45 protein-coding genes and 2 pseudogenes are annotated in these 57,671 nt (G+C 44.0%); 28 read left to right on the top strand and 19 right to left on the bottom strand.

What is annotated here, in order from left to right; translation table 11 throughout:
* Window positions 1-252: 252 nt before the first annotated feature.
* From JFC10_RS13075 to urtA, 12 genes are all read right to left on the bottom strand, one after another.
* The gene (locus tag JFC10_RS13075) at window positions 253-930 is read right to left on the bottom strand and encodes a HupE/UreJ family protein (protein WP_198333272.1); all 678 of its coding nucleotides are present in this window, start codon (window positions 928-930) and stop codon (window positions 253-255) included.
* A gap of 117 nt (window positions 931-1,047) precedes the next feature.
* A complete protein-coding gene (gene ureG, locus JFC10_RS13070) occupies window positions 1,048-1,701 on the bottom strand; it encodes an urease accessory protein UreG (RefSeq protein ID WP_198333270.1) in 654 nt (217 codons plus the stop codon).
* A gap of 38 nt (window positions 1,702-1,739) precedes the next feature.
* Entirely contained in the window at window positions 1,740-2,444 is a 705-nt protein-coding gene (locus JFC10_RS13065) for an urease accessory protein UreF (RefSeq protein ID WP_406947339.1), read from the bottom strand.
* 85 nt (window positions 2,445-2,529) lie between these two features.
* Window positions 2,530-3,153 carry an urease accessory protein UreE gene (ureE, locus tag JFC10_RS13060; RefSeq protein ID WP_198333267.1) on the bottom strand — a complete coding sequence of 208 codons (624 nt, stop codon included), beginning with the start codon at window positions 3,151-3,153 and terminating at the stop codon, window positions 2,530-2,532.
* A 74-nt stretch (window positions 3,154-3,227) separates the two neighbouring features.
* Entirely contained in the window at window positions 3,228-5,360 is a 2,133-nt protein-coding gene (gene ureC, locus JFC10_RS13055; RefSeq protein ID WP_198333265.1) for an urease subunit alpha, read from the bottom strand.
* 330 nt (window positions 5,361-5,690) lie between these two features.
* Window positions 5,691-5,993: an urease subunit gamma gene (ureA, locus tag JFC10_RS13050; RefSeq protein WP_193012726.1), complete on the bottom strand. Its 303-nt coding sequence runs from the start codon at window positions 5,991-5,993 to the stop codon at window positions 5,691-5,693.
* Between the two features lie 136 nt (window positions 5,994-6,129).
* Complete coding sequence (locus JFC10_RS13045) at window positions 6,130-7,146, bottom strand: urease accessory protein UreD (RefSeq protein ID WP_198333264.1); 1,017 nt, start codon at window positions 7,144-7,146, stop codon at window positions 6,130-6,132.
* A gap of 128 nt (window positions 7,147-7,274) precedes the next feature.
* Window positions 7,275-7,973, bottom strand: coding sequence for an urea ABC transporter ATP-binding subunit UrtE (gene urtE / locus JFC10_RS13040; protein ID WP_198333261.1), 699 nt, complete (start codon window positions 7,971-7,973; stop codon window positions 7,275-7,277).
* 46 nt (window positions 7,974-8,019) lie between these two features.
* Complete coding sequence (gene urtD, locus JFC10_RS13035; RefSeq protein WP_406947337.1) at window positions 8,020-8,985, bottom strand: urea ABC transporter ATP-binding protein UrtD; 966 nt, start codon at window positions 8,983-8,985, stop codon at window positions 8,020-8,022.
* Window positions 8,985-10,055 carry an urea ABC transporter permease subunit UrtC gene (gene urtC / locus JFC10_RS13030; protein ID WP_198333260.1) on the bottom strand — a complete coding sequence of 357 codons (1,071 nt, stop codon included), beginning with the start codon at window positions 10,053-10,055 and terminating at the stop codon, window positions 8,985-8,987. Before urtC ends, urtD begins: the two co-directional genes overlap by 1 nt.
* Window positions 10,056-10,065: 10 nt before the next feature.
* Window positions 10,066-11,817 carry an urea ABC transporter permease subunit UrtB gene (gene urtB / locus JFC10_RS13025; RefSeq protein ID WP_198333258.1) on the bottom strand — a complete coding sequence of 584 codons (1,752 nt, stop codon included), beginning with the start codon at window positions 11,815-11,817 and terminating at the stop codon, window positions 10,066-10,068.
* Between the two features lie 125 nt (window positions 11,818-11,942).
* Window positions 11,943-13,253: an urea ABC transporter substrate-binding protein gene (urtA, locus tag JFC10_RS13020; RefSeq protein WP_198333310.1), complete on the bottom strand. Its 1,311-nt coding sequence runs from the start codon at window positions 13,251-13,253 to the stop codon at window positions 11,943-11,945.
* A gap of 1,119 nt (window positions 13,254-14,372) precedes the next feature.
* On the opposite strand from urtA, the gene JFC10_RS13015 reads away from it, so the two are divergent.
* The 8 genes from JFC10_RS13015 to JFC10_RS12980 all read left to right on the top strand — a co-directional run bounded on the left by JFC10_RS13015 (window position 14,373) and on the right by JFC10_RS12980 (window position 23,646).
* A complete protein-coding gene (locus JFC10_RS13015) occupies window positions 14,373-15,269 on the top strand; it encodes a LysR family transcriptional regulator (protein ID WP_193012721.1) in 897 nt (298 codons plus the stop codon).
* Window positions 15,270-15,880: 611 nt separating this feature from the next.
* Window positions 15,881-17,515 (top strand): bifunctional 3-(3-hydroxy-phenyl)propionate/3-hydroxycinnamic acid hydroxylase, encoded by a 1,635-nt coding sequence (locus tag JFC10_RS13010; RefSeq protein ID WP_227685989.1) that lies wholly within the window; start codon window positions 15,881-15,883, stop codon window positions 17,513-17,515.
* An 86-nt stretch (window positions 17,516-17,601) separates the two neighbouring features.
* The gene (locus JFC10_RS13005; RefSeq protein ID WP_198333256.1) at window positions 17,602-18,552 is read left to right on the top strand and encodes a 3-carboxyethylcatechol 2,3-dioxygenase; all 951 of its coding nucleotides are present in this window, start codon (window positions 17,602-17,604) and stop codon (window positions 18,550-18,552) included.
* 51 nt (window positions 18,553-18,603) lie between these two features.
* The gene (mhpT, locus tag JFC10_RS13000; protein WP_198333255.1) at window positions 18,604-19,881 is read left to right on the top strand and encodes a 3-(3-hydroxy-phenyl)propionate transporter MhpT; all 1,278 of its coding nucleotides are present in this window, start codon (window positions 18,604-18,606) and stop codon (window positions 19,879-19,881) included.
* A 52-nt stretch (window positions 19,882-19,933) separates the two neighbouring features.
* Entirely contained in the window at window positions 19,934-20,860 is a 927-nt protein-coding gene (locus JFC10_RS12995; protein WP_198333254.1) for an acetaldehyde dehydrogenase (acetylating), read from the top strand.
* A gap of 24 nt (window positions 20,861-20,884) precedes the next feature.
* On the top strand, window positions 20,885-21,907 hold the full coding sequence (gene dmpG / locus JFC10_RS12990) for a 4-hydroxy-2-oxovalerate aldolase (protein WP_198333252.1): 1,023 nt from the start codon (window positions 20,885-20,887) through the stop codon (window positions 21,905-21,907).
* A gap of 89 nt (window positions 21,908-21,996) precedes the next feature.
* Window positions 21,997-22,851 (top strand): alpha/beta fold hydrolase, encoded by an 855-nt coding sequence (locus JFC10_RS12985; RefSeq protein ID WP_198333251.1) that lies wholly within the window; start codon window positions 21,997-21,999, stop codon window positions 22,849-22,851.
* Between the two features lie 9 nt (window positions 22,852-22,860).
* The gene (locus JFC10_RS12980) at window positions 22,861-23,646 is read left to right on the top strand and encodes a 2-keto-4-pentenoate hydratase (RefSeq protein ID WP_198333250.1); all 786 of its coding nucleotides are present in this window, start codon (window positions 22,861-22,863) and stop codon (window positions 23,644-23,646) included.
* A 166-nt stretch (window positions 23,647-23,812) separates the two neighbouring features.
* On the opposite strand, the pseudogene JFC10_RS15150 reads toward JFC10_RS12980, so the two are convergent.
* Window positions 23,813-23,992 (bottom strand): annotated as a pseudogene (locus tag JFC10_RS15150) (IS256 family transposase); the annotation flags it as partial.
* A gap of 725 nt (window positions 23,993-24,717) precedes the next feature.
* Between JFC10_RS15150 and JFC10_RS12975 the strand changes: the two are divergent.
* The 10 genes from JFC10_RS12975 (at window position 24,718) to JFC10_RS12930 (ending at window position 40,555) form a co-directional block, all read left to right on the top strand.
* Complete coding sequence (locus JFC10_RS12975) at window positions 24,718-26,067, top strand: diaminobutyrate--2-oxoglutarate transaminase family protein (protein WP_198333239.1); 1,350 nt, start codon at window positions 24,718-24,720, stop codon at window positions 26,065-26,067.
* A 93-nt stretch (window positions 26,068-26,160) separates the two neighbouring features.
* On the top strand, window positions 26,161-27,705 hold the full coding sequence (locus tag JFC10_RS12970; protein WP_198333237.1) for a pyridoxal phosphate-dependent decarboxylase family protein: 1,545 nt from the start codon (window positions 26,161-26,163) through the stop codon (window positions 27,703-27,705).
* Window positions 27,692-29,500 carry an IucA/IucC family protein gene (locus JFC10_RS12965; RefSeq protein WP_198333235.1) on the top strand — a complete coding sequence of 603 codons (1,809 nt, stop codon included), beginning with the start codon at window positions 27,692-27,694 and terminating at the stop codon, window positions 29,498-29,500. Before JFC10_RS12970 ends, JFC10_RS12965 begins: the two co-directional genes overlap by 14 nt.
* Before the next feature lie 73 nt (window positions 29,501-29,573).
* Window positions 29,574-30,956 carry a lysine N(6)-hydroxylase/L-ornithine N(5)-oxygenase family protein gene (locus JFC10_RS12960; protein ID WP_198333234.1) on the top strand — a complete coding sequence of 461 codons (1,383 nt, stop codon included), beginning with the start codon at window positions 29,574-29,576 and terminating at the stop codon, window positions 30,954-30,956.
* 55 nt (window positions 30,957-31,011) lie between these two features.
* Window positions 31,012-31,617 carry a GNAT family N-acetyltransferase gene (locus JFC10_RS12955; RefSeq protein ID WP_193013518.1) on the top strand — a complete coding sequence of 202 codons (606 nt, stop codon included), beginning with the start codon at window positions 31,012-31,014 and terminating at the stop codon, window positions 31,615-31,617.
* 91 nt (window positions 31,618-31,708) lie between these two features.
* Entirely contained in the window at window positions 31,709-33,136 is a 1,428-nt protein-coding gene (locus JFC10_RS12950) for an MFS transporter (RefSeq protein WP_198333232.1), read from the top strand.
* 203 nt (window positions 33,137-33,339) lie between these two features.
* On the top strand, window positions 33,340-35,238 hold the full coding sequence (locus tag JFC10_RS12945) for an IucA/IucC family protein (RefSeq protein ID WP_198333231.1): 1,899 nt from the start codon (window positions 33,340-33,342) through the stop codon (window positions 35,236-35,238).
* A 5-nt stretch (window positions 35,239-35,243) separates the two neighbouring features.
* Window positions 35,244-37,370 (top strand): IucA/IucC family protein, encoded by a 2,127-nt coding sequence (locus tag JFC10_RS12940; RefSeq protein ID WP_198333230.1) that lies wholly within the window; start codon window positions 35,244-35,246, stop codon window positions 37,368-37,370.
* Window positions 37,348-37,998 carry an RraA family protein gene (locus tag JFC10_RS12935; RefSeq protein WP_198333229.1) on the top strand — a complete coding sequence of 217 codons (651 nt, stop codon included), beginning with the start codon at window positions 37,348-37,350 and terminating at the stop codon, window positions 37,996-37,998. The genes JFC10_RS12940 and JFC10_RS12935 overlap by 23 nt, the downstream gene beginning before the upstream one ends.
* Before the next feature lie 226 nt (window positions 37,999-38,224).
* Window positions 38,225-40,555, top strand: coding sequence for a TonB-dependent receptor (locus tag JFC10_RS12930; protein WP_198333228.1), 2,331 nt, complete (start codon window positions 38,225-38,227; stop codon window positions 40,553-40,555).
* A 192-nt stretch (window positions 40,556-40,747) separates the two neighbouring features.
* Here the strand turns inward: JFC10_RS12930 and JFC10_RS12925 are convergent.
* From JFC10_RS12925 to JFC10_RS12910, 4 genes and pseudogenes are all read right to left on the bottom strand, one after another.
* Window positions 40,748-41,339, bottom strand: a pseudogene (locus JFC10_RS12925) (IS1595 family transposase).
* A gap of 103 nt (window positions 41,340-41,442) precedes the next feature.
* Window positions 41,443-42,354: an MBL fold metallo-hydrolase gene (locus tag JFC10_RS12920; RefSeq protein WP_198333226.1), complete on the bottom strand. Its 912-nt coding sequence runs from the start codon at window positions 42,352-42,354 to the stop codon at window positions 41,443-41,445.
* Between the two features lie 39 nt (window positions 42,355-42,393).
* Entirely contained in the window at window positions 42,394-43,440 is a 1,047-nt protein-coding gene (locus JFC10_RS12915; protein WP_198333308.1) for a TRAP transporter substrate-binding protein, read from the bottom strand.
* A 126-nt stretch (window positions 43,441-43,566) separates the two neighbouring features.
* The gene (locus tag JFC10_RS12910; RefSeq protein WP_198333225.1) at window positions 43,567-44,925 is read right to left on the bottom strand and encodes a lyase family protein; all 1,359 of its coding nucleotides are present in this window, start codon (window positions 44,923-44,925) and stop codon (window positions 43,567-43,569) included.
* A gap of 39 nt (window positions 44,926-44,964) precedes the next feature.
* On the opposite strand from JFC10_RS12910, the gene JFC10_RS12905 reads away from it, so the two are divergent.
* Together JFC10_RS12905 and JFC10_RS12900 are read left to right on the top strand one after the other, a co-directional pair.
* Complete coding sequence (locus JFC10_RS12905; RefSeq protein WP_227685988.1) at window positions 44,965-45,747, top strand: IclR family transcriptional regulator domain-containing protein; 783 nt, start codon at window positions 44,965-44,967, stop codon at window positions 45,745-45,747.
* Between the two features lie 384 nt (window positions 45,748-46,131).
* A complete protein-coding gene (locus JFC10_RS12900) occupies window positions 46,132-47,187 on the top strand; it encodes a TRAP transporter substrate-binding protein (RefSeq protein ID WP_198333224.1) in 1,056 nt (351 codons plus the stop codon).
* A gap of 171 nt (window positions 47,188-47,358) precedes the next feature.
* On the opposite strand, the gene JFC10_RS12895 is transcribed toward JFC10_RS12900, so the two are convergent.
* Window positions 47,359-48,312, bottom strand: a complete 954-nt coding sequence (locus tag JFC10_RS12895) for a PDR/VanB family oxidoreductase (protein WP_198333223.1) — start codon at window positions 48,310-48,312, stop codon at window positions 47,359-47,361.
* A 104-nt stretch (window positions 48,313-48,416) separates the two neighbouring features.
* Window positions 48,417-49,463, bottom strand: coding sequence for an aromatic ring-hydroxylating oxygenase subunit alpha (locus JFC10_RS12890; protein ID WP_198333222.1), 1,047 nt, complete (start codon window positions 49,461-49,463; stop codon window positions 48,417-48,419).
* A gap of 383 nt (window positions 49,464-49,846) precedes the next feature.
* Between JFC10_RS12890 and JFC10_RS12885 the strand changes: the two genes are divergently transcribed.
* From JFC10_RS12885 to JFC10_RS12850, 8 genes are all read left to right on the top strand, one after another.
* Window positions 49,847-50,572 carry a GntR family transcriptional regulator gene (locus JFC10_RS12885; RefSeq protein WP_198333221.1) on the top strand — a complete coding sequence of 242 codons (726 nt, stop codon included), beginning with the start codon at window positions 49,847-49,849 and terminating at the stop codon, window positions 50,570-50,572.
* 371 nt (window positions 50,573-50,943) lie between these two features.
* On the top strand, window positions 50,944-52,155 hold the full coding sequence (gene pcaF, locus JFC10_RS12880) for a 3-oxoadipyl-CoA thiolase (RefSeq protein ID WP_198333220.1): 1,212 nt from the start codon (window positions 50,944-50,946) through the stop codon (window positions 52,153-52,155).
* A complete protein-coding gene (locus JFC10_RS12875) occupies window positions 52,152-53,327 on the top strand; it encodes an alpha/beta fold hydrolase (protein WP_265091187.1) in 1,176 nt (391 codons plus the stop codon). The genes pcaF and JFC10_RS12875 overlap by 4 nt, the downstream gene beginning before the upstream one ends.
* Before the next feature lie 63 nt (window positions 53,328-53,390).
* On the top strand, window positions 53,391-54,119 hold the full coding sequence (gene pcaH / locus JFC10_RS12870; RefSeq protein ID WP_198333219.1) for a protocatechuate 3,4-dioxygenase subunit beta: 729 nt from the start codon (window positions 53,391-53,393) through the stop codon (window positions 54,117-54,119).
* Window positions 54,120-54,122: 3 nt separating this feature from the next.
* The gene (gene pcaG, locus JFC10_RS12865; protein ID WP_198333217.1) at window positions 54,123-54,746 is read left to right on the top strand and encodes a protocatechuate 3,4-dioxygenase subunit alpha; all 624 of its coding nucleotides are present in this window, start codon (window positions 54,123-54,125) and stop codon (window positions 54,744-54,746) included.
* A gap of 103 nt (window positions 54,747-54,849) precedes the next feature.
* Window positions 54,850-56,040, top strand: a complete 1,191-nt coding sequence (pobA, locus tag JFC10_RS12860) for a 4-hydroxybenzoate 3-monooxygenase (RefSeq protein WP_198333215.1) — start codon at window positions 54,850-54,852, stop codon at window positions 56,038-56,040.
* Window positions 56,041-56,099: 59 nt separating this feature from the next.
* Window positions 56,100-56,774, top strand: coding sequence for a 3-oxoacid CoA-transferase subunit A (locus tag JFC10_RS12855; RefSeq protein ID WP_198333214.1), 675 nt, complete (start codon window positions 56,100-56,102; stop codon window positions 56,772-56,774).
* The gene (locus JFC10_RS12850) at window positions 56,771-57,418 is read left to right on the top strand and encodes a 3-oxoacid CoA-transferase subunit B (RefSeq protein WP_198333213.1); all 648 of its coding nucleotides are present in this window, start codon (window positions 56,771-56,773) and stop codon (window positions 57,416-57,418) included. The genes JFC10_RS12855 and JFC10_RS12850 overlap by 4 nt, the downstream gene beginning before the upstream one ends.
* The last annotated feature ends 253 nt before the right edge of the window (window positions 57,419-57,671 follow it).

The following is a 57,671-nucleotide window of genomic DNA, read 5'->3' as shown; positions in this document are numbered from 1 at the left end:
TTTTACAGGCTTTATAAAGGTAATAGAACACAGGATAGTCAAAAATCATCCTGTGTTCTTGTTGAGCAAATATCTCTTATATGATTGCCAACTTAAACCGTTATATCAGTAATCAGCAAGATAGTTTGTATCGTGTTACCCGTCTGCATCTCAGCGAGTATGGTGTTAAGGACTATGATGATAAATCGTTAGCATAGGCAAGCCTTCAAATTGAGTACAGTATTTGCTGAGACTACTTATATAGGGACTTAATTAACTCAACAGTACCGCGCATAGACCGACAACCGCCATGATACGTTGAACAATCAAACTGTCTTGCAAGTGAGTGTTTAGATAGGTAGCAACGCCTTTGCCGACAGTATATAGACCTAGCATGGCAACAATCATACCTATAAAAAATCCAGCAGTATTACTGTTTGCAGGAACTTCAATGGCGTGCGCCGCACCATGGAACATAGCGAGTGCACCAAAGCCAACGATGGCTAAGTTATGCCATGTTTTGACTGAGGCTTCATTGCTTTGATTCAGTGAATTGTTAAAGTAGCGGCTCATAAGTGCCATGGTTAGTAATACGATAGACAGTACGATACCGAATTCAATAAATACGCTGTTCAAGCTCACACTTAAACTGAGTACAAATCCTGTTACTAGACCAATTAACAGTGCTATAAAGCCTTTCTTAAAACTGTGCATCTGAGTAAATAGCAGGCCCATACCCAATGCCAGCATGAGGTGATCAAGCCCAGTTAAAGGATGCATGATACCAGACAATACTGAAGTGCTAAATGTGCTTTCTTCTGCCATCAAGCCATGCCCAGGGTGAGCCAATGCGAGTGTTGGTAGCAATGATAACAATGCTAAGCCACTGGTCATTGCCGCTTTGTTGTTGAAAGCTCTATATGTCATAGTTTGTGATATTTTTATTGTCATGATACATCCTTAATGAGTAAACAAATCGATATAAAAACTGACTGATAATCTGCTTATCCGTCAGCGGTTTGTAAAGCAGCTATTTATTCCATAATATAAGACATTAGAGGCAACATTCTACGCTACATTTATCATGCCTTTATCCAATATAAAGGCAACAATGTCATCAAGCCCTTCGCCTGTTTTCATATTACTAAAGACCACAGGCTTATCGCCGCGCATTTTTTTGGCATCACGTGCCATAACCTCAAGTGACGCACCTACGAGAGGGGCAAGATCGGTTTTATTGATAATGAGCAAGTCAGATTTCATGATGCCAGGCCCACCTTTACGAGGGATTTTATCGCCTGCTGAAACATCAATGACATACAAAGTTAAGTCGGATAGTTCAGGGCTAAAAGTTGCTGCCAAATTGTCACCACCAGATTCGATAATAATAAGCTCGAGACCTGCAAATTGGTCTTGTAATTCGGCGATGGCAGATAGGTTAATTGAGGCATCTTCACGAATGGCCGTATGCGGGCAGCCACCGGTTTCAACACCGCGAATGCGCTCAGCTGGCATGGCCTCATGGCGGGTTAAAAATTCAGAGTCTTCTTTGGTATAAATATCATTGGTTACCACTGCCATATTGACGTCATCCCGCAGGCGTTGACATAGTCTTAGCGTTAATGCTGTTTTTCCTGAGCCAACAGGACCGCCAATCCCTAAGCGTAGTGGCGAGAGCGTCGTGTCTAAATTTTTGTTTTCGACTTTGGGTGTCAGTGCCATAAATAAAGTTCCTTGATGAGAGTTGTGTTTATCAACGATTAAGAGCGAAATAAACGGCTGTATTGCCTTTCGTGCTGACAAGACAGTATCGCTAAATTTGGTAGGTTAGCGGACATATGTAGCTGTTGATAAAGTAGATTCAGCTTTACGTTAGCCTCTAAAGGCATATCTTGAACTTGCAAAAATCTTTGCTTGACGTTGGCAACCAATGCCTGTATTTGCTGACTTAATAACTGTTGTAGCTGCCAAATAATGCGCTGTCCTGCCATTTGCCCAAGCGGTACGGTCTTGACCGCAGCCAACACCATATTTTCTATTTGACCAAAAGCGTAGGTGGTCATGGCTTGTACGGGCTTAAGCTGCCAGTGCGAGCTGATATGGGCAAAGAGTGGCAAAAATCCATGGGCAAGTAAGCTGTCAGGCACGTCGAGCTTAAGGACATCACCAAGCCAAGCTGATAAAGAAAGAGCCAATTGGCTTGACTCATAGACAAACTCTTTGCTTTCACGGCTGGCATGGTAATCTGCACCTAAAGCGTCAGCAAGTGCAACGTCATCAACCATAAGTGCCTCTATCATCAGCGCCAGTAGCGGTAGCTCATACCGACATAATGCCAGCTCCAGATAGTCACTCATAAACGCTAAACTACTGCTTTCATTATGAATGAGCCCTGACTCAATAGCGGGTTCTATGCCTTGCGAGTAGGTATAACTGCCAATAGGTAGGTTACTTGAAGCCAGCATTAACAGACGTCCAGTTACCTCTGTATTATGCAGATCATTTATACCTTGTGCGGTACGGGTAGTCTGCTGTGAGTGTGTGGCGTGATTAGTCATGAGTATGCTCATGATTATGATTACGGCTATGGCTGTGAGCGTCAGAGTGATTATGCTGATGGTTATCGCTATGTTCATGACTGTGACTGTGACTGTGACTGTGACTGTGACTGTGATCACGATTGTGGCTATGAGAGTGAGAATGTCCGCCGTGTTCACCTTTATAGGCACCAGTCTCTGGCTCAAATGGCGCTTGTACGGCTTGGGTATGTAGGCCAAGTTGATGTAACATCGCTTCTAAAACATGGTCAGGCTCAAAGTATAGGGCCTTAGGTGTAATCATTAATGGCACATGACGATTACCTAAATGGTAAGCGCCTTTCATAAGGTCAAAACCATTATCAGCAGTCACTTCGATTAAGGCTTGATTAGCGGCCATAATCTGTATCAAGTTGCCTTGATGGTCTGCCAGTACACTGCCATTCTTAATAGTTTCCGTACGTGGCAAATCAACACCAATGGTTTCTTGGTGCTGTGTTTCTGCTTTAAAACGGCTACGCTGACGGGTGTCAAAATCTAAATATAAAAAGTTTTCTGCCTGTTTTTGCCTATCAATAATCGCTTGTTGTTCAGCGCTTAGGGTTGATTGGTCAAGACGTTGCGTATAAATGTTCATAATTATGTTTATAGTCCGTTAAAATAGATGATTAACTGCTGATTGGGGGTTATCAGCACAACAATAAAAAGCAGCTAGAATAAAAAGTAGCGCTGTGCCATCGGTAGATGTTCGGCAGGCTCACAGGTTAACAGCTCACCATCGGCATATACTTCATAGGTCTCAGGATTGACCTCCATATTAGGGCAGTAGCTGTTAAATTTCATGTCTTGTTTGCGTACTTGGCGGATGTTATGTACTGCTTTAATGACTTTTTCTAACTCCAAGTGTTTATCAACGCCTTTGTCTATCGCAGCGCTTGACATAAAAGTCATGCAAGTCTGTGCCACTGTTTTGGGGAAGCTGCCAAACATGCTGCGATAATGCACAGGCTGCGGGGTAGCGATGGAAGCATTGAGGTCGCCCATGGGCGCTGCCGCAATCAAGCCACCTTTAATGATAAGGTCGGGCTTTACCCCAAAAAATGCCGGCGACCATAAAATTAAATCTGCCCATTTCCCTATTTCAACTGACCCCACTTCATCACTAATGCCATGCGTGATGGCAGGATTGATGGTGTATTTTGCGAGGTAGCGTTTGATACGAAAATTGTCATTGCCGCTATCAGAGTCAGTAGGGCTTAACATGATATGCGCTAAGGATTGCTCAGTTTTAGCAGATTGATCAGGAGCCAAGTGACCACGTTGTGCTTTCATCTTATCAGCCGTTTGCCACGTACGAATAATGACTTCTCCCACGCGTCCCATCGCCTGCGAATCACTACTCATCATGGAGATAGCGCCCATATCTTGTAAAATATCTTCAGCGGCAATGGTCTCTTTACGAATACGGCTTTCTGCAAAAGCAACATCCTCAGCAATGGCTGGGCTTAGATGGTGACAAACCATGAGCATGTCGAGATGCTCGTCAATGGTATTAATAGTGAAAGGGCGCGTTGGGTTGGTTGATGAGGGTAAGACGTTGGTTTCGGCAATAGCTTTTAAGATATCTGGTGCATGACCACCACCAGCGCCTTCGGTATGGAAGGTGTGAATACAGCGGTCTTTAAAGGCACCTAGAGTGCTATCTAAATAACCGCTCTCATTTAACGTATCAGTATGAATAGCAACTTGCACATCATATTCTTCAGCCACGCTAAGGCAATTATCAATAGCTTTGGGCGTAGAGCCCCAGTCTTCATGAAGCTTAAGCCCGATAGCACCCGCTTCGATTTGCTCAACAATTGGCGCTGGTAAACTAACATTGCCTTTACCCAAGAATCCGATATTCATCGGAATAGCATCAGTGGCTTTTAGCATGCTGTGAATATGATAAGCACCAGGAGTACAAGTAGTGGCAAGAGTACCTTCAGCAGGCCCCGTGCCACCGCCTAACATCGTGGTTACACCAGACATCAATGCCGTTTCACATTGCTGCGGTGCAATGAAGTGAATATGACTATCGATACCGCCAGCAGTTAAGATTTTGCCTTCTCCTGCGATAATTTCGGTAGCCGCACCAATAGGTAACGTCACGTTAGGCTGAATATCAGGGTTGCCAGCTTTACCGATGCCACTGATACGACCATCTTTGATAGCGACATCTGCCTTATAGATACCGCTGTAGTCCACAATTAAAGCATTGGTAATAATAGTATCGGCAACTTGGTCACCCAGTAGCTGTGATTGACCCATGCCATCGCGGATAACCTTGCCACCACCAAATTTAACCTCTTCACCAATGCTGATGCTATCAGTATCAGTACGTTGGTCACTATGATTGGTCAAATCATATTCAACCTCAAGCCATAAATCCGTATCTGCCAAGCGTACTTTATCCCCTGTGGTAGGGCCAAAATGCTCGGCATAGATACGTCTGTCAATGCGTTTTTGGGAAGTGCCATTGGTCGCTTTGACAACAGCTGGTCCCATAACTTTTCCCGTAAAACCATAGATGTGTTGTTTACCAGCGATGGCAACCAGCTCAACTTCGCGCGCTTGTCCTGGTTCAAAGCGTACAGCAGTACCCGATAGAATGTTTAGTCGGTATCCAATTGTTAAATCTCGATCAAAGCTGAGTGCCGCGTTTACTTCAAAGAAGTGATAGTGAGAGCCGATTTGAATAGGGCGGTCACCTGTATTTATTACCGTTATGGTTTGAATGTATCGACCAGCATTCAAAGCCATATCGCCTGCTTTAATATTATATTCGCCTGCTTTTATCGTCATTTTTATTATCCTTAATCATCTTATCGCATTAGCTACAATTTAATTTCAAAGCATTTTTCGTTTGATACCGTTTTATTAGGGCGTGTCCTCATTTTAAAAATGGTGATAAAAATGAGATAAATTGCCGTCAAACAAGGAAAGTAGCGCAAATAATATCGAGATATTGATAAGCTATTTGACGATGTTTGGCAAAATTTAGCCATTTTTAGCCCATTTAGAAAGTAATCGATTGAATTGAGGACACGCCCTAGTAGGTTATATCGTTCCTTAGTGTGACTCATTACTAGCGCAGAGATATCGCCATAGTAGACAGCGACTTACACAAGCAAGCTATACGATGGGATTATGCACCGTGACAAGCTTAGTGCCATCAGGAAAAGTCGCTTCAACTTGTACATCGCCTATCATCTCTGCAATACCTTCCATGACTTCATCGGCAGAGAGATAGGTGGCTCCCTCGCTCATTAGTTGCGCTACGGTTTTGCCATCACGCGCGCCTTCCATCAGTAACATGCTGATGTAAGCGATAGACTCAGGATAATTAAGCTTGACGCCACGATTTTTGCGACGTTCCGCTACCATGCCCGCCGTAAATAGCAAGAGCTTGTCTTTTTCTGTGGGATTTAATTGCATAAAGTCTCCTTAATAATTATGGTTCTTTGAAAGTTATTAACCGTTTTTAATCTTTATAAAGTAAATATGATAAGTAGAGTCATTCTGGCTTGATTCAGCATTGTTCAAGAATGAGAGCATGCAGGAGTGCATAATATTAGGTATCCCAAATCCTTGGTCGATGAGGCTCAAGCGCATACCATGTAGACCTTATAAGCTCGCGGACTTGGTAAAAAGCTTCAAAGCAGGCACGCACATCTGCCCCTAGATAACGGCAATTGATACCTTGAAAATTGTGGGTACAATAAATAGGTAATGACTGTGTATCAATGAGACTGCGTATCTCGGTAATAGTGGCATCTAAATACTGACCAAGCTTGAGCGGATTATTCTGTAGTTCTAATGCAATGACCTCTGTGCTAGGTATTGCCCAAAAAGAGCCATGAACATGTTGATTATTCAGTCCTAATGGTGAGGTGAACCAGCGGGTATTTGCTTGCTGAGAGGTGCATTCACTGACTAATAAATTGCAATCGCGCCATATCTCCAAGCGGTTGGCATAATGACCATTAGCAAAAGTCTCTTGATGCGCTTGACGTCCAAACACCGCAATATCCCAAGTCAACAAACTTGCCGTCTTAGCTAAATAAAAGCGATTATTGGCATTAGAGTCGGAATAATCGTAATAAATGCTTTCTTGAGGTAGCCATTCAAGAACAGCGTGATCATCGAGGCGGGCGTCGATAGATTGTTCTGCGCTGACGGCATTGTTGAAAGTATTGTCGATAATATGTGAGCCAGAGTTATTGTCGAGAGGATGGTCGGAGTTGTTGCTAGTTGTCGCTTGAGTGCCCTCGGTAGGTTTTGATAAATCGTTGGGTTTAGAGAATCGTAATGACTGCCGTTGCCCATACCATTTGCCAGCTCCAGGGGTAGTAATCACCGCATGGCTATTAGATTTTAGGTTAAATTCCAATGTTAAGCGGTCATCATCGGCAATGCCAGCAGGAGGATACAACACATAAATATGGCAAATCGCTGCTTGACTATCAGGCTCAGGATAAAGCGCACGCTGCACCATTAATGCACCAGTATGGGCGCGATGATACAGTCGAGTTTTTGCAGTATTAGAGGCGCAGTCGAAATGAAGCTGTAGTGAGGATTGCCAAGTCAAAATATAATATCCTTGAAGCTATGCAGTATATTGTCAAACCCTAAATCCAATTATGACCACTAATAAAAATATAAGGTATATTATTTTCTCAAAATTTTGTTCAATACGCAGAACCTAGTGGCTGCTAACTAGATTGCCACCAATTCTTGAATATTGTTTTCTGCCATGTCACATCCAGCCCCTTGGGCAACCACTTGTCCTCTAGAAAGCACGGTATAGTTATCAGCAAGCTCTTCAGCAAACTCATAAAACTGCTCGACTAAAACGATTGCCATATCGCCTTTATTAGCAAGACTCCGAATGACTCTACCGATGTCTTTAATGATTGACGGTTGAATACCTTCAGTAGGCTCATCAAGTACTAGCACGCGAGGCTCTGAAGCAAGTGCACGAGCAATAGCGAGTTGCTGCTGCTGACCGCCTGATAGATCACCACCGCGGCGATGTTTCATTTCATCCAGCACTGGAAATACATCATATAAGTGTTTAGGTACTTTACTCGCTTTACGTTGAGAGAATTTTGCCATTCCAATGAGGATGTTTTCTTCAACGGTCAAAGTGGAAAAGATATCACGTCCTTGCGGCACATAAGCCAGTCCTGCGCGCACACGCTGCTCAGGCGTCATCTTACTAATATCCTTACCGTCTAATAAAATTTCACCGGATCTTATTGGTAGGATGCCCATCAAGCATTTAAGCAAGGTGGTTTTACCGACGCCATTACGACCCAGTACGACGCTACATTCTCCTACTGGTGCGGCTAGGGTGACATCACGTAAGATGTGACTGCCGCCGTAATATTGATTTATAGCATTAATTTCTAACATATAACTACCCTTATTTTTTAGGTCTATTTCTAAGCACTACTATCGACTATCGACCCAAGTAAGTTTCAATAACGGCTTCATTGTTCTGTACGTCAGCTAACGTCCCTTCAGCCAAAATAGCACCATTTGCTAAGACCGTTACTTTTTCACTTATGGCGTCAATGAAAGTCATGTCATGTTCAACCACGATTAAGGTGTGATTCTTTTTAAGGCGCAGACATAACTCAGCGGTATGTTCAGTTTCGGCATCTGTCATGCCTGCTACTGGCTCGTCAAGTAAAATAAGTTTTGGTCTCTGCATCAGTAACATCCCAATTTCTAACCACTGTTTTTGACCATGAGATAACAGTCCAGCTGGCTTGTTGATCATATCTTTTAAGCGTATTTGAGCTAATGTTGAGTCAAGCGTATCTTTGATTTCAGCATCAATTTTGGTAAACCAGCTTTTTGACACCCGTTTGTCTTTTGGCGCCGCCAGCATTAAGTTGTCGAGCACGGTAAATTTCTCAAATACGGTAGGTTTTTGAAACTTACGACCAATGCCTGCTTCGGCTATTTCTTCGGTAGATAGTTTTGCTAAATTATGTACTTGACCAAAAAATGCGCTACCTTTTGTCGGCCGCGTTTTACCAGTGATAACATCCATTAACGTCGTCTTACCTGCGCCATTAGGACCGATGATGCAGCGTAGCTCGCCCGCCTCAATATATAACGATAAATCATTGAGTGCCCGAAACGAGTCAAACCACACACTAACGTCTTCCAAATAAAGCGCAATCCCATGTCTCATATCTGGACCTGATTTAGAAACAGGTTGAGCGAAGCCGCCACTATCTCCATAATCTTCAGCCAAAGTAGTGACTGGTTGGGTAGGCGTGGTTTCTGCAATCGTTATGTTGTTTGCATTTTCAAGATTTTCCATTGGCTTATTAATACTAGGATTATTTACATTTTTAATAAGTCCATCGTTAGCAGTCTTTTGGAAAGTAGTATTATTAGATATTATTGACATTATTCTTTTTCCTTCTTAAGACGATCAAGTACACCAATGATGCCGTTAGGTAAAAATAAAGTAACCACCACAAATAATCCGCCCAGAATAAGCAACCAAAACTCCGGATAGGCGACGGTAAAATACGTTTTAATCACATTAATTGTACCAGCGCCTACAATGGCACCGATTAATGAACCTCTGCCTCCAGCAGCCACCCATACTGCCATCTCGATAGAGTTGACGGGGTTCATCTCGCCTGGATTAATGATGCCAACTTGCGGTACATATAGCGCACCAGCGATACCAGCTATTATTGCAGACAATACCCAAGCTGAAAGCTTGTACCAAAGCGTGCGATAGCCTAGATATTGCAAGCGATTTTCACTATCACGGATGGCACCGAGCACACGCCCATAAGGCTGGCTCATAAGATAGCGTAGCCCAAGATATGACAGTAGCAGCGCCAAAGCGGTCGTAAAGCACAGCACAGCCCTCGTTGAAGAGGCAGTGATGTCATAACCTAATAGCGTCGTAAAACCTGTGAAGCCATTGTTACCACCAAAGCCTGTTTCGTTACGGAAGAATAATAAGGCTGCTGCGTAGGTCATGGCCTGAGTAATAATCGAAAAATAAACCCCTTTGATTTTTGAGCGAAAGGCAAAGAAACCAAATATAAAAGCGACCAGACCTGGAACTAGTACCACTAGAGCCATGGCCCACCAGAAATGTTGAGTGCCTGCCCAATACCATGGCAATTCGGTCCAACTTAAGAAACGCATAAAGTCTGGCAAGCCCGTGCCAGCAGTTTCTCGCGTCAAGTACATACCAAAGGCATAACCTCCTAGCGCAAAATAAAGACCATGACCTAAGCTTAAGATACCGGCATAGCCCCAGACCAAGTCTAAAGCCAGTGCTACCATGGCAAGTGCCATTATTTTACCAATCAAAGTTATCCAGTAAGCAGACAGGTGCAAACTAGAGGTTTCAGGTAGTAGATGGAGCCAAGGCAATATCAGCAGCACCAAAAAACACAGACCAATCAAAATGGAATTACGTGGGGAATCAGATAATAATTGAGCGAAACGCATGAGGTTCTCCTTAGTCTACAAAACGGCCTTTGAGGGCGAATAAACCTTGTGGACGTTTCTGAATAAACAAAATCACAAGAACCAGTAATACAATCTTAGCCATCACAGCACCAATGCCAATCTCAAGCACAGTGCCACTGATACCAAGACCTAAGGATGCCAATACCGCGCCCCATACTTGCCCAACACCGCCAACCACGACGACTAAGAACGCATCAATAATATAAGTCTGGCCTAAGTCAGGTCCGACGTTGCCCACTTGCGCTAAAGCACAACCAGCGAGACCAGCGAGACCTGAGCCAAGTCCAAAAGCCAACATATCGATACGGGCAGATGAAATACCAACCGCACGGGCCATTTGCCGATTTTGAGTCACGGCGCGTACAAACAACCCGAAGCGAGTCTTGTTAAGTAAGTACACCAATAGCATAAGAATGATGATAGTAAAGCCGATAATAGCGATACGGTTGAAGGGGAGTACAAGGCTTGAGGACACTTGATAGGCCCCGCTCAACCAGTCGACATTGCTGACTTCGACATTTTGCGCGCCAAATATCATCCGAACCAACTGCATAAGAATCAGACTGACACCGAAGGTTGCTAGTAAGGTTTCAAGCTCACGACCGTAAAGGGGGCGAATAACGATCCGTTCGATAACCATGCCAATAATGGCACTAACTAAAAAAGCAACAGGTATAGCGGCAACAAGATACCACCCTGTCATACTGGGAAAATAAGCTTGAAACAGATTTTGCACTACATAAGTAGAGTAAGCGCCAATCATAATCAGCTCGCCGTGAGCCATATTGATGACACCAAGCAGCCCAAAGGTAATGGCAAGCCCTAAAGCGGCGAGAAGTAAGACACTCGCAGTGCTAAGACCGGTGAAAAGATGACCGATCCAAGTACTGATGGTAATGCGCTGCTCAATACTATCTTCAGCGTCTAATAACGCAGATTTGAGTACAGGATCGATATCGTCTGCCGCCAATGCCTTTTTAACATCCACTAAGACTTGTGGGCTATCGCTATTGGCAAGCACGGTAAGCGCGGCAATTTGTTTGGCGACGTCGCCATCTCTAAAATCAATCCTCGCTTGCAAGGTATTTAACGCCGTTTTGACGTCGACGTCTTCCTCATTAGTGGCAGCAGCGCTTATAAGTGCTGGATCTAGCTGTTCGATATTGTCCGCTAAGATAGCAACTGCCTGCATACGTTGCGTAGGATCGTTTGACGCAAGCTTAACCTTAGCTTGTCCAAATACTAAGGCTGAGCGTAGTGCATTGGTCAAAGTTACTTGTGCCAAGTCGCTGGGCCACTCTGTGGTCAGCTGCTTAGCAGGGTAAGTAAATAACTCATCTTCGCTGTTAAGTAGGTAAGTTTGTCCGCCATTGCCTTGGTATAACTCATCATTTTTTATCAGCTCAACCAAAGTATCTAAACTCTCAACTGACCCGGGCCACTGATTGAGCATGGTTTGGCGCTTAGTGAAGTCTGCAGCAACGAACTGTTCGATAGCATCCCCTTTATTTATCGTAAGATGAGCTGGCGTGGTTAAAGACTTCTCGTTTTGAGCAAGTAAGGTCTCATTACTTGCAGCATTAGATGTCGCTGCCACAGTGTTGGAAGATATTGTATCTTCAGCGTAGGCAGGTGATGCGATAGCGATGAAAAGTGCTAAAGATAGTAGGGCGATGATAAAAGTCTTATAAGAGTAATTGGCTTGCGCGTCACTTTTAGAATAGGAATAATAACGTGACATGATGGCTCCTTTTTTACAGTCAACACGCCTCTAACCTCTACTGAACATTGTTTTTATCAGTAGAGAAGCTAAAGGGATGCTGGTATTGATACCACTAAGGGACTAGAGTTTAAGTGACCATAAACTTATTTAGGGATGTACTGACTCCATGGCTCAGCCCGAATGGCTTTTGGCGTTTTGCTGATCACATCGAACTGCCCATCGGTACGAATTTGACCGATCATGACAGGCTTCCATAAGTGATGGTTTTCTTCATCCATTTTCAATGTATACCCTGATGGCGCGTCAAAAGTCTGACCTCCCATACTAATACGCACTTTATCGACATTAGTAGTACCAGCTTTTTCGACTGCTTGTTTCCACATATTGATACCCACGTATGTGGCTTCCATAGGATCGTTCGTCACGACCTTGTCAGCATTGGGTAGCTTATGATCCAGCGCGTATTTTTTATACTTTTTGGTGAAGTCGCTGTTGACAGGATTTTTAACTGACATAAAGTAGTTCCATGACGCTAAATGCCCTTGCAATAAGCTGGTATCGATACCGCGAAGCTCTTCTTCTCCTACTGAGAATGCCATGACTGGAATATCAGAGGCTTTGATGCCTTGGTTGGCAAGCTCACGATAGAAGGGTACGTTTGAGTCCCCATTAATGGTAGAGATAACCGCCGTTTTCTTACCCGTCGAGAAGCTTTTAATGTTGCCAACGATGGTCTGATAGTTGCTAAAACCGAAAGGTGTATATTCTTCCATGATGTCTGTTTCAGCGACCCCTTTAGATTTTAAGAAAGCACGCAGTATCTGGTTAGTAGTTCGAGGATAGACATAGTCTGTCCCAAGTAAGACAAAGCGTTCTGCACTACCGCCCTCTGGACTCATTAAATATTCAACGGCAGGAATGGCTTGTTGGTTAGGTGCAGCACCAGTGTAGAAAATGTTTTCTGATTGCTCTTGACCTTCGTACTGCACAGGGTAGAACATTAAACCATTTAGTTCTTCAACGACAGGCAGCACGGACTTACGTGACACAGATGTCCAACCACCAAATATCACATCGACTTTATCTTGGGTTAGCAATTGACGCGCTTTTTCAGCGAATAACGGCCAATCAGAGGCGGGATCTACGACGATTGGCTCTAGCTGCTTACCTAACACGCCGCCATTGGCGTTAATTTCATCAATGGTCATGAGCGCCGTATCTTTTAAGGACGTCTCAGAGATGGCCATCGTTCCAGATAAAGAGTGCAAGATACCTACTTTGATGGTGTCACCGTCTGCCGCTGGGGTAGCAGTCGTCTCAGAGGTTTCCGTTTTTGTGGCGGTAGAATTGGTTTCTGCACTAGTTTCCGCAGGTTTTTGACAACCTATAAGACTTAAGCTGCCGACAACAGCTACTGCTAGTAGAGACAAACGTGATGTCAATTTTGAGTCGATACGATAGTTTGTATTGATAGGAGTAGCAGTGATAAGCGTTGGCAATAAAGACATATATTTCTCCAGAAAGATAAAGTAGCAGCCTGGTAGGCCGAGTGAACGAACCATTCCTAACTATTATTAATACTTCAATATCTATGCCAATATGAAATACAAAATAAATGCACCAATATCGGTCTTTATCAGGAGTTATGGTGATTTTTTGCACCATAATTGGTTTCTATGATTTTCTATGCACCATAAGCGTCTATTTTAGAGAACTAAAGTTGTGCATAAAAAATGACTAAATTGAAAGCGATATGCTATTAAGTTTAAAAAGTGTGAATGGATTTATTGAGATTGTTCTCATTTTAAAAATGGTGAGAAACATGAGATAAATTGCTTACCCTCATCAAGCTCAACCTGATAAGTAGCAAACTTTACCTCTTTATCATCCAAGCAGTGACCAGTCATGAAACCAAAGCGCTGCTTATAAATAGAAGCGGCGTTAAAGTTGTAATGCAAACAGCTAACGGCACAACTATCCTATTGACGGGGTATGGAGACAGCAAAAAGTGCTGACATGACATGACAGACGCCGTGGAACGATAATGAGCAAAGCGCCAGACATCACATTTAGTGAGTCTGCTATTTAATAGTGAGTTTGCTATTTAAAATATAACTCTCGATTTGAGGGTTTTTTATTATTTAAAATTTGAGGAAAGGCGTATGCTAAAAACACACCCTTTGGGGACGTTGTCTTACTGAAAGTTTGTTCTTTTTACCGAAAGTATTTGCTGCGGTCATTGGTGCAATTTTTGGCTTGACGGTTTTATTATTTTAGCCATTTGACGGTATCGATGAATACCGTCTATGATACCGTGATTAATCGGTGACTATCGTTTGCTAGGTAATAAAAAACCCTTGCAGCACTTGGCTTACAAGAGTTTATCGTACTCAGATTGCTATTGTTGTCTGCTATCTTCTTGACAGCATAGGTCAAGTCTATGAAGTAAGTTTATACCGAATATGCTCACTTCGTCTATGAAATGTCTGCCTAAGATTTAGCTTTAGCTAGCGTCAATCAACAAAGTATCTACAGCAGTACTTCATAATCACATTAAACTGAATAGGTTAATTATGTTTGATATCGATATCCGTTTGTTACGCTTATTCAATAGTATATATGAAAGGGGCACGATCTCAGAAGCTGCGCATGAGCTTAACATCCGTCAACCTGCTGCTAGTAGTGGACTTAAAAAGTTAAGACAACATTTTGATGATCAGTTATTTGTTAGAGTCGGGCACAAAATGCAGCCTACAAATACTGCTAGAGATATGTTACCACTGGTAGTGGAAGCTATTGAAAAAATGCGGATAGTCAATGAATTTAGTAAGGGCTTCGATTCATTAAATGCGTCACGTACATTTCGTATTAGTATGACAGACAGTCATTACTTATCAGTTGTGCCCACCTTAATAAGTTATTTTGATAAACATGCCCCTTCTATCAAATTAGATATCGTACCTATCGACAATGATACTGCATTGCTCATGAGTAAAGGGGAAGTTGATCTGGTAATTGGTTTTGTACCTCAGTTACAGGAAAGGTTTTATCAACAACGTTTTTTTGATGAACACTATGTAGTCATTGCTAACTCTGAAAATACACATATTCTAAATAATGATCTATCGTTAGAGCTATATCAGAGTGCAGAGCACATAGGTATTTTGCCACGTGGTACAGGTCATTATTTAATTGAATATGAAATCCAAAAGTTAAATATTGAACGAAATATTGTTTTACGTTTGCCGAGTCATTTAGGGTTAGGGACTATTGTTCAGCGTACAAATCTTATCGCTACCGTGCCTGAGCAAATGGGGCGGTTGTTGCAAGAGTATGTTGGTGTCAGCTTGTATCCATTGCCTTTTGAGCTTCCCTCTTGGTCAATTAAGCAATATTGGCATGAGTATGCCCATCACAATGCGGACAATCAATGGTTGCGCCAAACGTGTTTTAATCTTCTACAGTCCTAATTAGTCTGAATCGAATATACTAGGGCATGTCCTCATCTCCATTTTCGAAATGAGGACACGCCCTAATAGAAATGTTTTTTGTTCATTTATTTGTTCATTCCACACTTAACATAGAAAGCTCTAAAAAATAGAGAGTTATTGATACGCTGACGATCTTAAGAGCTCTGCCTACATGTTCTGCTATAACTTACTATTCCCTTTCTAATCCACCCACAACTTCTTTCAATCATTTAGAGAGCAATTCTCTATTTTCCTCTTCTTTTTTTTAAAACCAGCGTTAATACAATACTCCTATTTCTAAAATGTCTTTAATAGAAAGACATGAAAAAATCTCATATTTTCAGAACTATATAAAGAGACTTATATAGGTTTCAATTTATTTGAAATACGGGCTATTTGAATAATAACTCCACATTTTTCCATAATATTTTCCTGAGGGTCGTCTGAAAAATAGACAATCTTATTGAAGGTAATGACTTTGATTAATCATTTATGGCTGCTAACTATTGTTTTTATCAATACTAAGTATCTAAATATAGGATATTGTATTGATAGTTAAAATAAATTAACTTCTTACTAAGGAATGAAATAACAACTTAGGGAGAAGCGCAGTGGGTAATTCGAATACAGCAACGATTAATAAATATGATTACGATGTTGTGATTTTAGGAGCAGGTCCAGTAGGATTGACCATTGCAAATTATTTAGGTTTACAAGGCGTGAAGACGTTAGTTGCTGAGCAATTGGATAAGTTAATTGATTATCCAAGAGCGATTGGTATCGACGATGAGTCCCTACGAACATTACAGTCTTTAGATGTGATCGACGAGGTGTTACCTCATATTACGCCAGATCATGCTATGCGTTTTTTAACACCAAGTGGTAGATGTTTTGCAGATATACAACCTACAACTCGTGAGTTTGGTTGGTCACGTCGCAACGCATTTGTGCAACCACAAGTCGATGCGGTTTTGCTAGAAGGACTATCACGCTTTGACTGTGTCACAGTTGAGTTCAATAGTTGTTTAAAAGATTTCTCACAAGATGATAGAGGTGTCACTCTTAATTTTGATTCTCCAAATACCCCTCCTACTACTATCAGCTGTAAATACCTCATTGCCTGCGATGGTGGTAACAGTTACATAAGACAAAGTTTAAATATTCCCTTCGAAGGAAAAACAGCACCAAATAAATGGATAGTGATTGATGTCGCTGATGATCCATTAGCAACACCGCATGTGTATTTATGCTGTGATCCTGTGCGACCTTATGTATCAGCTGCGCTACCTCATGCTATTCGCCGTTTTGAGTTTATGGTAATGCCTAATGAAACCGAAGAAGAGCTATCACAGCCTCATCGTATACGAGAGCTATTGTCTAAAGTCGTTCCAGATCCTGATAATGTCAATGTCATTCGTCAGCGTGTTTACACTCATAATGCCCGTCTAGCAGGTCGATTTAAAATTGGTCGTATTCTATTAGCAGGAGACGCGGCGCACATCATGCCAGTTTGGCAAGGTCAAGGTTATAACACAGGAATCCGTGACGCGTCTAACCTTGCATGGAAATTGAGCATGGTAATCAAAGACCAAGCCGACGACGGTCTATTAGAAACTTATCAAGTCGAGCGTAAAGCTCATGCCAAGGCTATGATTGATCTATCAGTTATGGCAGGAAACGTCCTCGCTCCCCCTAAAAAGTGGCAAGGACAACTAAGAGATACGTGCTCGTTTGCTGTAAATGTTGTGCCAGCACTAAAACGTTATCTTGTAGAGATGAAGTTTAAACCAATGCCTGTCTATGCTGATGGGATCGTCATACATAAGCGCAGTATCAAACAATCATTAATAGGTAAGATGTTTATTCAACCTAATGTTTATCTGAAGAATGATGATAATGCACACAAGCTTGATGAAATCTTAGGCAATAGTTTCGCAATTTTGAGTTGGGAATGTGATGCCGCTAACAAAATGTCAGATAACACAAAGCAGCAATGGCAATCTATTGGTGCTCGATTCATAAAAGTAGTACCAAAAGAGCGTTTAAGAGCCATAGAGATATCTGAAACGGCAGATGAACTGGTAATTGGTGATGATCTAGACATTCGTACATGGCTTGGACAACGTGACAACATCTCAACGGTATTTATACGTCCTGATCGTTTTGTCGCAGCGACTTGTAACGCTCAGGAACTTAACACTGTGTCTGAAGAATTATTCCGTAAATTGCATTTGACTCGAGATTAATACCCGTCTGAAGGATAGTCATTACGTCCTAATGATTAACATTGTGACCCACGTCGTATTAATAGCTTTTGTAATGAGGAATATTTATGTCGGTTAAATTGATTTGCTTATCACACACGCCTCTTATCGAGTTTGCCTCTCCACCAAAAGGGATTCGCGACACAACGATGAAGGTTATCCATGATCTTGCTCAGCAAGTTGATGAGTATGATCCTGATCTAATCATCACTTTTGGCCCTGATCATTTTAATGGCTTCTTTTATGACATGATGCCAGCCGCTTGTGTGGGTATTCGAGCTGAAGCAGCAGGAGACTGGAACTATGGTCCAGGCACTATTAATACTGATGAGGAAACGGCGCTATCTTTGACCCAAAGCCTGTTGAACGATGGGCTGGGTATTGCTTGCTCGTATCAAATGCAAGCTGATCATGGAGTTACACAGCCACTAACTTTTTTAACAGGTTCATTAATTAAATATCCAACGGTACCAATTTTTATTAACTGTGCCGCTAAACCATTACCACCAATGCGATTTGCTACACAACTAGGTAAAGCTGTAGGACGGTATATAAAAACGTCAAATTTAAAAAATAAGAGAGTTCTCATATTAGGAACTGGTGGATTGTCTCATGACCCACCGACACCGCAAATGCAAGGCGCAAACACAGACACTGAAGCGTTTCTAATCGCGGGTAAAAACCCAACAGCGGATTCTCGTAATGCTAGGCAAAACCGTGTCGTTGTAGCCGCTCAAGAACTCAATCAGACTGAAAGCAGTTCGCTAAAAATTAATGCTGAATGGGATAGAGCATTAATGCAGAAGTATCAACAAGCCGACTTTGATTATCTCAATGCTATGACAGATAGCGAGATTTCTAGCATGGGCGGCAGAGGGGGACATGAAGTGAGATGTTGGACAGCTGCTTTTGCTGCTTTAGCTGAAATTTCTGAATATACGATACAGGATGTCTATTATCAACAAATTAATGAGTGGCTGGTTGGGTTCGGCGCCATAACTGCTGAAACAGTCTGCTAGTTTACTCTCAACATTGAATTTTATATTTATTTTAGACTCACGGAAGAGCTCATGACAAATTCATCGCTTAAAAAAGCATCATCAGTATACCTGACACTATTCTTATGTTTTTGTATTGCTATTTTAGAAGGCTTTGATATCCAATCCATTGGGGTTGCGGCACCTTCTATTCAAGCAGAATTTAATCTCACTAAAGGGCAGTTGGGTTGGATTTTTAGCGCTGCTACTCTGGGAATGTTTCCTGGAGCAATTGTTGCTGGCCGTCTCTCAGATAAGATAGGACGTAAGAAAATACTGATTTTCAGTGTAGCAATATTTGGCGTTATGTCGCTTTTGACCGCATTTACCACTGGGTTTAATTCATTGGTATTAATACGTTTCTTAACAGGGGTAGGAATGGGTGGCGCTCTACCTTTAATTATTGCAATGTCGTCAGAGTCTGTATCTGAGCGCTGGAGTGCTACTGCTGTAAGCATCATGTATGCAGGAGTACCTATAGGCGCCGCGATAACAGCTTTGGCAGCAGGAATGTTCACTGAAGTTGGGCAATGGAAGAATATTTTCTATTTAGGTGGCTTAGCGCCAATATTGATTCTACCGCTGCTTGCTCTATTTCTGAAAGAAACTTATACCAAAAGACCAGCTACAAAAGAGATTGAAAATAATGACTTTAAATTTGTTTTGTTCGGTGAGGGTAGGTTGGCATCAACATTACAGATTTGGCTCAGTTTCTTAGGCACTCTAATCGTGCTGTACTTCATTCTAAATTGGTTACCTGTTCTTATGCAGAGCAACGGACTAAGCATGAAAAACGTAAGCAACATTCAAGTGTCATACCAAGTTGGCGCTCTTTTGGGTGTACTGAGTTTAGGTTGGTTATTATCTCGTATTAAGATTAGAACCGTTGTCGTCATGATTTACGTTGGGATTTTAGTAGGCTTATCTGCCTTAGCAGTTTCTAAGTCTTTAACAGGACTAATGTTGTCAGCAGCGCTTTCAGGGTTTTTCTTAACAGGAGGTCAGTCGGCTCTATATGCACTTGCTGCTAAAGTTTATCAAAAAAGTATGCGAGGTACAGGTGTAGGGGTAGCCGTTGCTATGGGACGTATTGGCTCTTTTATAGGACCATTATTGGCAGGGCTCATATTCTCTTATAATTCAAGCTCTTCCTTTGTTATTGGTAGTAGTATTCCAGTCATTATTATTGCCGCTATTGCTGCCATTATGTTAACTAACAACATTAGCCGCAGAGAAAATTTAGACAAATCAATGCTTGGCAAGAATGCAACAACCAATACCATAAACAAGCCAGCATTGGTAAATGATTAATTAACTTTAATGAAAGCATTCACTACATTCTATAACTATCAAGGAGCAAGTTATGACACAGAAATTAAAAGCAATCATTATCGGACCTGGCAATATCGGTACCGATCTATTGATGAAAATGCAGCGATCAAATTGGATTGAGCCTGTATGGATGGTCGGTATCGATCCGACGTCAGCGGGACTAAAACGTGCTCAAGAAATGGGTATCAAAACCTGCGATAGTGGTGTAGATGGTATTTTAGACGCGGTTATAGAAGATGATATTCGTATTGCCTTTGATGCCACATCTGCCTATGTACATGCTGAAAATAGTCGCAAGTTGAATGAGCTTGGTGTGATCATGATTGATCTGACACCAGCCGCTATCGGGCCTTTTTGTGTACCGCCAGTTAATTTGAAAGAGCACACAAAAAAGTTAGAAATGAATGTCAACATGGTAACTTGCGGTGGTCAAGCAACTATTCCAATGGTGGCAGCAGTATCGCAAGTACAATCTGTAAATTATAGCGAAATTGTAGCTACGGTATCTTCCAAGTCTGTAGGGCCAGGTACTCGCAAAAATATAGATGAGTTTACTCGAACGACTGCCAGAGCTATTGAACAAGTGGGTGGTGCAGAAAAAGGTAAAGCACTGATTATTATTAATCCTGCAGAGCCGCCTATGTTGATGCGCGATACCGTACATTGTCTATTAGACTCAGAGCCTGACGAAGCACTTATTAGAGCCTCAGTAGAGAAAATGGTTGAAAAAGTTCAGCAATATGTACCTGGTTATCGTCTAGTCAACGGCCCTGTATTTGATGGCAAACGGGTTTCTATTTTCTTAGAAGTTGAAGGTTTAGGTGATTTTCTACCTAAGTATGCGGGCAACTTAGACATTATGACGGCTGCTGCATTACGCACTGCAGAAATCTTCGCTGAAGAAGTGGCAAATAATGAGATTAAATTACCTGAACGTGCAGCCAATCATATCTCGTAATAATACTAATCAAGGAGAGTACTAATGGATTTAAGAAATAGATATGTCGTATTACATGATATGAGCTTGAGAGATGGCATGCACGCTAAAGGTCATCAAATTTCACTAGATGAAGCCGTCAAGATTGCCACTGGTTTAGATGAAGCAGGCGTACCTCTGATTGAGTTGACTCATGGAGATGGTCTAGGTGGCAACTCTGTCAATTATGGGTTTGCTGCTCATTCTGATGAAGATTATTTAAATGCGGTCATACCTAAGCTAAAAAATGCGAAGACCTCAGTTTTACTAATACCAGGTATCGGTACTGTGGATGATCTAAAGCGAGCCAGAGACTGCGGCGCAGATATGGTCAGGGTCGCAACTCACTGTACAGAAGCAGATGTATCAGAGCAGCATTTAAATTGGGCACGTGGAAATGGCTTAGAAACTGTAGGGTTCTTAATGATGTCTCATATGATCTCTAAAGAAAAACTAGCCGAACAGGCCAAGCTAATGGAAAGCTATGGTGCACAATGCGTTTATTGCACTGACTCAGCAGGTTATATGTTGCCAGATGAGGTCACTAGTAAAATAAAGAGTCTGCGTGACGCGTTAAAGCCAGAGACAGATATTGGATTTCATGGCCACAATAATATGTCTATGGCAGTTGCAAATTCACTAGCAGCTATTGAAGCGGGCGCATTACGCATTGATGGGTCGGTAGCAGGTCTTGGTGCAGGAGCGGGCAATACAGCGTTGGAGGTATTAGTAGCCGTTTTAAATCGTATGAAAGCCCATACAGGTATTGATTTATACCAGATTATGGATGTTGCTGAAGATTTGATCGTACCATTACTAGATCAACCTATTCGTGTAGATAGAAACTCTCTAACTTTGGGCTACGCAGGCGTTTATTCTTCTTTTTTACTATTTGCTAAACGGGCTGAAGAAAAATACGGTGTATCTGCCCGTGATCTACTGGTTGAGTTAGGTAAGCGCGGTACTGTTGGTGGTCAAGAAGATATGATTGAGGATTTAGCCTTAACGATGAGTCTGAATCGCAATTAAAAAATAGTATGACGTAGCAATAAAGCTATCAGTAACTTTATTAATCTCGAACAGCATAAAATTTATTCTAAAAATATATGGAGAACACCATGACAGCATCTATTCCAAACTTTAAAACGCCAGAGTTTTTTGGTCTTGAAGATAAATGGATTGAGACGGATTCAGGTGAGCTTACTCACTACTATGATATTGGAAAAGGTACTCCAGTCCTGTTTTTACATGGTTCAGGAACTGGCGTATCGGCGTCCGCTAACTGGTGGAAGAACCTACCAGCGCTCGGTAAAGAGGTTAGAGCAATAGCCTTTGACTTTATTGGCTATGGTGAAACGGTAACACCAGCAGATATAAAGTATGGTATCAGAGAGTGGGTCAATCATACGATTCGACTTATGGATGCTCTCGATATTGAAAAAACATGGCTAGTCGGTAATTCGCTGGGAGGCTGGGTTGGTTTTCAGATGGCGATTGATCATCCAGAACGCCTACATGGCATTATTTCTATGGGTACAGGAGGCGCAAAGCTTAATAAAGCTTTAGCCGCTCACTCTAAGCCTGATGTCTCTAAAGCAGGTATCCGTCGTGGTTTAGAGATGATGGTTACTGATAAATCGTTAGTGAATGACACTTTGGTGGATATCAGATATGCAGCAGCACTAAAAGACGAAGCAGAAGAACGTTTGATTCCAGTAGTCACTGCACGTGACCGTGATCGAGATGCGTTACCACTAGATTTAGAAAAACTCTCCCAATTAACCATGCCTATATTGTTGATTCATGGTAAGGATGACAAAGTCATTCCATTAACCCGTACTTGGGAGTTGCTGACAACTATTCCTGATTCAGAAGCTCACATATTTAGTGGCTGCGGGCATTGGTCACAGATTGAAAGAGCAGATGATTTTAATCAGCTAATTACTCATTATTTAGCAGGTCAAAAAGCTTAAGGGATAATTATGAAAGCACAAATTTTTCAACAAGCCGCCGATTTGCTTTGGCAAGCCGAAGAGAATAACGCACCCTGTAAACCAGTACGAGAGTTGTTCGATCACTCGTTGAGCATTGAGGACGCTTATAAAATTCAAGAGATCAATACTAAGCGTCGTCTATCAATGGGCAATAGAATCATTGGTCGTAAAATTGGTCTTACCTCAGATGTTGTTCAAAAACAGCTAGGAGTCGATCAGCCTGACTTTGGCAACATCTATGCCAATATGGTGGTAATGGAAGGTGAAACCATTGAGCTAAAAGGTCTAATTCAGCCCAAAGTTGAAGTTGAGCTTGCAGTCGTACTAAAAAAAGATTTGCCGCACCCTGATAGTACATTATTAGATGTAATAGCAGCTATTGACTACGTGTTGATTGCTATTGAGGTAGTCGATAGTCGTATCAATAACTGGGATATTCGCATCGAAGATACTATCGCAGATAATGCTTCGTCAGCATTGATAGTATTAGGTCAACGTCCCTATCAGCTTTCCGAAATCGACATGCTTAATACTAAAATGAGCCTACTAGCAGATGGTAGAGAAGTGTCTCAAGGTGTTGGTAGAAACTGTCTTGGCAATCCGTTGATTGCCACGCGTTGGTTAGCGCAGACTATGGCTAAAATGGGTACGCCTATCAAAGCTGGCGAGGTCATTTTAACGGGTGCGTTAGGTCCAATGTCAGCAGTCACAGAACCTACCAGTTATACCGCTAAGTTTGATAGTTATGGGGAACTTACTATAGATTTTATTTAGGGCATTTATTGAAATGTCCCCTTTGAAAGGGAATTTGAAGTACGAAACCTCACCTAAGTAAAACTCTAACTATGAAAAGCTTAGTGACACAGAATATGAGGGTATCTCATATTCTGTGTCATTGTCATCTAGATTAAATGCCTGCTGACGCGGTCATCAAATATAATCATAAAACATAATCATAAAACATAATCATAAAGTGATTAATAGCAGCCGTCCAGTGACGGATTGGCATCGACTACTTCTTGGACGCCTGCTGGATTGCGACTACCTTGAAAGTCGCCTGATCAGATGGGAACACATTACGCTTATTCACCGCCGTACGAATCACACTGTTCAGTAATTCAAACCTCAATATCAATCTAGTGACCTGAGTATTTCTAAAAGTAATAAGAGCCCGATAAGGCGGCTTGCTAGCGGCTGTAGTATTAAGTAGGAACTAGAGAGTCTTGGTATTAATGAGTTTAGTATTAATGAATTCAGCGATATATCGGGAAATAGTTTTGCTACTCAAATGGAGTATGAGCTATGAACAACTTACTCAGAAAATCGAGATAAACAGTAAAGTTATTAGGCAGCGCTTGTCAAACCTGCTGCGATGCTGGCAACAATCGCTATTGTTAGAGAACTTAATACAAAGAAAGCCAGATTAATGACCAATACTGATGGGTTTATATTCATGAGTGTTAATCATTCGCCTGCTATTGGGCGTTAAAACCTTCATTTTGTATTAATTATCAAGGTAAATATTCAAAAATAAATAAATTAGGTTGACAGCAGGACATCGGTCGTCAATAATACGTCACATTAACGATAATGATTATCATTTATATTATCATTCAATATTAATACCCGTTATAGTGCATCCACACTATATTTTTTTAAATGAATACCAAATCCAAAAACACACTGAGCTGCGTCAAACTTGTTTAGCCTACTTTGCGTAGTATTTGCACTCGTTTTCCTCGCTACTTTGATCTTTGGGTTTGGTATAAGCCGACTATTTTCTCAAGCTTTCTTTAAAGCCTGTTTTCAAGTTGAAGTTAAGAATAGCGAATAAGGTTCGATACTATGTATATGTCTTTTTTAGATGAAAAAACTGATAACGAATGCTATTTACATCGCCAAGCGCAGTTCGAGTCCAAGGTTCGCAGTTATCCGCGCAAACTGCCTTTTGCGATTCAATCAGCAACAGGCGCTTGGATTACCGATGTGGAAGGGAATAAATACATAGATTGTCTATCTGGCGCAGGAACGCTCGCGCTTGGACACAATCATCCTGTGGTCACTGAGAGCATCAAGCAGCTTTTGGACAGCGATCTGCCGATGCATACCTTGGACATTACCACGCCATTAAAAGACAAATTTAGTGAGTTTTTATATACGCTTTTGGCCACCAGTAGCGATGAATATTGCTTGCAGTTTTGCGGCCCAACGGGTGCGGATGCAGTAGAGGCGGCGATTAAGTTGGCCAAACAAGTGACTGGTCGTTCAGGCATCGTCAGCTTTAGCGGCGGTTATCATGGCATGACTCATGGCGCGCTCGCAGTGACTGGCAATCTTGCCCCCAAACAAGGCATCGAAGGGTTGATGGGCCCAGTGCAATTTCTGCCGTACCCTAATGCTTACCGCTGCGCTTTTGGCTTGTCTAGTGAGCAAAGTGTCAGCGCACACATTACTTACTTTGAAAACTTTTTAAAAGATGTAGAAAGTGGCGTGGTAAAACCCGCGGCAGTGATTTTAGAGGTTATTCAGGGAGAGGGCGGGGTCAATCCTGCGCCAATAGAATGGCTAAAGCAGGTGCGCCGCGTGACCAAAGAGCTGGATATCTTATTAATCATTGATGAGGTGCAGACTGGGTTTTGCCGTACGGGGCGCTGGTTTGCCTATCAATATGCGGATATCGATCCCGACATGATTGTTATGTCAAAAGCCCTTGGCGGAGGCTTACCAATGGCGGTATTGGGTATCAAAAAACAATACGATGTATGGCAAGCGGGCAATCATTCTGGCACATTCCGTGGTAATCAGTTGGCTATGGCAACGGGGCTTGCCACCCTTGAGTATCTAAAAGAGAACGACATGGCCGCGTATGTCGCTGACATAGGGGCGTGGTTTATGGCAGAGCTAAAATCTCTACAGCAACACTACCCAAGGATTGGTCACATCAGAGGTCGAGGCCTGATGATCGGTATGGAAATTATAGATCCGAGTCTGCCCAAACAAACCGACGGCAGTTATCCTGCGGATAGCGTGGTGGCTGCTAGAATTCAGCAGGATTGTTTTAAGAACGGTTTGGTCATCGAAAAAGGCGGACGCGGCGGAACGGTACTGCGCTTCTTGCCACCGCTCAATGTGACAAAGGACGAGTTACAGCAAGTATTGGCAAAACTGGAAAGTGCGCTGCAAGCCAATTTGTAGCACGTCATAGCGTTAATATGAATGTGTCTTAAAAGGTTGATAAAAACTAATAATAATAATCGCTTAGCGACTTTTTATAACGTCGTAGGATAGATGGGTGAGGATACTTTGCATTTATTAAATGAGCAAACCAGTGAGCAATACCGCACGTACATGCAGCAAACGAGTGCTGTTATCAAACAATGGTTGGATGACAATAATGTGTACTCAGGAGGAACCCCGCCGCAGCTCCAAACGGCAACCGCTATCAACATCAATGCAAAGGGACGAGACATCGAAACCATATTGGCTGACATACAAGCCAAGTTTTTGCCCAGTTGCGTGTCAACAGCGCATCGTCATTGTTTAGCACACTTGCATCCACCGACTTTGCTGATTGGTCAAATTGCCGAAATGATTATCGCAGCGACCAATCAAAGTATGGACTCTTGGAATCAAAGCCCAGCGGCCACTTATATCGAAAAAGAGCTGGTTGAGTGGCTGTGCCAGCGATGGCAGTTTGATACAGGTCTTGCTGTTCAAACAAACGCTCAAACCGATTCACAAGCTGATAGTTCATTGACATGTAAATCAGGTGGTGTATTTACCAGTGGCGGTACACAAAGCAATCTTATGGGCTTACTGCTGGCGCGCAATAAGTTCTATGCAGCCAAAGGCGTTGATGTTCAAAAAGAAGGGCTAGTAGGTCAGCCTCGCGGTACGATTTTGTGCTCAGACCAAGCGCATTTTTCTATTGAAAAAAACGCGGCGCTTTTAGGGCTTGGTGTGCAGTGCGTAGAAAAGATAAAGACGGATTCGAGTGGCGCGATGCTCACATCGCATCTTCAGCATAAAATAGAAGAGATCGGGGCAAGCAATGTGATGGCGGTGGTAGCAACTGCTGGCACGACGGATTTGGGCGCTATTGATGACTTAACAGACATCGCCAATATTTGTCGCACTGCTCAGATATGGCTACATGTGGATGCAGCATGGGGCGGGGCGTTACTACTGTCTCAGCGTTATCGACAGCTGATTGACGGCATTCATGAAGCCGATTCAATTACCTTGGATTTTCACAAACATTTCTTTTTGCCCATCAGCTGTGGCGCTTTTTTATTACGCGATCAGCAAGACTTTGAGAGCATTCGTCATCATAGCGAGTATCTCAATTCCTCCGATGATGAAAAAGACAATATTCCTAATTTGGTCACCTATTCTCTACAGACTACCCGTCGATTCGATGCGCTAAAGCTTTGGATGGCGCTTGATTTATTAGGGACTGATGATTATGGCGCATTGATTGACACCTGTCTTGATACTGCCAGACAAGCGGCAGAGTTGATTGAAGACCATACAGATTTTGTGTTGGTACACCAGCCGATTATCAGCAGTGTCTTATTTTACTTTAAACCACAAAACACCGCGTTATCTGACAAGCAGCTATCTCAATTGAATCGCCAAATTGCGCAAGACTTATTGATTCATAATATTGCCAATGTGGCGACCACTCAAGTTGAGAAGCGCCTCTGTCTAAAATTCACCATTTTAAATCCCAATACCCAAGTCAGCGATATTAATACTATTCTTAAACAAGTGGCTATCGCTGGCTTTAATCGACTCAAGATTTCTGAAGGACAACACTATGATGCAACATAAAACGCTTGATCGTTTGACGCTACAAAATTTAGTGAATGCTTATAGTTATGAGACAGGGCGCGGCAAAATTATACAGATAGACGAGCAGAATGCGCTGCAACAGCAAATCTCACAAAATAAGCCTATTTTGCTATTAAACCTTGCGCCGCACAATACGGTTATGGCTGTTCCTGTAGATAGAGTCAGTCAATTGGGTCAGCACCGTTTCGCTGATACGCCCTCTGTATTAAGTGCAGCCTCATTAAATGATAGTCAGCATGAACATCAGTGGCTGAAATCTTCTGCTATGAGCTTAGCTTCTTTTATTATCGAAGATATCGTTCATCAACATAAAAGTGACGTCACGCTAGATGGCAATGGCGTGCTTAAGCGCTGGCTTGAGAGTTATGAAGGACTACAGATTATTTTAGAGCATCGTAATGATGAGATTGATGACATTGTGGACGACAAACAGGGTTTTATTCAAACCGAGCAAAGTCTGATTTATGGACATGCGATGCATCCGACACCAAAAGGTCGAGCAGGGTTTTATGGTGCTGAGTGGGCAAAGTATGCGCCCGAGACCAATAGCAAAACACAGCTGAATTATTGGCTTGTGCATTCGGACTACATTATTGAAGAGTTTGTTGATGGCGATAGCATCACGGCGGAGCTAAAGGAAAAGCTATTAACAGATATGAGCGATTATCAGCAACAATTGATAGCGCAAAACCCTGAGCATAAATTGTTGCCGCTGCATCCTTGGCAAGCGACGTTTTTGCAGCAGCAAGCATGGTATCAGAAGTTGATTGAGAAGGGAGCGTTGGTTGATTTGGGCATGCTTGGCTGGTATTTACATCCAACGACATCGGTGCGCACGCTCGCAGCATTTGACGCCCCTTGGATGTTTAAACTGTCATTATCTGTGGCGATTACCAATTCTGTGCGTATTAATCTGCCCAAAGAATGCAAGCGCGGTATGCATGCTTGCCGAATATGGCGTAGCGACTATGGTAAACAGTTGGGTACTGAATATCCTACGATTGCAGTATTGAATGATCCCGCTTGGATTGCCTTACAGATCAACGGTAAAATCATCGATGAGACCATTTGTATCTTGCGTGACAATCCTTTTACTGAATCCATGCAAGTCACCAATTTGGCGAGTTTAAGCCAAGACCATCCCACTCGTCTAACCAACCGCTTGGCGACTTTATTTCAATCTATTCATCAGCGTACCAATGAGCCTTTGGACAAGATTGCCGCCGAATGGTTCGATACGTATTTACAAGTGGGTTTTATACCGCTTATTCATCTGTATTATCAGCACGGTATTGGGTTTGAGGTTCATCAACAAAACAGCCTGATAGAACTAAAGGACGGTTATCCTGCCAAGTTTTGGGCGAGGGACAATCAAGGATTTGGTTATATTGCTGAATATGCCATGCCGCTTATTGATGCGTATCCTGAGCTTATCAGTGAAAGTGAGTGCGTCATTCCAGAAGATTTTGCCGACTCACGCGTGGCTTATTATCTGGTGGGCAATACGATATTTGGTCTTATTACAGCGATTGCTCGCACCGAACTTGTCAGTGAAAGCACTTTATTAGCGACGTTCCGAGACTGTCTGGTTACGCTGGAAAAACAGTATCCACACCGCTCGTTATTTGACTTATTGTTGCGTAGTCCCACACTGCCGTTTAAAGGCAATCTACTCACCAGATTGCACGCATTGGATGAGCTGACTGCGCCTGTCGAGACTCAATCTATTTATGTGGATATTCCCAATCCTATTGGGCGTGTTGCACAGTCATAAGCAGTCTTGGTCAATCCAAAATAAACGTATGCTAAGAAAATATATTGCTGGTATAAATAAGTAAGGAATCAACGTGTTAGATCTTCTCGGTATTGGTTTAGGGCCATTTAATCTTAGTCTGGCAGCATTGCTGAAAAAAACAGACATTACAGCCAAATTCTTTGAGCAAAAGGCAGAATTTAACTGGCACAAAGGTATGATTTTACCGCACACCACGCTACAAGTGCCCTTTATGGCAGATTTGGTGACGCTGATAGATCCGACCAGTCCTTATTCATTTTTAAACTATTTACATACGCAGCAGCGATTGCTTAAGTTTTACTTTTTAGAGGATTTTAAGATTTATCGCAAAGAGTACAATCATTATTGCCAATGGGTCGCAGGACAGTTAGACAGTCTAGCGTTTGATGCCCAAGTGCTAGACGTGACTTTCAACGAAAATGGTGATGGTTCTATTAATAATGATACCGATAGCGCCAATGCCGACACACATAACGGGTTTGTCGTCACAGTTCAAGAGCAAGGCGAGCAAAAAACGTACTATGCCAAAAATCTAGTGATAGGAACGGGCACGCAGCCAACATTACCGCTCTCGCTACAAAAAATCGCCAATCAAGCGCCCGAACGCTGTATGCACACCGCTCATTTTGCCGATAACTTCGATCTGAAAGTGATCAAAGCAAAAGAAGGCAAGACGGCTGATAGGCTGACTAAGATATTGGTATTGGGCTCTGGCCAGTCATCGGCTGAAGTATACCGCGCGTTGTTCGATCAACAATTTGATAGCAATGATCAACCCATGTTTCAACTGGATTGGTTGACCCGTTCGACGGGATTTTTTCCGATGGAATATTCACCTTTGGGCTTGGAGCATTTTAGCCCTGCTTATACCGATTATTTTTATCAATTGGCACCAGAAGCCAAAGCAGACGTCGCGCCCAAGCAAGACTTACTTTATAAAGGCATGGGGTTTGAGACCATCCGAGATATTTATCACAAGCTTTATGAGCGCAGTATCTGCAATCAAGACCTGCACACCACGCTGCTGTGCAACTGTGAAGTAATGGATGCGACTTTTGACGAGACAGTAAAAATGGCATTTGCGCAGCGAGAGCAACAGCAGCAATTTACGGTTGATTATGATTGTGTTATCGCTGGTACTGGCTACCGTCATGCACTGCCGTCATGTCTCAACACACTGCTGCAGGCAATCGAACATGATGACTTTGCGCAGCCCAAGATTGATCGCGATTATGCATTAGTTTATCAAAAGCAGGCTAGCAATAGTGGCAAAGTTTTTGTGCAAAACCAAGAAATTCATACTCACGGTGTTGGTACGCCTGATTTAGGGTTGGGTGCTTATCGAGCGGGGTATATCGTCAATCAATTGATGGGAAAAACGGTTTACGACACACAGGCTTTACAAGTATTTCAAACATTTGGAGCGTCATCGTAATATCAAACATGCCTTACGGAATATAAAATCAATCACACAAAATTAGGAATAACCAATGCCCACCATCACACAAAATCTGCCCGATACTTTTACGGTAGAAGCGTATCAAAAGACGTTTGGACTACGAGCCGTCAAATATCCTGAGGACATGCCGCTGCTTTATAAATGGATGCATGCTGAGCATGTGGTCGAACAGTGGCAGCTACATTTGCCGATGCCGCAGCTGCGAGTACATTTTGAAAAAATGCTGGCCGATGACCATCAGCGTCTCTACCTCATAACTTGTGAGGGTGTTGCTATTGGTTATACGGAAATTTATGAGACGGCTCGTGACCGATTGTCTCACTACTATAAAGCCAAAGAAAGTGATATGGGCTGGCATATTCTGCTGGGCGATCCTGCTGTGGTGGGGAAAGGCTATCTCAAACCGACAGGCATGATGATTAGTAAGTTTATATTTGAGCACACGGATGCCAAAAAAATCGTGGTTGAGCCAGACAGTAAGGTTGAAGTCTATCAGTGGGTGGCCGATAGTTTTGCTTATCATATTCAGCGGCTAATCGATATGCCTGAAAAAAAGGCGTCGCTTTATTTTTGCAATCGTGATGAGTTTTTTGAATCTAGAGGCTATCTTAACTTTTATGGTGAGGTTGCTTCATGAGTCGATTTTTTGTGGTTGTCGGATTACATACGTCTCATCAGGCTTGGCGGTACGACAGTGCCAGTCACGCCATTACTAGTCAATGTTTTGAATGATGTCATCACTTAACAGTAGTCATGAATTGACATGCAAGCAGCGTCAACAAGTGCTATTGACACTATTGCTTGGCGGCACGGTCATTAGCTTTAGCAATAGTGCCCTCAATCCTGCTATTCCGGTCTTTATGTCGGTGTTTGCTGTCGACATTGTCATGGGTGGCTGGGTGTTGAACGCTTATATACTGTCTATGAGCGTGGGGCTGATGCTCAGTGGTTATTTGAATAAACAGTTTGCGTTTAAGACCTTGTATTCGCTCGCTATCATAGGATTTATGCTGGGTTCAGTGATTGGTATGTTGGCACCTAGCATGACGATGGTGATTGTGGCTCGTGCTGTACAAGGACTGAGTGGTGGTCTGATTATTCCTTTGTCCATTGGTATGCTTTATCAAATTTATCCGCAGCATCGACATGGCAGAGTGATGGCGCTATGGGGCATTGTGATTATGATGTCATTGGCATTTGGCCCGCTGATAGGGGCTTATTTGGTAGAGCAATTTGCGTGGTGGACATTATTTGCCGTGACTCTGCCACTGAGTGCTTTGGTTATGATTATGGTGTGGTTGTTCTTGCCTGACATTCATGCGCCTAAGGCTTCTAGCACGTTTGATGTAATTGGGTTTGGTAGCTTGTTGGTTTGGCTGCTGGCGTTGATGACTTGGCTGAGTACGCTTAAGGCAGATTTTTATGCCAGCCTAACCAGTATGGTTGGAACAAGCCTATTGGCTGCTGTGTTTTTCTTATCCTTTGCAGGTTGGTGGGCATATGAGCGCCGACAGAGTCAGCCGTTATTGAACGTGCGCTTGTTTCATAACAAAGTGTATTTACACAGTACGATTATCAGCATTACTCAGACTTTGGGTCTGATGGTAGGCCTGTTGTTATTGCCTATATTGGTGCAAGAGGTGATGGGCGAACGTGCGCTATGGACGGGCGTTATTTTGATGATATCGACACTCATGTCTAGTGTCACGACCCATTTTGCAGGCAAGCGAGTGGATAGTTATGGCGCTAGAAGTATGGGTATTTTGGGTATTGTCATCAGCGCGCTGTCTATGCTGATGCTGGCATGGTGCTTGTATGAGCCGAGGCTTTGGCTGCTGATAACGGTCATGAGTATACAAGGTGTGGGCGTGGGACTGGCGTATCTGCCAACCACCACGGTAGGTTTTAGTAGCTTAGCCAAAGAAGTGGTCACGGAAGGCGCAGCACTCAACAATATCAGCCGCCGAATTGTCTCTACCATTTTTATAACGTTGATGACGGTCTATGTGGCAGGACGCGGCGCGCAGTTATTAGAAGCTGGCAACGCGCAAAGTGTCAGTACCGCTATCCAAGAGATTTTTGTCATGCTGGCTGTGATTTTGTTTTTGACGGTCTTTTCAGCGCGGCAATTACCAAAGACGGCATCATCCATTTAGCAGTGTGTTTTTAGCAGTATATCGTCACTTGCAGCCTTTCAAATCAACCTATCAAACAAGCCTGTAAAAAAACCGTGAGAAGTTTTTTTTACCTTATAAATGTAACTGATTATCATTCGCTTTAATGATTTGGTTGGGTTAACGATTTGGTTAGGTTAATAGTATGGCCGTTTACTTTTTATTTTTAGAGAGGAGATTTATATATGCATCATCAAATATATCAAAGCACAAGCAATAGCAGGACTGATGTTACTAAGCCGTGGCAAGCGCCGATAGATTATCGAGCCATGCAGCGTACAGAGCAACGGGTCATCAAACAACTGTTGCAAGCGTTATTGTATGAAAACATTATTGATTTTGACTATACAAATGCCAACGCCAACCATGACAAAGCGCTTTTAGACTTTACCATAAAAGCCAACGATAACGTCAGTTACTGCGTGCAAGGTTATATTCATTATAGTTTTGATATCATTCGTTTTAATGCCCAGAACGTCCAGCGAGTTGTTGATGGCAACGCAAGCGATGCCATACTTGAGCATGTCATCAGCGATATTTTATTGAAAATACCAGATGCGTCCTTAAAAGACAGCTTTATCAAAGAGCTGCGTCACACGTTAATCAATGAGACCCAAGCCCAGCAGCTTTCACCAAACGCACCAACGCCTATTGACACGCTCACCTACGAGCAACTCGAAGGCTATTTGATGGCTGGACATCCTTATCATCCCTGTTTTAAGTCGCGTATTGGCTTTGATTTACAAGACAATTATGACTATGGGCCGGAGTTTGACCAAAATATCGAGGTGGTCTGGTTGGCGGTTAAAAAAAAGCTGCTGGTCAGTAACACAGCTTTTGATAGCAATCTCGATATGACACTTAACGAGTGGATTGAAAACTATGTGGATGCGGATAAATTTGCCGCATTAACAGATAAACTGAAACACATACTTGTGACGACGAGTGAGCAGAATGGATATCAGATAAATGACAGCGAAACGATCAATGCTTATGGATTCATCCCAGCGCATCCTTGGCAATGGCAAAACACATTAATTGTTGCTTTGCAGCCACTTATTGACACGCAAGAAGTGATTTACCTAGGCAGTACAGGCGCTGAGTACCGTTCGCAGCAGTCGATTCGCTCTTTGTCTATGTTGCAAGACGACAAATCCTATCTAAAACTCAGTATGCATCTGATGAATACTTCAAGCACTCGAATATTGGCCAAACATACCGTCATGAACGCTGCGGTGGTGACTAAGTGGCTCAATCAATTGGTCGCAGAGGATAAGACGGCACAAGCATTACAAATTGCCTTTTTGGGTGAAACGGTGGGTGTCAGTTTGGATCATGAAGTGCTACAACAGCGCGGCTATCAGCATCCCCATATTTATGGCGGACTGGGGGCAATTTGGCGCGAAAACGTCAGTCAGTATTTATCGACCAACCAAAAAGCCTTTCCTTTAAATGGCGTCAGCTATATCAACACGGATGGCTCTGTACTCATTGATCCTTGGATTAAAAAATACAGCGTAGAGGGTTGGACGGCTCAGCTTATCAAAGTGACTGTCACCCCGATATTGCACTTGTTATTTGGTCACGGTATTGCGCTCGAGTGCCATGCGCAAAACATCGTATTGGTACACGAAGCGGGTTTTCCTATAAAAGTATTGCTAAAAGATTTGCATGACGGGGTGCGCTATTCGCCAAAGCATCTGACCCGCCAAGACTTAATTCCCAATTTTCATAGCCTGCCAGCTGCCCACGCGGCGCTGAATCGTGGCTCGTTTATTGAAACGGATGATACCGATGGCATTCGTGATATGACGGTTGCCTGCTTATTCTTTGTGGCATTTGCCGACATTGCTATTTTTATGCAGACCCATTACCACTATCCTGAGGCTGAGTTCTGGCAGCAAGTTGCTGACTGTGTGATGGACTATCAAGTACGTCATCTAGAGCATCAATCGAGGTTTGAGTTGTTTGATGTCTTCGCCAAGCAAACGCGTATTGAGTCTTTGGCTAAGCGCCGATTGTTCGGCGATCAGGTGTTTCCGATCAAATATATCAATAATCCATTAGCCAAAATCCGAGTATAGACACCATGTTAAATACCGATGAAACAGTCAAGATAAATACCATGCCTACTTTATTTCCAGTCCAAATCAGTCATTCGGACAGCCAGCCTGATATGGTGGTAATACAAAGCTCGTTGATGACGTATCTGATTGAGTGCGTTTTACTTGAGCAGTGGCTAGCGAAAAATCGTATTGAGGTCACCACAACGTTTGATTATCTAGCAGCGCAGGGTTTGCCACAGGCTGTAGATTCGCTATCAAACGCTTATCAATCATTCTTTGCTCAAGACAACCCATTACTGGTGCTTCAAATCAGCAGCGACAGTCGATTGTTATTACCCGTGGAGTCAGCCTATACCGCACCGTGGCGACTGCATAAATCTTGCGTGCCGATTTTATATCGTTTGAACAATGCTATCAGCGCTTGTTTGCAACCAGTAGAGACAGTAGAAACGCTATTAGATATTTTACTGTCTGCTATGGAACACTCAGCACTGAGTGCGACAGGAATTGTCAAATTAAAAGAGAGTTTACAAGCGTCCTTGGTTGCCAAAACCCAATCTGCCCATGCCGATATCTCTACGACGGTCTATAGTCAGCCGCATTGGTATCAAACCCTGATTGCCGCAGAGCAATGGGCGTCATTGATGGATCGTCCGTTTCATCCGCTGGCTAAGGGCAAGCTGGGGTTTACAGCAGAAGAGTATCAGCATTACATGGCAGAATTTAATCAGCCCATTGCGTTGGTGTGGGTAGCGGTTGCCAAAAGCCATCTTATGGTGGCGGATCAGGTAAAAGACATCAGCCAGCAACATCCCGCGGCGTATTTATTGGACAAGACGCAGCAACAGCAATTGGCACGGGAGATGAAAGACCACAACCTGATAGACACTCATGTGGCGATACCTGTCCATCCTTGGCAGCTGGCTCAAGTGATTGATCCTTCTAATAATAATTCTTGTGATAACGATGCTTCTAACCATGAGGCTGATAGTTATGCTAAAGATTTGGCAGATGGCACGGTTGTAAAGTTAGTATTTAATGCACCCATCACTTATGCCAGCGCCTCTATGCGCAGCATGCTGTTGAGTGCCGATACGCCGTATAGCATCAAGTTGCCCATAGGAGTGTACGCCTTAAACTCCAAACGGTATTTGCCAGCACTTAAGCTGATCAATGGTGAAAAAAACCAAGCAATTCTGATGCAGGCAAGACAGATTGACAATGGCTTATCAGCAACATTACGGCTATGGGATGAGCGTCTTTGGTGGGGCTATATGTCGCCGACGAATCTACAAGATAAAAGCGCAACCAATCCCTATTTTTATCAAGAAAAACCCACGCATTTGGGCGCTATGCTCAGGATTCTGCCAACGGATCTGTGTGATGACCAAGTGCGGTTACTGCCGATGGCAAGCCTCGGTATGTTGGTGTCTAAAGACGGTATAAGTCATCATATCTTTGATGAGATCATCCAAGCAAAATCGCCTATGACTCAAACAGCGCACATAAAACGCACGGCTATTGATTGCTTCAAAAACCTGTGCGAGGTGTTTTTGGGTACGATGCTGCGCTGCCTGCGTTTAGGGCTTGCCCCTGAGATGCACGGACAAAACATCGTGATGGTGATGAAAAATCATCGTTTTACCAGCTTGCTATTGCGCGATCATGATTCGGTACGTATTTATTTGCCGTGGCTGGCGCGGCATCAAATAGCAGATCCTGAGTATTTAAGCCCACCCAATTTTAAAAACCGCTTGTATCGAGAGACCCCGCAAGCACTGATATTTTATCTTCAATCCTTGGGTATATTGGTCAATCTTCGCGCCATTATTGAAGCATTGTCAGTGCATTATGAGATTAATGAAGCAATATTGTGGCGTGAGGCGAGGGACAGTATCGATAGGGCATTGACGGATATTGACTTCGATGCCGATCAATGTGAGCTTATCCGCGAACAGCTACTGACCACTCAATACTATCCACATAAGACATTGCTGTTACCCGTGATTGAACGCGGTGATGATCCGCATGGCAGCATGCCCGCAGGGGAGAGTGTGACCATCAATCCTTTTTTTAGGGTAAAAAACATCGAAGAAAATCTTAGGGTGGATTCAGTACGAAAACATAATGAGAGAAAAATTAATGGATAAAATCGATATTGATACGCTAGTAGAGAGTTACAAAGACATAGCCACCTCGACGATTGGTCATTTGACCGAAGTGGGATATTTACCAGATATCAAAGCGCTGTCTCCTTGCACCCGTACTATCGTTGGAAAGATCATCACAGCGACGTTGAACTCAGACAATACGGGGGTGATTAATCAAGCGTTGATTCAGGCGCAGCCGAATGACATCTTGTGTATCGATGCGCAAGTGCTCGGCATCAAAGCCTGTTGGGGCGCGTTACGTACTTGCGCTGCTATTTATGAAAAGCTCGCTGGCGTTATCGTCATTGGACAAGCGACGGATTCGTTACAAATTCAGCAGTTGGGTTTTCCTGTATTCGCTCAAGGCGTGAGCGCGGTCACCACCTTTAAGAGTAATGAAACAAAAGGTATTTTAGGAGCTGATATCTGCTATCGCTTTGGCCCGCAAAGTACCCTGATTCGCTCAGGCGACATCGCTATTATGGATAATGATGGGGTATTTGTATTGCCGCTAAAAGTTGCCCAGCAGTTATTACCTGATTGCCAAGATAAGCATCAGCAAGATGAGACAAAATTCCAGATATTCTTTGAAGCCTACAAAAAAAATCAACTGGACTTATTATTTTAGTCATAGGTAGGTAGAGCCAGATGTGTATGTCAATAGAGCTGATGATGCATCTCCTTGGCGCACTTATCTGTTATGAAGCACCAGTGGCTTTTGAATTTGTAAATAGGTATAGAAATGTTAATGGTTATCATTTACAATGCCATTCACAAACTTAGTACATTCTGTATTACGAGCTAAACATAACTCAGAACATTATCCAGCCACTATTCAAATAAGTGAAATGACAATGAAAAGCCATCATCAAGTTGCTCTATCTCTTCTTACACTCTGTATTAGCCAGCAGTTGTATGCGCAAACCAACGTTAATACCCCAATGACAGACACTACCGAAAACTCGATAGCCAGTGATGTACCAAACGTGACTTTAGATACTATTACGGTAACAGCGCGCGCTAAGACGGGAACGGCGCTGGCACAAAAAATCAGTGAGATGCCAGCCGTTACCCAAGTGATTGGTGAAGAAGATATTCGAGAGCAGGCCACAGGCAACCGTACTACAGGCGATATATTGGCACAGCTGATTCCGAGTTTGGGTGCTAGTAGTGGTTCAACCAGCAACTATGGTACGACCATGCGCGGTCGTCCGGTACAATACTTGCTAAATGGCGTGCCTTTATCAGGCTCACGCAGCTTATCACGAGAGCTAAATAGTATTGATCCAGCGCAGCTTGAGCGGGTAGAGGTGCTTTCTGGTGCGACCAGTATTTATGGCGCTGGCGCAGCAGGTGGCCTCATTAATCTGGTCACCAAATCGGCAGCAGGCGCAGGTTTTACAGGTCAAACTCGATTGGGTATTGACAGCAGCCGTGAGTTCGAATCAGATTCATTGGGTTATCATGTGGGTCAGAGCTTGGGTTATGGTGGCGAGCGTGTTTATGGCCGCTTAGATGTGGATTATGAGAATAGAGGTGGCAAGTTCGATAGCCATGGCGACCGTATCGGCCCAGATGTCAATCAAACCGATCAACAAGATACCGAATCATTGAGTGTCAACGCCAACTTAGGTATAGACATCGATGACAGCCAAAGCGTGAATCTGGCGGTGACCTATTATAACGATGAGCAAGATACTGATTACGGCCCAGATTATGGTAAAGAGTTAGGAGTATTATTACTGGGTACGCCGCCATCCTTAAAAGCAATCGATGGTGCTCGTATAGAGAATCAGCCTTATACCACCAAAAAATCCGTGAATCTCAACTATAACAATGACGATGTTTTTGGTTCTAACCTAAGCGTTACGGGTTACTACCGCGATGAACAAGGACGCTTTTATCCTTCGGCCAAAGACGGCAGAAAACAAGCCCGTGAAGTATTGCTAGCAAACGGCATCGACAAAGACACAGCGAAAGAGCTGGCAGCCGATGCGAAATTCGTTATGCAATCAGAAGCCGATATCGAAGTGATGGGTCTGCGCGCTGCCATGCAGACTGATACTGAGCTTGCTGGCAAACAAACATTATTGAGCTATGGCGCTGACTTTGAGCGTGAGAACAGCGAACAAACCTACCATGGGCAAGACTTCACTCAGTTCGAGGACAGTAATGGTCTGGTTTCGAAGACAAATGGTATAACCTATAATGGTGGGCCGGACACCACTATTGATAAGATTGGGGTGTTTATCAATGCTGATACCGATATCACGGATAAATGGCATGCCAGTGCGGGCGTGCGCTATCAAAAGCTTAAGGCAGAAACAGACGCCTTTACCCCATTTTATGAGCAGCTGTTAGAAGAATACTTTGATGGCTCTGATACTAACTACCAAGCCGGTGACGTAGCAAAAGGGAAGACGGATCACGACAAAACGTTATTTAACCTCGGTAGCAGTTATCAGCTGACACCAAATGATCAAATATTTGCCAATTTTTCACAAGGATTTACCACCGCTGACATCCAGCGCGCCTTACGTGACGTGCGTGCAGGCTATGTGGTCAACTCAGACAATGTGCAGCCCATCTCGATCAACAACTATGATTTGGGCTGGGAAGGTAAACGCGGTGATACGTCAGCCAGAGTAAGCACCTTTTATAATACCTCGGACAAAACCGTTCGTTTTACCAAGGATTATACTGTAGAAGTGGTGGATACGGACGAGCGTATCTATGGCGTAGAGGGATCGCTCACTCAGGATATTAGTGATAACTGGCAAGTGGGCGGTAGTGTGGCTTATACGCGTGGTCAGTATAAGAAAGATGGCGATTGGCTGGAGTTAGATGCGGTGCGCTTGACACCGCTCAAAGGTACTGCGTTTGCTCAATATAACTTTGATGAAGGTAGTAACATAAGACTGCAAGCATTGGCTATAGGTGGCGATGATAGAGCGTTTAAAGATCAACAAAAAGACCCTGATGCTGGTGCGCTGCCAGTCACAGGTTATATGACTTTAGATGTATTGGGTCAAGTAAACATGCCAGTAGGTCGAGTGGGTTATGGGGTTTATAACGTACTCAATAAAGACTATCAAACGGTTTATCATCAAACCACGTTTGGCGACTTGAACCGTCTACCTGCCACAGGGACAACCTATGGTCTAAGTTATACTGTTGATTATTAAACAATAGAGTCTTAGCTTACATCTTGTTGGATAAGTCGCTTGGAGTTATTTAAACCCCAAGTTTAAAACTTTCACCTAGATAAAAATTCGTGATCGATAGAGCCTTTCAAGCTATAAAGTATAAAGTTTGAAAGGCTTTTTTTGTATTTTTAGGATGAGGAGTTAATTTTACAATCAGACTGTCCTAGATAATTAGTTCAGTTCCTGTTTAACCCATTGTTTTAGCTGATGTAATTGATTTTTTGTATCGCTGTAGTTAAAACGCTACTCACATTCCTTTAAAAACACATGGAAATGCTCTTTTAGGATGCCATTATATTTACGCATATGACGCTATCCTCCAAAAGTTTTATATTCCGTTAATATGGTTTCTGTCTAGTGCAAAATCTTTTGAATGATTGATACGGTAATGGATGAAATCACTGACATCAAGCGCTTTTTAACCTCTAAAGTAGTCAGTGTAAACGATACTATCAGGCTTTACTTTCTCTTTCATGTTAGGAATTAAGGTACCGGCTCTGGCATTAGGAATGGTACAAGCATAGATGCTGCCATTGCGCTTAAGCAGTCCAAAAACAGGAAATTTGTTACCCGCACCGCGACCACGTTTGCCTTTGCGTCTGCGATTATTTTTATAAATTAGCAGTCTAAGATGATGAAAGGAGTGGCTTGCTGTCGTTTTATTAATAGCCAATAAGCTTGCTGCTGTTCTTACTGTACAACCAGCAACAAATAGTTCAATGAGTCTGATTTGTTTGTACCAACTTAACCTACTCTTTCTCATCTGACTATCCTAGATTATTTTACTTATCTAGGACAGCCCCAAAAAGTGCTTTGGCAAACGGTCTGATGAGCTTAAATACTATTAACTCAATATTATTAATAATTCAATACTCATCAAGATCGTTTGCCAATGACACTTTTCCATCATAAAGCGCTGAAATCTCAGTATAAGCAGTTTCGATGGGAGCGCCGTAATGCAATACATGGGTCAAGACCAATAGACCAGGCTTTGTCTTGTTTGCAACTTTAGCCAAATCTGTCGTCAATGTGTGGGATAGTTGATGGTAATTTTGCCAATTTTTATCCAGCGCACTCCAGCCTTCATGACTGATTACTTCATGAATCAGAATGTCTACGTTTTCAGCCTTTTTGACTAAGTTCTCGTTATAGGTGGTGTCGCCTGAAATGACGATCGTTTTATCAGGCGTGGTGACTTTATAGCCATAAGCAGGCTCGATATCGCCATGACTTACTGTGAACGCTTCTACCGTGACATCGTTCTTATCGAAAATAATACCGTCTTTTGATATTTCCGTGATAGCGACTTTGTACATATTGGCATCGCGGACAGGCGTATTGCCATTGAGGCGCAGGGAAATGTCCATTTTTTGCATATCATAGTAGCCATTGGTCATGTCCTGAAGACCTGTTGGCCCGTAAGCATGTAGCTGCTGGTCACGTCGCCACCAGTAAGTCGCCGCCAATTCTGGATAATCCAAAGTATGATCGCTATGTAAATGCGTCAGAAACACATTTTTAATCTTCGTTGGATTTAATTCAGGGGCATCCATCTTTTTCCAAGCTTGGATCGATCGTTGTACTGTTCCATGCCCCATATCAAACAAGTATGCTTCATTATTATAAATGATAGCGACACCCGAACCTGCGCGTTCGGCGCTGGGCACTGGTGTTCCTGTGCCCAGCATGATGACCCGTGTTTCTGCGTTCGCTGCGACCGTCGATAAGACAGCAGCAGTAAGCAATGATATCCATGTCATAGGTGTTTTTATTTTCATGTTTGATCTTCCTTGATCATTTATAAACCGTGATGTGGATTAAAGCTTACACGCGGCGCTGGCTTCTTGTGCTTTCTCATATACCGCTTGTGGGTCGAGGCCTAATGCTGCAACATCGTTTAGATATTTTTGCGTGCCTGCCTCTAATGGGCCTTTCCATTGCGGATCGTTTAGGGGGTCAGGGATATCGATCATGGTGTCACCTTTGGCCTTGGCTTCGGCCATGTATTTGGCATCTTCAGCATCGAATACTTTACCAGCGCTCGCTGCCATGGCTTTGCCAGAGTTATCATCGATGACTTTTTTGAGGTCATCAGGCAGACTTTCGTACTTGTCTTTATTCATCGTTACCATGATGGCAGAGCTATAAAAAGGAATATTGGTATGGGTATTGGTCAGCTCGATCAATCGAAAAGAGCCTGTGGCATCCCATGGCAAACTAAGCCCATCTAACACGCCGCGCTGGAGCGAAGTATAGATATCGGTAGCCGGTAGTCCGACTGGTGTGCCGCCTGCAGTTTCAATGATGTCGCCTGCGATCGCTGATGGTCGACGCATACGTAGGCCCTTTAAATCATCTGGCGTACGAATGGCTTTATCGATGGTGTGCATCCCCCCAGGGCCAGTACCCATCATAAACAGCAAATGGGTGTCTTCATATTCATCCGATATCACCCCATCATCATAGAGCGTCTGCAAGATGCAGTTCATTTGCGTGGCGGAGTTAGACAGACCCGGTAGCTCTGCCACTTGAGTTAAGGGGAATCGGCCATTGGTGTAGCCCTGCAACTGAGAGCCGATATCGACGGTGCCTTTGGCAGTGGCATCATAAGTAGCGTCAGGTTTACTGAGAGTCGCTGAAGGATATATCTCAACCTTGAGGCGACCGCCAGACTCTTCTTCGACCTTACGCGCCCAAGGCTCAAATATCTCTGTATGCGTTGCTGCTGTGGCAGGCCAAAAGTGCGAGAAGCGCAGCGTAGTGACGGCTTCTGTACTTGTGGCAGCGGTATCGTTTGATGGCGAGCAACCCGACAAGCTGATCAAAGCGGCGAGTGTCAGGCTCAGAGGCAATATTTTTTTCATCATAAAATCCCTTTTTTGATGCTGCATTATAAAATATTTGTTCTAAATAAGAACTCTTGTTCGTATAGTGAATTTAAAATACCTTTTTTTGAGTTTTTTGTCAATCCATCCGATGGCTGTTATGCATCACGCTGACTCATTTTTTAAGGTCATATTTTCAATGGCTTGCAATATCGTGTCGCACTGTCTTTGCGCCGCGCCGCAATAGCTGAGTGGAGATAAAATAGTTGTCAGCCCATCATCCTCGCTCAGGTCGACAGACTGCTCTGCTAGCAAGGCCTGAAATGTAGTGACAAACCCTTGGTGTTTGCTATGCGCCTCCTCGCTCGCTTGCGCTATCAAAGGATAGATGGCGTCTTTGTTATCTGCAAAGTAGGCCTTTAAGCTTTTGCTCAAATAAGCATCGCTATTTAAATCAAGGTTGGCGGCCATACGCTCAGGATACACTTGCAGCCCTTGTAATAAGGTCTTTAAGTACGACATCCCGCCTGCTACCAACGCTGTGCCTTCCGTCAAAGGTACCCAGCTGGCATGCCATTGTCCCAGTGCGCGCTCAAAGGGCTGGGCGGTTGTATTACTAATGACGCTCAAGTGCCCGTGCATTCTAAGCGCGGCGGTTTTTATCAACGCACATAGTACTGGGTTGCGTTTGTGCGGCATAGATGAAGAGCCGCCCATGCCCTCGATAGGAGGTTCAGCCACTTCACCCAACTCAGATTGAGACATCAAGGCAATGTCATCGACAATATTTTCTATCGTGCCTGCACAAGCATCCAACAGGGAAGCAATCGCATGGATAGGCTGTCTATTGGTATGCCAAGGGAGCAGGGGGGCTGATAGCCCAAGCGATGCTGCCACTTGTTGCGGCAAATCGTTATCTTCGTTATCTTCGTTGCTTACCCCCACAGGGCCGCCCCATTGCAAGTAAAATCCTGACTGCACTAACTGCGATAAATCAGGTATGATGGCGGTCAGCGGGGCTGCCCACTGGGTGACTTTTGTGCCAAAAGTGATCGGCAAGGCTTGCTGCATCAAGGTTCTACCTGCCATAGGTGACGAGCGATGCGCTTTAATCAGTACCGAGCAAGCGGTGAGTACCTCCTCCAAATCTTGTGTGATACGCTCAAGTGAGGGCTTGAGCATCATCATCATGGCGGTATCAATCACATCTTGACTGGTCAGTGTTTGATGAAAAAAAGGCCTTACGTCTGACGGTAGCAAAGACTTTGCTTGTGCCACAAAAGGAATAGCCGCGTTACCACCCAAATAAGTCTGGGCCCCAATGGCATCAATATCAAACAACTCTATGTCTAATGCTTGTTTAGATTGTTGAAACGTGTTTTTTGGGATAAGCTGATTCTGCTCCCTATGTTCTAAAACGGCTAACTCAAAATTTATCATTGCTTGAATAAAAGCTCGATCAGAAAGCGCTTCGGCAACGCCAAGATGTACAAAAGGCTGATTGATTAATCGATTGATTTTCATTTAGAATCCCTAACTTTGGTAAGTGTAAAAAATATTTCTATGACACAAGATAAGAAAATACCCTTTGATAGTCCAGATTTCGTGACGTCTCTTGCAGGCGGTTTGAGCGTTCTGCGGGCGTTTGATGACAACCATTCGACCATGACGTTAAGTGAGGTCGCCGAATGTACGGATATGGACAGAGCAAAGGCTCGGCGCTATCTGCTGACGCTACATGCATTAGGCTATGTCCATAAAGATAAGCGTCAATTCAAACTCTCTCCCAAGACACTCAGCATTGGATCCAGTTATTTAAGCAGTGCGCATCATCACGATATTGTGCAGTTCTATCTAGAACGGGTGACCGAAAAAACGGGTGAATCTTGTTCATTTGCGGTATTGGATGATGATGAAGTGGTGTATATCGCACGCTCTGCTGCCAAACATCGCCTGTTATCAATTGCACTCTCTATCGGTACTCGGCTGCCTGTTGCTTACACCTCTATGGGCCGTGCTATCTTGGCCAATCTGCCCAAAGATGAGCGTGAAGACTACGTCAACAAAATAGAGCTAAACGCGTATACGCCATTTAGTATCACTGATCGTGAACAATTCAAAAAAATGTTAAGCGACGCTTACGACGAGCAATACGTGGTTGTCGATCAAGAGCTGGATACCGGTCTGCGATCACTTGCACTACCCATCTATAAATCAAATAATGAATTAATCGGTGCAATCAATATCAGTACCAATGCCATGCGCGTGTCAAAAGAGATGCTCATCGAAGAGTTTCTGCCTATATTGCGTGATTGTGCTGAAAAAATCCAAACCTATTATATTTGATAGCTCATAAAAAGGTTCTTATCTTGACATCAAGGCTGCCAACGCTTTAAAGCGTTGGCAGCCTTTTTTGTCAGGTGATACCTAGCTCCTATGAGGTCAATTGACGTCATAGGTCATGCTTGATGTTATCTGGCATAGACAGCATCCGTACTAGCATAAGCCATTGACAGAAGAATAAAAAAAGTTTAATTTAATTCACTATACGAACATTAATTCTATTATAGAACAAAAGGAATCGTATCGATAGGTAATTTGACTATAAAAATTTGACCATATGAATATGGATATTTACTGTTTTTACTTCAGACCATGGGCTTACAAGACAACATTCATTGAGCATATATGGAATCTGCGGTACTTGAACGATCAAAAAAGGACTTTACGATGAAAAAGATATTGCCTCTGAGCCTGACATTGGCAGCTTTGATGGGCTTGATGGGTTGCTCGCAGTCAAATGAGACCGCGACAAGTGCTGAGACGAGTAATGATGAGGTCACCACTTTACGCCTGTCACATTTATGGCCAGCGACAGCCGCCGCGCATACAGAGGTGATAGAGCCTTGGGCAAAAAAAATCGAGGAAGACTCGAACGGCCGCTTAAAAGTCGAAATATACCCATCCGCCACCCTAAGCAAACCCGATGCCACCTATGAGGCCGCTGCCAAAGGCACTATTGATATTGGCACACAGTTACAAGGCTACACCAACGGCCGCTTCCCCTTGACTCAAGTCGCCGAGCTACCAGGGCTGTCCAGTTCAGCCACGCAAATGAACTGTATGCTGCAAACCTTGTATGATGATGGAGTGATCTCCAGTGAGTACGATGATACCCATTTGTTATTTATGATGGGTACTGGCCCTGGCGGGATGCATACCGTTGACCAAGCTATCCGTACGCCAGATGACTTACAAGGCCTGCGTATGCGCCGACCATCAGCGATCGCAGGGGATATCATTGAGTCAGCAGGCGGTACGCCCGTCGGTCTGCCTGCCACGGATTTGTATACCTCTTTGCAGCGTGGCGTGTTAGATGGGGTAAGCCTGACGTGGGATGCGATGGGGCCGTTTAGGTTGATCGAGCTGACCAACACGCATACCAATATTCCGTTTTATAGCTCTGCTATGATGGTCACGATGAACAAAGACAAGTATGAGAGCCTACCTGACGACCTTAAAAAAGTCATCGATGATAACTCAGGTAAAGCCATGGCAGCGAGCGCTGGTAAAGTCTTTGATGCTCAGGATGCCAAATATATGGCTGAAGCCAAAGCCAAAGGCGATACCATGATCGACATCCCTGACCCCTTAAATGACCCGCATTGGAAAGGGCGACTAAAGGCTGGCACTGAAAAGTATCTAAACGATGTCACCGCCTTGGGTTTAGATGCACAAATGGTGTATGAAAAAGCGCAAGAAGCCAGTGCGGCTTGCAAAGTGTAACTAACAAACGTTTACTAGGGTCTGTTGAATCTTCAATAGACCCCAGGATGTGTCCGTGCTTTTAGTCTATTTAGAGGCTTTCGTTCAGATTGAAAAAATGCCTTAATAATAGGCAATAAAAAAAGACCCTGTTTGGGTCTTTTTTAAGGCTTGATTTAAAGGTAACAGGCCCTAAATATCCAGTACCAGCTGAGCGCTTTTCGCCCGCGAACAACACGGGGTAAACTGGTCGTTTTTTGCTTGTTCTTCTTCTGTGAGAAAGACGTCCTTATGGTCTGGCACGCCGTCTAACACACGAGTCAAGCACGTGCCGCACATACCCGATTCGCAAGAAAAAGGGATCTCAATATCGAACGCTTCTAAGGCTTCGATGACCGTTTTGTCCGCTGGCACGTTGATTATTTGCCCTGTGCTACTGATCTGAACATCAAAACTGCCATTATCAGCAGTGCTGATCGGCGTGGCAGAAAAATACTCGCGATGTAATTGTGCAGACGGCCAATCTTGTGCTTTTGCCGTTTCAAGAACGTGTTCCATAAAACCACCGGGGCCACACACGTATACATGCGTGTCAGAGTGAGGTGCGGCAAGGATGCTTGCGGTATCCAACTTTTGCGCGGCATCTCCATCATCAAAATGAAAATGTACCCGATCAGCGAATGCCGATGCTTGAATGCGCTGCATAAAAGCGGTTTTTTCTGGGCTGCGCGTACAGTAATGCAGCTTAAATTCTGCGCCAGTATGGGCCAGTCGCTCTGCCATACATAGGATCGGTGTGATGCCGATACCACCTGCAAACAGTAGGCTGCGCTTGGCATCGTGAGCCAGTGGGAAAAGGTTTTTGGGTTCGCTGATCTCTATGCGATCGCCGATATTTATTTGCTGGTGCATCGCGACCGACCCACCACGTGAGGCTGGGTCTTTGAGTACCGCTATTTGGTAACGATGGTTTTCGTGGGGATGATTGCATAGCGAGTATTGGCGCGTGATGCCGTTAGGCATTTTGACATCAACATGGGCGCCAGCACTAAAGGGGGGCAGTGCTTCATTATCTGCGCTTGCCAGCTCAAAAAGACAGATATCGTTCGCGATCACTTCTTTTGACTTTACCAAAACTTCCATCATGATAGGTATCCTTCACTGGCTAAACACCATGCCAGCGTGTTTAGCCAGTTGTTCATTAAATTGTCATTTGATTTGTCATTTGATAAGGGTATTAACATCGGCGTCTATAGATTGACGTTCTCTATCAATTGGTTTTCTTCTTTGATGAGCGTGTCTAAAATACGCCGTGATTTGACGCCACCGGTATCAATGTTCAATTTTAAGAGCTTGCGTTCAGGATACGCTAATAGGTTGAGTTGCTGACGCTCTAGCATCTCCAAATCCTCGCTGAAGATCTGATGCTGTCCTTGACGAATCTGCTCTGTCAGCTCGGTGTCCTCGGGTTTGAAGTTACGCGCCATGCCCCAAAAATACCAAATAGAGGTCTCCGTCTCAGGGGTGATAAAATCGACGACGATGCTGCCTGCCTTGTGCTCAGGATCCGCGTCGTGACTGCCTTTTCCAGCATGGGCAACCCCGACTTCAATCATAACGTGACTGGGCGGGCTAAACTTACATATCTGCCATCTGTCTACAGGCACATCGTCAGCCAGTTGATTGGCACGCAGGGCCGCCTGCCAAAAAGGCGGGGCGATGATGTTCTCCATAAAGCGACTGGTGATAACCATATCGTCTTCGGAGGTAGTATGGACAGGGGTTTCGTCGATTTCTTCTTGTCCGATACTGCTGGCATGGACATAGGTTTCATGGGTGAGATCCATTAGATTGTCGATCATAAGGCGGTAATCGCAGTTGATGTGAAACAGACCCCCGCCATACGCCCATTCAGGATCGTTTGCCCATTCTAGTTCTGGAATTTTGGACTCATCGGCAAGCTCAGCATCACCCGTCCACACCCATACGAATCCATGACGCTCGACAACAGGGTAGCTGCGGTTGCAAGGGAAGCCTCTGACGCGTTGGCCTGGCATGGCGGCGGTTTTGCCGTCGCTGCCCATTTTTAAGCCGTGATAGCCGCACACCAGCAGGCCATCTTCTACATAACCGAGTGATAATGGCGCACCACGATGCGGGCAAAAGTCTTCGACGGCGGCGACCCCTGTGTCGCTTTGATAAAAGACAATATTCTCGCCGCATATGGTGCGTCCTAGTGGCTTTTCTTGATATTCATCTGGCGTACAGGCGACGTACCAGCAATTTTTTGGAAACATCTCAAACTCCTTTTGTGTGTAAAAATCCCTTTAATTGGATCCAATTTATCATAAAAATAGCGTTTGTCTACTATAATTTGGGTATATTGGATCCAATAAGTTAATATTATCTATTTCTTCATGTGAATTTTATACAGATCAGCAGTGATGTATTTATTCTTACTGCTAGGTATTACTTTGCCTCCGTCATTCTTATCGAAAGTATACCTGAGCAGACATAACCAATAAAAAACAGTATGGTTGGTCTATGATGGGCGCGCACTGTTTGTTTATGCTGCTAGCGTGCTATGCTGATGCTGAGCTAACTGATGTCAATTTTGATGTTGGTGTCGATGGCTGGCTTGTTTGGTCTTTTAAAAATGTGAATGGATGGTGAGGTTTGAATGAGTAAAGCGGGACAACGTGTGATTAGCGCATTGCGGCAAATGATCCTCTCAGGTGAGCTGGTCGCGGGAGAGCGTATCGCTGAAATACCGACGGCTGAACGTCTTGGGGTCTCTCGTACGCCCATACGCATCGCTTTTCGTTCGCTTGAGCAAGAAGGGTTATTGATTAAACTAAAAAATCGCGGCTATCGCGTGCGCGAAGTAACCACCGAAGAAATCAATGGCGCCGTTGAAGTGAGAGGCGTGTTAGAAGGCTTGGCTGCAAGGCAGGCCGCGGAAAGGGGGCTGACAGCAGAACATCGTCAAAGCATGGTGAAATGTCTGGTAAGAGGGGATGCGTTGTTTGCCAAAGGGCATGTGACGGAAGAAGATCTTGAGATCTATCATGAGATTAACCAACGCTTTCACGCGTTAATCATTGAAGCCAGTCACAATCCTGCCATCGATATCGCAAAAACACGCAGTGAACACATGCCCTTTGCATCCGTCAGCTCATTGGCTATTGATCGTGACAACTTGGCAGGCGAGTATCGGCGGTTTAATTTTGCCCATATGCAGCATCACGCGGTGTTTGATGCGATCAGCCATGGTCAAGGGGCAAGGGCTGAAGGAATAATGAGAGAGCATGCCAACGCCACCCTGCGTTATGCACAGATATTCAACTCCGAACTAAAGGATCCCGATACGATACGGATCATCAGTGGCGATGCAAATGATGATTAGAGGATGATGTGATTTGATGACTAAAAAGCAGCTGATGCTAGTATGCCACTGACGATTATTGGATGCATTGGCAGCTATTCATATCCCCTATATACGATCAAACAAAGACCCAATCGGGTCTTTTTTGTTTTTGGAAAAGTCATCAGTCATGTTCTTGAGATTTGCCGCGATAAAGGAAATGCTGGATACGACTTTCAATTGAAGAGAATACGGAATAACTCGATTGACAAGCGAAAAAAAAGGGTGTAATTTAATTCATTATACGAACAATAATTCTTATATAGAACAATATTGGCAGTAATCAATATTGGATTGTAAGGATACAATGTACTCGCATAGTGTACTCATATCGTCTCTAGGGAGAGAGCAGCATGGTCGCAGTCTATATTTGTCATCCAAAACGTTCAGCAGTCGGTCGCTACGGCGGCGCTTTGGCCGATATTCGTCCTGATGATATGTTAGCGCAAGTAATCAAAGCGGTAATCGATGATGCGCCTGACTTTGATCACAGCGCGATTGAAGATGCCTTTATAGGCTGTGCCAACCAAAGCGGCGAAGACAATCGCAACGTGGCGCGTATGAGTGTGCTGCTATCAGGTCTACCAGAGACCGTACCTGCAAATACCATCAATCGATTATGCGGCTCAGGTCTGGATGCGGTCGGCACCGCGTTTCGCGCGATTGCCAGCGGTGAGATGGATCTGGTGCTAGCAGGCGGCGTTGAGTCAATGACGCGCGCGCCCTTTGTCATGGGCAAGCCCGAAAAAGCTTATGGCCGCAGCCAAACTCTGCAAGACACGACCATGGGCTGGCGCTTTATCAATAAAAAGTTAGATGCGCTATATGGTACAGAAGCTATGCCGCAAACCGCGGAAAATCTAGCAAAACAATACGACATCTCACGCGAGGATCAAGACAGCTTCGCGCTATGGTCGCAGCAAAAAGCAGCGGCTGCACAAGATAATGGACAACTGGCGGCTGAAATCACGCCTATCACCATCGAGAGACGCAATAAGGACGCACTCATCGTTGATACAGATGAGCATCCACGTCCAGACTCAACCATAGAAGCCTTAGAAAAACTGCGTCCTATATATAAGGACGGCACGGTAACGGCTGGTAATGCTTCAGGTATCAATGATGGCGCAGCTGCCATGCTGATTGCGAGCGCGGCAGCCGTTGAAAAGTACGGTTTAACCCCTGTAGCTAAAATAGAAGGGATGGCAACGGCAGGTGTGCTGCCAGAAATCATGGGTATTGGCCCCGTACCAGCCACTCAAAAGCTGTTAAAGAAACTCAATTTGACGCTGGATGATATGGATATTATTGAGCTAAATGAAGCGTTTGCTGCACAAGCATTGGCTTGCTCACGTGCCCTTGGGCTGGATGACCGTGATCCACGTATCAATCCTAGAGGCGGCTCTATTGCCTTGGGTCATCCGCTAGGCGCATCAGGTGCGCGTATCTTGATTTCAGCAGTTCACGAATTACAACGTACCGATGCACAGCGCGCGCTATGCACCATGTGTATTGGCGTGGGGCAGGGTATCGCGCTCATCGTTTCACGAGTAGGAGAAGAATGATGGCATTTTTAAAAACAGACGCGCATTTGATTGCTTACCAAGACAGTGGTGAGACTTATTTACCTGCACTCTTTATGGCGCATCCACTCGGTATGAGCCGTGATGTGTGGGATACCGTGTGCGATCAACTGCATGGACATTACCGCTGCGTTCGCTGGGACTTACCCGGTCATGGTAGCAGTGATGCAGCCGCAGAAGGACTGAGTGCTGAGCAGTTGGCGTTGGATGTCGTAGCGTTGGCGGATCACTTACATATTGAAGGTTTCAGTTTTATTGGTACATCAATCGGCGGCGTGATTGGTCAGTCGTTATGCCAATTGGTCGCTGAGCGTTTAGAGCAAGTATGGCTGACCAATACAGGTGCCGTCATTGGTACCGCGGATGCGTGGGCTGAGCGTGCTGCTAATGTGCGCCAGTTGGGTTTAACCGAGATGGCCGAGACAATCGTACCGCGCTGGTTCTCACCACATTATATCGAGCAAAACCCTGAAATCTCACAAGGCTGGCAAGTACAGCTGGGACGTAATGATGACGAAAGCTACGCTAAGCTATGTGAGGTATTGGCTCAAGTGGATAACCGCGGAAAGCTTGCTGATTATCCAAATTATGTTGCATTAATCGCAGGTGCAGAGGATGTCTCTACCCCGATTGCGGCACTAGAAACGCTAAAAGCAGAATTTTCTGATGCAAGCCTAAGCGTCTTTGAGGGCGTGGGGCATGTCCCCTCTATTGAAGCGCCTGATCATTTGGTTGAACATCTTCAAACTAATACCAACCGCGCTACTGTTGGCGAAACAGGCATCAGCTATGAGCAAGGTTTGACACAGCGCAAGCGCATTTTGGGCGATGCCCATGTTGAGCGCGCGTCCAAAAATGCCACGACCTTAGATAGCCCATTCCAGCAATTTATCACCCGTAACGCATGGGGCGAGCTGTGGGGCGATCATAGTTTGACTGTGCAGCAAAGAAGCATGATTACCACAGGCATATTAGCCGCGCTTGGTCGTGATGGCGAGCTACGTCTGCATCTGCGTACTGCCAAACGTTTGGGCATCTCTGAAGACCAGTTGCGCCAAGTATTGATGCATGTGTCTATTTATGCAGGTGTGCCAGCGGCCAATCATGCGTTTTCTTTGGCCAAAGAAAACGGATGGGGCAATCCAATCAATTAATATTCAAAACCACAAGCACTGATTATCAATAAGGTTTGCGTTATAGCAATGGAGAATACCGTAATGAGTCATAAATACCCTTCTTTTCTTCCACGTGATCGGTCTTGGCAGCCTGCACAGTATACGCCTGGCTACAAAACCTCGGTGGCGCGTTCACCCAGTCAGGCGTTAGTCAGTATCCAAAGAGCCAGTGACTCAGAGCGTAGTGGTCCTGTATTTGATGGCTTAGAGATCGGTCAGTATGACAACGATCTGCTAATGAACTTTCGGACAGAAGGCGAGCAAGCAGGGTTGCCTATTGGTGAGCGTATCATCATGCACGGTCAGGTGATTGATCAGTTTGGTAAGCCTGTGCCCAATACCTTGGTTGAGATGTGGCAAGCAAATGCTGGTGGCCGCTATCGTCATAAAAAAGACAATTATCTGGCGCCACTCGACCCGAACTTCGGTGGTGTGGGTCGCTTTATCACCGATGCCGACGGACGCTATCATTTTCGTACCGTACGTCCAGGACCTTATCCGTGGCCAAATGGTGTTAATACGTGGCGTCCAGCGCACATCCACGTATCAGTGATGGGACCTTCTATTTCGACGCGCTTGATTACGCAATTGTACTTCGAAGGGGATCCGCTCATTCCGCTATGTCCGATTGTACAGGTCTTAAAAGACCCAGAAGCGGTTGAAACGATGATTGCCCGCTTAGATATGACTATGAGCAAGCCAATGGATTGTCTGGCCTATCGTTTTGATATCGTGGTGCGCGGTGCATTACAAACGTATTTTGAGGAGTAGATCATGTATAGCCAATACAAATTACAAGATGATAGCGGTTTGCTGCGTGAGACAGCCTCTCAAACGTCAGGGCCGTTTGTGCATATCGGTTTGGCATTAGAAATCGCAGGTTTTGAATCTCGTTCAGATGAGATTTGGCAAGATTTGGCCAAAGAAGGTGCTAAAGGCGAGCATATCGAGTTAGTGGGTCATGTATACGACGGTAATGGTGAAGCGGTTCATGATGCCCTGATTGAAATATGGCAAGCCGATAGCGATGGTAACTATGTTGCCAATTTTGACAATAAACAACCTTTTAGTGGATTTGGGCGCAGTGCTTGTGCCTTAGATGGCGATTTCCATTTCCATACGGTAAAACCAGGACAGGTGGGTTTTTACGGTAAGCCCATGGCGCCGCACGTCAGCCTTGCCATTTTTGCTCGTGGTATCAATTTGCATCTACAAACCCGTGCCTATTTCGATGACGAACCAGAGGCCAATGCCGAGTGTCCTATATTAAATAGCGTGCCTTCAGTAGAACGTCGTAAAACGCTGATTGCCAAAAAAGAGCAAGGCGATGGTAAGCCCCGCTATCGATTTGATATTTATTTACAAGGCGACAATGAAACGGTTTTCTTTGATTTTTAGCGAATCATTTTGCAATACAGAGGTGTTTTTAGACCGTTAGTATTCTTTATTCAACGTCTTTAGGCAAAGTGGAATTTGCCAAATAACAAGTGAGAGGGATTTCATGAAACAGAAAACACAAGTTGCGATTGTTGGTGCAGGTCCATCTGGATTACTGCTTGGGCAATTACTGACGAAAGCGGGTATCGACAATGTCATTTTAGAGCGCAAAACGGGCGAGTATGTCCTAAGTCGTATTCGCGCAGGCGTTTTAGAGCAGGGTACGGTCAACCTGATTCGCGAGTCAGGGGCCGGCGCGCGCATGGATAAAGAAGGATTGGTTCATACTGGTACGGATTTTAGTTTTCAGGGCGAGCACTACCACATCGACATAGAAAAACACAGTGGCGGCAAGCATGTCGTTGTGTATGGGCAGACTGAGGTAACGCGCGACTTGATGGAAGCACGTGAAAAAGTCGGTGGCACGACGGTTTATGAAGCAGAAAACGTCGAGCTCCATGATATTGAATCAGACAATCCTTATGTGACCTATCAGCATAATGGCGAATCGTTCCATTTGGACTGTGATTACATCGCTGGCTGTGATGGCTTTCATGGTGTCTCACGTAAATCCATCCCCTCTAACGAACTAGAAGAATATGAAAAAGTCTATCCGTTTGGTTGGCTTGGGCTCATGAGTGACACTCCACCTGTGAATGATGAGTTGGTTTATTGTGCCCATGAGCGCGGTTTTGCGCTATGTTCGATGCGCTCGCCAACCCGTAGCCGCTACTATATCCAAGTACCAGACACAGATAAGATCGAAAACTGGAACGAAGAGAAATTTTGGGCTGAGCTCAAACGCCGTATCCCACCAGAAATGGCGGAACGATTGGTAACTGGGCCTGCTATTGAGATGAGTATTGCTCCACTGCGCTCTTATGTCTGCGAAACCATGCAATATGGCAAAGTGTTCCTATTAGGAGATGCCGCACACATCGTTCCACCAACGGGTGCTAAGGGTTTGAACCTTGCTGCAAGCGACGTAGAAACAGCCTTTCGTTTATTCGTAAAAATCTACGAGGAGCAACGTACTGACCTGATTCCTCGTTATCAAGAAATCTGTTTGGCACGTGCTTGGAAAGCGGTTCGTTTTTCATGGTGGATGACGATGCTATTACACCGCTTTCAGAGTGCAGGTCGTTTTGATTTTCGGGTACAGCAGGCTGAGTTTGATTACTTTATTCATTCAGATGCTGGCAAAGCCACGATTGCTGAAAACTACGTCGGTTTGCCGTTTGAGGCATTGGAGTAAATAGCTGCGTTTTAATTATTTATATCTGGCGACTTAACTCTTTTATATAGGATGATTCAATGTTAAATAAAGTGACAGAATCTGCTATCGACGCCATGAGCCATATTAATGATGGAGCAACCATCTTGATAGGTGGCTTTGGTTTGGCAGGTCAACCAGCAGAACTGATTGACGCACTGATTGAACGCAATGCTAAGGATTTAACTATCGTTAGCAATAATGCAGGCAACGGTGAGACGGGATTGGCACTATTGCTCAAATCAGGTTGCGTGCGCAAGATTATTTGCTCGTTTCCGCGTCAGCATGATTCATATATTTTTGATGATCTCTACCGAGCGGGAAAAATTGAGCTTGAAGTGGTACCACAAGGGACGTTAGCGGCTCGTATGCAAGCAGGTGGCAGTGGTCTTGGTGCGATTTATACGCCAACGGCTTATGGCACGCTGCTTGCTGAAGGTAAGGAAACACGGACGATCGATGGCAAAAATTACGTATTGGAATATCCAATAAAAGCAGATTTTGCATTGATCAAAGCGTTTCAGGGTGATCGCTGGGGTAATTTAACTTATCGCAAAGCCGCGCGTAATTTTGGTCCGATTATGGCGGCAGCCTCCAACCATACTATCGCTCAAGTCAGCGAAGTGGTTGAGCTGGGAGTGCTCGATCCAGAACACATTATTACCCCAGGTATTTTTGTCCACGAAGTCGTCTGTATTGAAGGAGAGGCATCATGAGTGATTACACCCCACGTTCAGTCGATGAGATCGCCAAGCGCGTCGCCCAAGATATCGAAGAGGGCATGTATGTCAATCTAGGAATCGGACAGCCTACTCGAGTCGCTGATTTTCTCCCGAAAGACAAAGATATTTTTTTGCATAGTGAGAACGGTGTACTAGGTATGGGGCCAGCACCTGAGGAAGCGGACAGGGATGGCGACTTGATCAATGCCGGTAAGCAGTATATCACCTTACTCAAAGGTGGTAGTTATTTTCATCATGGTGACTCGTTTGCCATGATCCGTGGAGGGCATATTGACCTATGTGTTCTTGGGGCATTTGAAGTGGCTGAAAATGGCGATATTGCCAACTGGTTTTTGGGTCGTCCAAAAGACATTCCAGCCGTTGGCGGTGCCATGGATTTGGCAGTTGGTGCTAAAAAAGTGTACGTCATCATGGATCATGTTAGCAAAAATGGTGATCCTAAAATTGTCGAAAATCTAAAGCTACCTATCACTGGCGAAAAATGTGTCAATCGAATTTATACGGATCTTGCGGTGATTGACATCACTGAGCAAGGGTTGATGGTTCGTGACATGGTCGATGGACTAACTTTTGATGAGTTGCAAGCAAAAACAGGTGCCGCATTGCAACAGCCATAATTTAGATAAACGCTTAGTGTTCCATCATACGTAAAGTGCTTAACCATCAAGAAGGGATTTCATGATGAAAAAAAAATTATCTATAGCAGTCATGCAGACTGTTTGGCCGCTTATACATAATGAGTCGACTCATTATGTATCTGCCTTTGGTAACGCGGTAGGTGCAACATGACCCTACTAATCAAGCTCAGCGTCCTCATCTCCAGACTGTGTCAGCTTATCGGCGGCATCAGTCTTATCATCATCGTCCTCA

This window comes from Psychrobacter aquimaris (genome assembly GCF_016107525.1).
In the GTDB taxonomy this organism is placed as follows: Bacteria; Pseudomonadota; Gammaproteobacteria; order Pseudomonadales; family Moraxellaceae; genus Psychrobacter; species Psychrobacter aquimaris.
Note: the sequence above shows the minus strand (reverse complement) of the source record. Positions and strands in the feature narration are given on the sequence as shown.

Bases quoted from the DNA above. Each gene is read 5' to 3' on its own strand.
- JFC10_RS13075 (WP_198333272.1), bottom strand. From the start codon at position 930: ATGACAATAAAAATATCACAAACTATGACATATAGAGCTTTCAACAAC.
- ureG (WP_198333270.1), bottom strand. From the start codon at position 1,701: ATGGCACTGACACCCAAAGTCGAAAACAAAAATTTAGACACGACGCTC.
- JFC10_RS13065 (WP_406947339.1), bottom strand. From the start codon at position 2,444: ATGCTGGCTTCAAGTAACCTACCTATTGGCAGTTATACCTACTCGCAA.
- ureE (WP_198333267.1), bottom strand. From the start codon at position 3,153: ATGAACATTTATACGCAACGTCTTGACCAATCAACCCTAAGCGCTGAA.
- ureC (WP_198333265.1), bottom strand. From the start codon at position 5,360: ATGACGATAAAAGCAGGCGAATATAATATTAAAGCAGGCGATATGGCT.
- ureA (WP_193012726.1), bottom strand. From the start codon at position 5,993: ATGCAATTAAATCCCACAGAAAAAGACAAGCTCTTGCTATTTACGGCG.
- urtE (WP_198333261.1), bottom strand. From the start codon at position 7,973: ATGTTAGAAATTAATGCTATAAATCAATATTACGGCGGCAGTCACATC.
- urtD (WP_406947337.1), bottom strand. From the start codon at position 8,985: ATGTCAATAATATCTAATAATACTACTTTCCAAAAGACTGCTAACGAT.
- urtC (WP_198333260.1), bottom strand. From the start codon at position 10,055: ATGCGTTTCGCTCAATTATTATCTGATTCCCCACGTAATTCCATTTTG.
- urtB (WP_198333258.1), bottom strand. From the start codon at position 11,817: ATGTCACGTTATTATTCCTATTCTAAAAGTGACGCGCAAGCCAATTAC.
- JFC10_RS13015 (WP_193012721.1), top strand. From the start codon at position 14,373: ATGTTTGATATCGATATCCGTTTGTTACGCTTATTCAATAGTATATAT.
- JFC10_RS13005 (WP_198333256.1), top strand. From the start codon at position 17,602: ATGTCGGTTAAATTGATTTGCTTATCACACACGCCTCTTATCGAGTTT.
- mhpT (WP_198333255.1), top strand. From the start codon at position 18,604: ATGACAAATTCATCGCTTAAAAAAGCATCATCAGTATACCTGACACTA.
- JFC10_RS12995 (WP_198333254.1), top strand. From the start codon at position 19,934: ATGACACAGAAATTAAAAGCAATCATTATCGGACCTGGCAATATCGGT.
- dmpG (WP_198333252.1), top strand. From the start codon at position 20,885: ATGGATTTAAGAAATAGATATGTCGTATTACATGATATGAGCTTGAGA.
- JFC10_RS12985 (WP_198333251.1), top strand. From the start codon at position 21,997: ATGACAGCATCTATTCCAAACTTTAAAACGCCAGAGTTTTTTGGTCTT.
- JFC10_RS12980 (WP_198333250.1), top strand. From the start codon at position 22,861: ATGAAAGCACAAATTTTTCAACAAGCCGCCGATTTGCTTTGGCAAGCC.
- JFC10_RS12975 (WP_198333239.1), top strand. From the start codon at position 24,718: ATGTATATGTCTTTTTTAGATGAAAAAACTGATAACGAATGCTATTTA.
- JFC10_RS12970 (WP_198333237.1), top strand. From the start codon at position 26,161: ATGGGTGAGGATACTTTGCATTTATTAAATGAGCAAACCAGTGAGCAA.
- JFC10_RS12965 (WP_198333235.1), top strand. From the start codon at position 27,692: ATGATGCAACATAAAACGCTTGATCGTTTGACGCTACAAAATTTAGTG.
- JFC10_RS12955 (WP_193013518.1), top strand. From the start codon at position 31,012: ATGCCCACCATCACACAAAATCTGCCCGATACTTTTACGGTAGAAGCG.
- JFC10_RS12950 (WP_198333232.1), top strand. From the start codon at position 31,709: ATGATGTCATCACTTAACAGTAGTCATGAATTGACATGCAAGCAGCGT.
- JFC10_RS12945 (WP_198333231.1), top strand. From the start codon at position 33,340: ATGCATCATCAAATATATCAAAGCACAAGCAATAGCAGGACTGATGTT.
- JFC10_RS12940 (WP_198333230.1), top strand. From the start codon at position 35,244: ATGTTAAATACCGATGAAACAGTCAAGATAAATACCATGCCTACTTTA.
- JFC10_RS12935 (WP_198333229.1), top strand. From the start codon at position 37,348: ATGAGAGAAAAATTAATGGATAAAATCGATATTGATACGCTAGTAGAG.
- JFC10_RS12930 (WP_198333228.1), top strand. From the start codon at position 38,225: ATGAAAAGCCATCATCAAGTTGCTCTATCTCTTCTTACACTCTGTATT.
- JFC10_RS12920 (WP_198333226.1), bottom strand. From the start codon at position 42,354: ATGAAAATAAAAACACCTATGACATGGATATCATTGCTTACTGCTGCT.
- JFC10_RS12915 (WP_198333308.1), bottom strand. From the start codon at position 43,440: ATGAAAAAAATATTGCCTCTGAGCCTGACACTCGCCGCTTTGATCAGC.
- JFC10_RS12910 (WP_198333225.1), bottom strand. From the start codon at position 44,925: ATGAAAATCAATCGATTAATCAATCAGCCTTTTGTACATCTTGGCGTT.
- JFC10_RS12905 (WP_227685988.1), top strand. From the start codon at position 44,965: ATGACACAAGATAAGAAAATACCCTTTGATAGTCCAGATTTCGTGACG.
- JFC10_RS12900 (WP_198333224.1), top strand. From the start codon at position 46,132: ATGAAAAAGATATTGCCTCTGAGCCTGACATTGGCAGCTTTGATGGGC.
- JFC10_RS12895 (WP_198333223.1), bottom strand. From the start codon at position 48,312: ATGATGGAAGTTTTGGTAAAGTCAAAAGAAGTGATCGCGAACGATATC.
- JFC10_RS12890 (WP_198333222.1), bottom strand. From the start codon at position 49,463: ATGTTTCCAAAAAATTGCTGGTACGTCGCCTGTACGCCAGATGAATAT.
- JFC10_RS12885 (WP_198333221.1), top strand. From the start codon at position 49,847: ATGAGTAAAGCGGGACAACGTGTGATTAGCGCATTGCGGCAAATGATC.
- pcaF (WP_198333220.1), top strand. From the start codon at position 50,944: ATGGTCGCAGTCTATATTTGTCATCCAAAACGTTCAGCAGTCGGTCGC.
- JFC10_RS12875 (WP_265091187.1), top strand. From the start codon at position 52,152: ATGATGGCATTTTTAAAAACAGACGCGCATTTGATTGCTTACCAAGAC.
- pcaH (WP_198333219.1), top strand. From the start codon at position 53,391: ATGAGTCATAAATACCCTTCTTTTCTTCCACGTGATCGGTCTTGGCAG.
- pcaG (WP_198333217.1), top strand. From the start codon at position 54,123: ATGTATAGCCAATACAAATTACAAGATGATAGCGGTTTGCTGCGTGAG.
- pobA (WP_198333215.1), top strand. From the start codon at position 54,850: ATGAAACAGAAAACACAAGTTGCGATTGTTGGTGCAGGTCCATCTGGA.
- JFC10_RS12855 (WP_198333214.1), top strand. From the start codon at position 56,100: ATGTTAAATAAAGTGACAGAATCTGCTATCGACGCCATGAGCCATATT.
- JFC10_RS12850 (WP_198333213.1), top strand. From the start codon at position 56,771: ATGAGTGATTACACCCCACGTTCAGTCGATGAGATCGCCAAGCGCGTC.